The sequence below is a fragment of the Actinoplanes sp. NPDC049802 genome (genome assembly GCF_040656595.1).
GTDB lineage: Bacteria > Actinomycetota > Actinomycetes > Mycobacteriales > Micromonosporaceae > Actinoplanes.
The window spans coordinates 5,282-45,805 of sequence record NZ_JBFAMR010000067.1 but is presented as its reverse complement, the minus strand read 5'-3'; the positions used below and the strand labels follow the sequence as shown (position 1 = coordinate 45,805).

The 40,524-nt window shown below is 72.6% G+C and carries 21 protein-coding genes; 11 read left to right on the top strand and 10 right to left on the bottom strand.

All coding sequences use genetic code 11. The features are described 5' to 3' along the window. Positions 1–60 precede the first annotated feature (60 nt). The 3 genes from AB0I88_RS32430 to AB0I88_RS32420 all read right to left on the bottom strand — a co-directional run bounded on the left by AB0I88_RS32430 (position 61) and on the right by AB0I88_RS32420 (position 8,205). Complete coding sequence (locus AB0I88_RS32430; protein WP_361033399.1) at positions 61–4,278, bottom strand: bifunctional nitrate reductase/sulfite reductase flavoprotein subunit alpha; 4,218 nt, start codon at positions 4,276–4,278, stop codon at positions 61–63. Between the two features lie 207 nt (positions 4,279–4,485). Next, positions 4,486–6,960 carry a fibronectin type III domain-containing protein gene (locus AB0I88_RS32425; protein WP_361033396.1) on the bottom strand — a complete coding sequence of 825 codons (2,475 nt, stop codon included), beginning with the start codon at positions 6,958–6,960 and terminating at the stop codon, positions 4,486–4,488. A gap of 30 nt (positions 6,961–6,990) precedes the next feature. Continuing rightward, positions 6,991–8,205: a polysaccharide biosynthesis protein gene (locus tag AB0I88_RS32420; RefSeq protein WP_361033393.1), complete on the bottom strand. Its 1,215-nt coding sequence runs from the start codon at positions 8,203–8,205 to the stop codon at positions 6,991–6,993. A 58-nt stretch (positions 8,206–8,263) separates the two neighbouring features. On the opposite strand from AB0I88_RS32420, the gene AB0I88_RS32415 reads away from it, so the two are divergent. After that, entirely contained in the window at positions 8,264–9,823 is a 1,560-nt protein-coding gene (locus tag AB0I88_RS32415; RefSeq protein WP_361033391.1) for a hypothetical protein, read from the top strand. 45 nt (positions 9,824–9,868) lie between these two features. Then, positions 9,869–10,030, top strand: a complete 162-nt coding sequence (locus AB0I88_RS32410) for a hypothetical protein (RefSeq protein WP_361033388.1) — start codon at positions 9,869–9,871, stop codon at positions 10,028–10,030. On the opposite strand, the gene AB0I88_RS32405 is transcribed toward AB0I88_RS32410, so the two are convergent. Further along, entirely contained in the window at positions 10,015–11,211 is a 1,197-nt protein-coding gene (locus tag AB0I88_RS32405; protein WP_361033402.1) for a glycosyltransferase family 4 protein, read from the bottom strand. The genes AB0I88_RS32410 and AB0I88_RS32405 overlap by 16 nt on opposite strands. Positions 11,212–11,368: 157 nt before the next feature. Between AB0I88_RS32405 and AB0I88_RS32400 the strand changes: the two genes are divergently transcribed. Beyond that, positions 11,369–15,580, top strand: coding sequence for an alpha-(1->3)-arabinofuranosyltransferase family protein (locus tag AB0I88_RS32400; protein WP_361033385.1), 4,212 nt, complete (start codon positions 11,369–11,371; stop codon positions 15,578–15,580). Here the strand turns inward: AB0I88_RS32400 and AB0I88_RS32395 are convergent. Next, the gene (locus tag AB0I88_RS32395) at positions 15,502–16,701 is read right to left on the bottom strand and encodes an acyltransferase (RefSeq protein ID WP_361033382.1); all 1,200 of its coding nucleotides are present in this window, start codon (positions 16,699–16,701) and stop codon (positions 15,502–15,504) included. The genes AB0I88_RS32400 and AB0I88_RS32395 overlap by 79 nt on opposite strands. 111 nt (positions 16,702–16,812) lie before the next feature. Between AB0I88_RS32395 and AB0I88_RS32390 the strand changes: the two genes are divergently transcribed. The 4 genes from AB0I88_RS32390 (at position 16,813) to AB0I88_RS32375 (ending at position 23,889) form a co-directional block, all read left to right on the top strand. Continuing rightward, positions 16,813–17,934: a DUF3068 domain-containing protein gene (locus AB0I88_RS32390; RefSeq protein ID WP_361033380.1), complete on the top strand. Its 1,122-nt coding sequence runs from the start codon at positions 16,813–16,815 to the stop codon at positions 17,932–17,934. A gap of 259 nt (positions 17,935–18,193) precedes the next feature. After that, complete coding sequence (locus tag AB0I88_RS32385; protein ID WP_361033377.1) at positions 18,194–19,720, top strand: heme peroxidase family protein; 1,527 nt, start codon at positions 18,194–18,196, stop codon at positions 19,718–19,720. Between the two features lie 64 nt (positions 19,721–19,784). After that, the gene (locus AB0I88_RS32380; protein ID WP_361033374.1) at positions 19,785–20,894 is read left to right on the top strand and encodes an AI-2E family transporter; all 1,110 of its coding nucleotides are present in this window, start codon (positions 19,785–19,787) and stop codon (positions 20,892–20,894) included. A gap of 163 nt (positions 20,895–21,057) precedes the next feature. Then, positions 21,058–23,889, top strand: coding sequence for a LuxR C-terminal-related transcriptional regulator (locus AB0I88_RS32375; protein ID WP_361033371.1), 2,832 nt, complete (start codon positions 21,058–21,060; stop codon positions 23,887–23,889). Between the two features lie 23 nt (positions 23,890–23,912). Here the strand turns inward: AB0I88_RS32375 and AB0I88_RS32370 are convergent, their stop codons facing one another. Both AB0I88_RS32370 and AB0I88_RS32365 read right to left on the bottom strand, forming a co-directional pair. Continuing rightward, positions 23,913–24,758 (bottom strand): alpha/beta hydrolase, encoded by an 846-nt coding sequence (locus tag AB0I88_RS32370; protein ID WP_361033368.1) that lies wholly within the window; start codon positions 24,756–24,758, stop codon positions 23,913–23,915. 13 nt (positions 24,759–24,771) lie between these two features. Next, a complete protein-coding gene (locus AB0I88_RS32365; RefSeq protein ID WP_361033365.1) occupies positions 24,772–25,044 on the bottom strand; it encodes a hypothetical protein in 273 nt (90 codons plus the stop codon). 84 nt (positions 25,045–25,128) lie between these two features. Between AB0I88_RS32365 and AB0I88_RS32360 the strand changes: the two genes are divergently transcribed. Next, on the top strand, positions 25,129–25,878 hold the full coding sequence (locus AB0I88_RS32360) for an MBL fold metallo-hydrolase (protein ID WP_361033362.1): 750 nt from the start codon (positions 25,129–25,131) through the stop codon (positions 25,876–25,878). A gap of 67 nt (positions 25,879–25,945) precedes the next feature. Beyond that, positions 25,946–31,084 carry a diguanylate cyclase gene (locus tag AB0I88_RS32355; RefSeq protein ID WP_361033359.1) on the top strand — a complete coding sequence of 1,713 codons (5,139 nt, stop codon included), beginning with the start codon at positions 25,946–25,948 and terminating at the stop codon, positions 31,082–31,084. Between the two features lie 341 nt (positions 31,085–31,425). Here AB0I88_RS32355 and AB0I88_RS32350 read toward each other — a convergent pair whose 3' ends face one another. Further along, the gene (locus tag AB0I88_RS32350) at positions 31,426–32,394 is read right to left on the bottom strand and encodes a helix-turn-helix domain-containing protein (protein ID WP_361033356.1); all 969 of its coding nucleotides are present in this window, start codon (positions 32,392–32,394) and stop codon (positions 31,426–31,428) included. Between the two features lie 448 nt (positions 32,395–32,842). Between AB0I88_RS32350 and AB0I88_RS32345 the strand changes: the two genes are divergently transcribed. After that, positions 32,843–33,814 carry a TerC/Alx family metal homeostasis membrane protein gene (locus AB0I88_RS32345; RefSeq protein WP_361033353.1) on the top strand — a complete coding sequence of 324 codons (972 nt, stop codon included), beginning with the start codon at positions 32,843–32,845 and terminating at the stop codon, positions 33,812–33,814. Here the strand turns inward: AB0I88_RS32345 and AB0I88_RS32340 are convergent. Next, positions 33,807–37,001 carry a PAS domain S-box protein gene (locus tag AB0I88_RS32340; RefSeq protein WP_361033350.1) on the bottom strand — a complete coding sequence of 1,065 codons (3,195 nt, stop codon included), beginning with the start codon at positions 36,999–37,001 and terminating at the stop codon, positions 33,807–33,809. The two genes, AB0I88_RS32345 and AB0I88_RS32340, sit on opposite strands and share 8 nt — an antisense overlap. A gap of 66 nt (positions 37,002–37,067) precedes the next feature. Between AB0I88_RS32340 and AB0I88_RS32335 the strand changes: the two genes are divergently transcribed. Beyond that, the gene (locus tag AB0I88_RS32335) at positions 37,068–39,086 is read left to right on the top strand and encodes a response regulator (RefSeq protein ID WP_361033347.1); all 2,019 of its coding nucleotides are present in this window, start codon (positions 37,068–37,070) and stop codon (positions 39,084–39,086) included. A gap of 30 nt (positions 39,087–39,116) precedes the next feature. On the opposite strand, the gene AB0I88_RS32330 is transcribed toward AB0I88_RS32335, so the two are convergent. Beyond that, complete coding sequence (locus AB0I88_RS32330; RefSeq protein ID WP_361033344.1) at positions 39,117–40,205, bottom strand: class I SAM-dependent methyltransferase; 1,089 nt, start codon at positions 40,203–40,205, stop codon at positions 39,117–39,119. Positions 40,206–40,524 lie beyond the last annotated feature (319 nt).

The window sequence follows — 40,524 nt, the reverse complement described above, 5'->3', positions numbered from 1 at the left end:
CGGCCGCGTTGTAACGCTCGCCCGCGTCGGCGAGCGCCTGCCGGGCGGCCGGCCCCCGGGTCAGTAGACGTCGCGGACGTAGCGTTTGTCGGTGGCGAGCTGTTTCAGGTAGGCGGTGGCGGCTTCTTCGGTGAGGCGGCCGTGGTTGACGGCGATGTCGTGGAGTGCGCGGTCCACGTCGCGGGCCATCCGGCCGGCGTCGCCGCAGACGTAGAAGTGGGCGCCGGCCTGGAGCCACGCCCAGAGCTGGGCGCCCTTGTCGCGCATGCGGTCCTGGACGTACACCTTGGTTCGCTGGTCGCGGGAGAAGGCCGTGTCGAGACGGCTCAGGATGCCGTCGGCGCGGAGGGCCTCCAGCTCCTCGGCGTAGTAGAAGTCGGTGGCGCTGCGCTGTTCGCCGAAGAAGAGCCAGTTGCCGCCGGGGGCTCCGGTGATCTGCCGCTCCTGCAGGAAGCCCAGGAACGGCGCCACGCCGGTGCCGGGCCCGACCATGATCATCGGAGTGTTGGGGTCGGCGGGTGGCCGGAAGTGGGGCGCCCGCTGCACGAAGAGCGGGACCTCGGCGCCGGCGGGGGCGTCGGCCAGGTGGGTGGAGCAGACGCCCTTACGGGAACGGCCACGGTGGTTGTCGAAACGGACCACCGAGACGGTGAGGCTGACCAGGCCGGGGTCGGCGAGCGGGGTCGAGCTGATCGAGTAGTGCCGTGGCTGGAGCCTCTTGAGGACGCCGGCCCATTCCTGGGCGTCCGCCTCGACCGGGTGTTCGGCGAGGACGTCGACGGCCTGCCGGCCCCACGTCCACTTGGCGAGCTCACCCTTGTTGTCGGGGCGCAGCAGGGTCTTGAGGTGACCGGCGCCGCTGCGGTCGGCGACGAACCGCAGCAGGTCGGTGGTGACGCGGGTGATGTCGAGGTGCCGGGTGAGCGCCTCGCCGAGCGGCCGGGCGCCGATCCTGTCCAGTCCCACCGGGGTGCCGGCGGACAGTCCGGTGATCTTGAGCCATTCCTCGACGAGTTCGGGGCAGTTGACCGGCCACACGCCGAGCGCGTCCCCGGTCCGGTAGTCGAGCAGCCCGCCGGTGTCGAACGTGAACTGCCGCACCTCCTTGGCCGACCCGGGAAGGCTGAGCAGCCGGTTGCCGACGAGCGCGGCGGTGAGCGGCGCGGCCTTCGTCGCCACCGGCGCGGCGACCGGCCCGCTCCCGGGCACTGGAGGGGCGACGCGGCTGGACGCGGCGGCGGCCGTCACCGCGATCGCGGCCTGAGCGGTGGCGACGGCCGGTGGTGACGCCGGCGAGGGACCGGGCGTGGCGGATGAGCCGGTCAGGGCGCCGAGGACCGAGTCGAGCCAGCCGTCGGCGGTCTCCTCGAAGTCGGGTTCGCAGTCGGCCCGCGCGGTGAGCCGGACCGCGCCCAACTCGGCCAGCCGCTCGTCGAGCCGTTTCCCGTGCCCGCAGAAGTCGGCGTAGTCGGAGTCGCCGAAGGCGAGGACCGCATACCGTTGCCCGTCCAGCCGGGGCGCCCCGTCGCCGGTGAGCGAGTCCCAGAAGGTGGCCCCGTTGTCGGGCGCGTCGCCATCGCCGAAGGTGCTCGTCACGACGAGCAGGTCGGCGCCGGGGTCGAGCAGGTCGGCGGCGGGCCCGTCCATGCCGAGGACGGTCACCTGCCGGCCGGTTCCGGCGAGACGTTCGGCGACGGTTCGCGCGAAGTCCTCGGCGTTGCCGGTCTGCGAGGCCCAGAGCACCTGCAGGCGGCCCGCCGCCGGCTCCGCGGCGGGCGATCCTTCAAGACCCGGCGACGGTACGGGTGAGAGCACCCCGGCGAGCAGTCCGTTCACCCACATGGTGGTGGCGTGGTCGAACGGCGCCCCGGCGGGAAGCACGGCCGGTCCCGGGCGGCTGAACGCCCCGGCCAGGAATCCGGCCAGGTAGCGCCGCTGGTCCTCGGTCAGGTCCGGCGGCGCCGTGTCGATGCCGAGCGTCCGCCCCAGCGTTCCGGGCAGCACCCCACCGAGGCCGGCCGGGCTCACGGCGGCCCCGGTGAGCGCGGGCAACGGCTGCCCACCGGGCGCGGGGGACGGACCCGGCCCGGCCACCCCGGCCGGCACCTGGGACGAACCCGGCCCGGAGGATCCGGCCGGGGAGGACCCGGACGGGGCGGAGGCGACCCGGGTGAGCGACACCGCGCACACCTTCAGCTCCGGCTGGAAGGAGATCGGGTCGACGGCGTCGCTGGTGACCGCGTTGACGCTGACGTATTCGCCGAAGAGGTCGTTCCAGTGCATGGGGGCGAAGCAGTTGCCGGGCAGGACCCGGTCGGTGACGACGGCGGGCAGGACGGCCCGCCCGCGCCGGGAGGCGATCTCGACGAGGTCACCGGCGGCGATCTCGAACCATTCGGCGTCCACCGGGTTGATCTCGAGGAACGGTGCCGGGTTGAGCCGGTTCAGCTTGGCGATCCGGCCGGTCTTGGTCATGGTGTGCCACTGGTGCTGGAGGCGGCCGGTGTTGAGCACGAACGGGTAGTCGTCGTCGGGCATCTCGGCCGGGTCGACGTGCGGCCGGGCGTGGAAGACGGCCTTCCCGCTCGGAGTGGCGAACCGCAGGCCGCCGTCGGGGGTGCGGTACCGGATCGGGTTGCGGTCGGGCCCGCCGGGGGCCGCCGGCCACTGGACCGGTCCCTCGGCGAGGCGGGCGTAGGTCACGCCGCTCAGGTCGTACCCCGTCTGTGGGTTCTTGAAGGTTTTGATCTCCTCGAGGATCTCCTCGGCGCTCGCGTAGGTGAAGCCGCTCGCGTAACCCATCTCGCACGCGACGCGGGCGATGATCAGCCAGTCGGGCAGGGCCTCGCCGGGCGCCGGGACGACCGGGTGGACGAGGGTGAGGTTCCGCTCCGAGTTGATCATGATGCCGTCCGCCTCGGACCACATGGCGGCGGGCAGCGCGATGTCGGCGTACGCGTTGGTCTCGGTCTCGGCGAAGGCGTCCTGGGTGATCACCAGCTCGGCGGCCTCCAGGCCGGCGATGACCGTCCGCCGGTTGCCGACCGACGCGACCGGGTTGGTGCAGACGATCCAGCAGGCCTTGATCCTGCCCGCGGCCATCTGCTCGAACATGTCGACGGTGCCCTTGCCGACCTCGGTGCGCAGGGTGCCGGCCGGCACGCCCCACACCTTCTCGGTGAACTCGCGGTCGGCCGGGACCAGCACGGACCGCTGGCCGGGCAGCCCGGGGCCCATGTAGCCCATCTCGCGGCCGCCCATCGCGTTCGGCTGGCCGGTGAGCGAGAACGGGCCGCTTCCGGTACGGCAGATCGCGCCGGTCGCCAGATGCAGGTTGATCAGGGCGTTGGTGTTCCAGGTGCCGTGGGTGCTCTGGTTGAGGCCCATGGTCCAGAGGCTCACCCAGTTCGCCGCCGTGTCGATCCACCCGGCGGCGGTCCGGATGTCGGCCTCCGGGATGCCGGTCAGCTCGGCGACCCGGTCCGGGGGGTGATCGGCCAGGAACTCCGGCATCGCCTCCCAGCCCTCGGTGTACGCGCCGATGAACCCGGAGTCCGGGGTGATCAGATGCAGCAGGCCGTTGAGCAGTGCCAGGTCGGTGCCGGGCCGGATCTGGAGGAAGAGGTCGGCCTTCTCGGCGGTGGCGGTGCGCCGCGGGTCGACGACGATCAGCTTCGCGCCGGCCTTGACCCGCTCCATCATGCGCAGGAAGAGGATCGGGTGGCAGTCGGCCATGTTCGAGCCGATCACCAGGAAGACGTCGGCGTGGTCCAGGTCGTCGTAGGAGCCGGGCGGCCCGTCCGCGCCCAGCGACAGTTTGTAGCCGGTGCCCGCGCTGGCCATGCACAGCCGCGAGTTGGACTCGATGTTGTTGGTCCCGATGTAGCCCTTGACCAGCTTGTTCGCCAGGTACTGGGCTTCCAGGGTCATCTGGCCGGAGACGTACATGGCGACCGCGTCCGGCCCGTGCTCGTCGATGATCGCGCGCAGCCGGCGGGCGGTCTCGCTGATCGCCGCGTCCACGCCGGCCGGTGCGGGCGCGGCGCCCCGGTCGGCGCGGATCAGCGCGGTGTCCAGCCGCCCGCTCGCGGCGAGCAGCTCGGCGCTCGTCGAGCCCTTGGTGCACAGCCGGCCCGCGTTGGCCGGGTGGTCCCGGTCCCCGCTCGCCCTGATCACCCGCAACGGACCGTCATCCTGGCGCGCGACGTCGAGCACCAGTCCACAACCGACGCCGCAATACCCGCACACGGTTCGCACCTTGGTGACATCGGCAGCCACGGGCACCCCTTTCGGTTCGCCCTCGAACCAGGTCTGTTTCCTGAGGGGCAGCAACCCTCTCCGGAACCAGACCCTAGAAACCCCCGGTTTCCGCCTGGTCACCTGACGCGGCATCCCGGATTTCCCGCACGTCACAGTCGTCCGGGCGGCGGTTGTGAGTGGCCGCCGCCACAGCGGCAGGTCGGCCGGCGGCCCGCCGCGACCCGGTCACCGGACCGTGACGGCGGCCGTCCTCGACAGCGTGCCGTCCGGCAGTTGCAGCCGGAACTCGTAGCGATGGCCGCTGGTCAGCATGGCCGTCTCGTACCGGCTGCCGGTCACCGGGTACGGGTCGGTGCGCCAGGACTCGCCGGCGGACGCATCGCGCAGGCGCACACGGTAGACGAGACCGGGCCGGGTCTCGGCCCACTCGACGACGACCGTGCCGGGCCCGTCGCTTCGGGCGGTGACGGCCGTGGGCATCGCGGACGGCGTACGAGCCCGCACCGCCGAGGAGCGTGGCCCCATCCCACCGTCGCTGAACGCCGCGACGGCGAACTCGTACTCGTGACCGTCGGCCAGGTTGTGCACGACCGCCGTGGTGCCCTCGACCGGAATCTCCTCCTGGGTGAACGCCTTCTGGCCGATCGTCAGGTCACGGCGGAACACCCGGTACCACCGGGAGCCGGTGGACCGCCACCGCAGCTCGGCCACGCCCGGTCGCACCTTCACCGCGAGCCGGGTCGGCGCCTCGTCCGGGCTGGCGACATCGGCCCGGATCCGCACCGGCGGCGACTCGGCGCCCACACCACCGGCGTTGACGGCGGCGACGGTGAACTCGTACTCGTGGCCGTGCACCAGGCGCCCGGTGTCGAACGTGGTGTCCTCGGCCAGCCCGGGCGGGCTCCAGCCGCCACCCGTGGTCAGGTCCCGGCGGAACACCTGGTACGACAGTTCCGGTGCCACCGGGCTCCAGCTCAGACGGATCGAACCGTCCGCACGGGCCTCCGCGGTGGGACGGCCGGGCGCCGCGGGCGGTGCCACCGTCGGTGTGACCCGTACCCCGGCGGACGGCCGGCTGTCCCCGCCGCCACCGACCGCCACCACGGTGATCTCGTAGTCGTGCCCCGGCCGGAGCGGCCCGACCGTGGCGCTCGTCCCGGGATAGGACCCGGCCGGTTCCGGTTTCGCCTGCCCGGCCGTGAGGTCACGGTGAAACACCTTGAAAAGCTGGACGAACGGTATCGCCCCCCAGCGCACGGTGACTCGGCCGTCGGCGAGGGTCTGGGTCGTCACCCCGGCCGGGGCGGCCGGCGCGGGCACGGTCGCCCGCATCGTGGCGGGTGCGGAGAGCGCGCTCTCGCCGTGCCCGTCGACAGCGGTGACCGCGAACTCGTATTCGTGACCGTTGGTGAGGAAGTCGGTCCGGAACTCGGTCGCCGAGCCGGGCCCGGCGCCGGGCAGGCGTACGAAATGGGTCTGCCCGGCCGTGACATCGCGCCGGTGGACCCGGTAGCTGATGTCGTCACCGGGCACCGATCGCCAGGCCAGGCTCGCCGTGCCGGCTCCGTCGGCGACGGCGGTGACCCCCTCCGGAGCCGACGGGCCCCGCGCCGAGCTGCCGTCCGGCGGCCAGTTGACCTCGGCGAACCGTGGGCGGTAGATGCCCGCGTCGGCGTAGGTGACCGCCTCGTCCAGGTTGTTGACGTTGTAGGAGATCAGCAACCGGCCCTCACGGGACAGGTCGAGATGGAGATCGGCGTCGTAGACGATGTGACCGTCGCCGACTTCGGGCGCGGTGAACAGGTGACGCGGGCCGCTGAACGGCCCGGCCGGCGACTTCGCGGTGTAGGCCACGAAGTCTCCGCTGAAGATCAGGTTGTTCTCCTGCGTGACCAGCACATAATGCCTGCCGACCCGGCGCACGCCGTAGTTGGTGCCCACCCCGCTGAGCAGGCGGGCCGAGTCGGTCTCGGCGGTGGACCATCCGCTGCCGGTCCAGAACTCCCAGGCGCCGCTCAGATCGGCGCCGGCGACCCGGGCCAGGTGGGCGAACTTCATGGCGCCGGTCGCCTCGGTGCCGTAGACGTAGGTGAACCCACCGTCGGGCATCACCTCGGAGCCCCACGAGATCCGGTCGCCGAGCGGCAGCTCACGGACCGGGCCGGGGGTGAGGTCGGACTCACGGAAATCGGCGAGCACCGTCCCGGTGAGTTCGTGATCCAGCGGGCCGGCTCCGGACCGGTGGTAACGGTTGGCGAGCACCTGCACCGTGTCACCGTCGGCGATCGCGTCGCCGATCCAGTGGAAATCCCGGTCGGAGGCGGTCGGCACCAGCGCGGTCGGAGTGGCCGGGGTGCCCCCGAAGTGGAACCTCCCGAGCTCGTCCCCGTCCTGCACGATCGCCGAGTTGTTGATGAATCCGGAGCTGCGTGGCCGGGAGCCGTCCTCCGCGGGAGGGCCGAGGAAGGTGTCGGAGAACAACCACAGCGTCCGGTCGCCGGACAGCGGCACCGAGGCGGTCCGGTCGGCGCCGAGCCAGGTGCCGGAGGTGTCGCCGTACTCCTCGAACATCGCGGTGAGTTCGGCCGCGGCGAATGTGCCCCCGTCCTCGGAGAGGCCGAAGGGCCGCGCCGCGGCCCCCACCAGCGTTCCGGCCACCAGAACGGCGGCCACACCGCCGCCCAGCACACGACGTGTCACCTTACGCAATGCCCCGACCCCCGTCCGTCGTCACTCGACCGACAGACTCTCAGATTCAGATCGAACATCGGTAATGGATGTCCGGATTCGCAGCGCGACCAGCCCACCCGTCACGATGAGAGCGAGGACAGCGGCCGCCAGCGCGCTGGAGGCGACACCCAACAGGGTGTGCGGGACGAACAGCCACACCGCCACCACCAGGAGCGCCGTCACCACCCACAACGGCGCCGACGGCCATCGCGCCCCGGCCGCCACCTGAGCGTTGATGAGCATGAAGACCAGCCCGTAGCAGGCGCCGGTGGCCGCGAAGATCGGAGCGTAGCGTCCCAGGCCGTCGTAGTCCGGCCCACCGGCCAGGCGGAACGCCAGGCCGCCCGCCACCGCCGCGGCGGTCACCAGGGCCGCGCCACACAGGCCGATCAGCGCGAGACCGAGCCGCAGCGTACGCCGGTCACCCTGCGCCAGCCGGGGCAGAGCCAGCACGGTCACCACCTGCGGCGCCCAGAGCGCCCCTTTGGTCAGGACGGTGCCGACCGCGTAGGCCCCCGAGGCGTCCGGCGGGAGGAAGCGGCGGGCCAGGAGCAGATCGGCGTACGAGACGACCAGGGTCGCGAGGGTGGCGGCGCTCGCAGTGAAGACCGCGCGCACGGCGAGCGGCTCGCCGTGCGCGACCACGCCGGGGCGCCGGGCAAGCAGGTGCAACGCGGGCAGGGCGAGAATCGCGGTCGCCGCGCCGATCAGCAGTGCGGTGGTCAGGCCCGCGCCGGCGGCCAGGCCCACCACCACCCCGCCGTAACGCCCACCCGCCACCACGGCCAGGCCCGCGGCGAGCGGCAGGAAACGCTCGTCGCCCTGCATCTCGCCGAGCCATCGCCCGGCCGCCACCACCGCCACCGTCGACACGGCGGCCAACGCGGTCGCGGTCAACGGCAGGCGCAGCACGGTCACCGCGATCGGAAGCACGAGCAGCAGAGCGCCGGCGGACGCCAGCACGGTGAGCAAGGCGGGACGGCTCGCCGGGGCCGGGCCGTTGCGGGCCCGGTGCACGGCCACCGCGATCTGCAGGCCGGTGCTCGCCACCCCGATGATCGCGGTCATCGCGAGCAGCGTCGCGAGCACGCTGAGGTCCGGCGCGCTCAGCCGGCGGGCCCCGATCATGGGTACGACGTACGCCAGCCCGTTGGCGAACACACCGGCGCCGGTGACCGCCAGTCCCGCCGTGCCGATGCCGCTGAGTTTTGCCATCCGCCGTCCCTGGTTCATAGTTCGGAGAGCGTGGATCAGACTATGGGTGCGACCCGAGATGAGGAGGTCCGCCCTGCGACCGCTCGCCCTGCCGGTCACGGCGCTGATCGTCACCGGGCTCGTGCTGGCTCCCCTGGCCGCGCCCGGCTACGTGCTCTCCTACGACATGGTCTTCGTGCCGTGGCAGCCGCTGCGCCGGGAGCTCTTCCTGCCGTCGGCGACCCTGCCGCGGGCGGTGCCGCTGGACGCGCTGGTGTCCCTGTCCACTCAGGTCGTGCCCGGCTGGCTGCTGCAACGGATCGTGCTGGCCGCGATTCTGCTGCTCGCCGCGATCGGCGCGGGGCGGCTGGTGCCGTCGGAACGAACGGGTACCCGCCTGGTGGCGGCGACGGTCTACGCGTGGGCCCCGTACCTGGCCGAGCGACTGCTCCTCGGCCAGTGGGGGCTGCTGCTCGCGTACGCCGCCCTGCCATGGCTGGCCGCCGCCGCGCTGCGGCTGCGCGGCGGCGATCGCGGCGCGTTGCTGCCGCTGGCCGGCTGGGCCGCCCTCGCCGCGGTCACCCCCACCGGCGGGGTGATCGCGCTGGCCACGGTCGTCACGCTGACGTCGTCCCGGCTCGCCACCGGGGTGACGTTGCTGCTCAACGTGCCGTGGCTGCTCGCCGCCGCACTGACCGAAGCGGACGCGCGCAGCGATCCGGCCGGGGTGGCCGCGTTCGCCGCCCGCGGAGCCGACTGGACCGGCCCGGTCGGCGCGCTGCTCGGCACCGGCGGCATCTGGAACGCACAGACGGTACTGCCGAGCCGGGCGTCGGTGCTGACACCTGTGGGGACGCTGGCGCTGCTCGTCCTCGCCGGGTACGGTCTGCGGCTCCTGTGGGCGCGCCTGCCCGCCGGTGCGGCGGCACGCCTGACCGTGCTGGCCGCCGGCGGGTTCGCGGTGGCGCTGCTCGGGGTGCTGCCCGGCGTCCGTGCGCTGCTGGAGTGGGCGGTCGTCACCGTGCCCGGGGCCGGCCTGCTGCGGGACGGGCAGAAGTTCGTCATGCCGTACGCCCTCCTGCTCTGCCTGGCGGTGGCGCTCGGCGCGGAACGTGCCGCGACCCGGCTCAGCGATCGCGCGAGCGGCCGGGTGGTGCTGGGCGCCGTGATGTTGCTGCCGCTGGCGATCCAGCCGGACCTGGCTCTCGGCGCCGGGAACCGGCTGCGGCCGGTCGCCTATCCACCGGATTTCGAGACCGTCGCCCGGCTGGTGGGCGCACGCCCCGGCGCTGTGGTGTCGCTGCCGCCGTCCGCCTATCACACCTACTCCTGGAATCAGGGCCGGACCGTGCTCGATCCCCTGCCGCGCTATCTCGACGCCGACGTGCTGAGCGATGACCGGCTGCAGGTGGGGACGATCGTGGTGCGGGGCGAGGACCGCCGGGCCGCGGCCGTACGCCGGGCCCTCACGACAGGCTCACCGCTGGCCGGCCTGGGGGTGCGCTGGGTGGTGGTGCAACGGGTGACCGGGGACTTCACCACCCCGGCGGCCTGCCTGACCGGCTTGCGGCTGGTGCACGACGGGCCTGACCTGGATCTGTATGAGAACACCCTTCGCAGGGAAGTTACTACGTGGTAGCGTCCCGCGCACGCAGAGCACATGGTCCCAAGGAGGAGTCACCTTATGCGTAAGACCCTACCGCTCGTCCTAGCCGGGGTCGCCGCCCTCGCACTCGGCGTGCTCGGCACGGCGGCCCTTGCGTCGAGTGTCCTCAGCTCGCCGACGGAGGCCGCTGCCAGCGTCGACGAGGCGACCTTGCAGACGGGCGTCTACGGAACCAGGTGAGCGTGTGGTCCCGGCGCGTGCGCCGGGACCATCACCGGCTGTGCCACGAGCGCGGCGAACTTCTCCCCCGCCGACGGCCAGGTGAAGCGGTCGGAGTGCGCCCGGGCGGCGCTGCCCATCCGAGCACGGAGCGCGTCGTCGGCGAGCAGTAGCCGTGTCTTGGCGGTGAAGTCGGCGGGGTCGTCGGCCAGCAGCCCGGTCTGCCCGTCCACCAGCGACTCCTCCACGCCGCCCGCGCCTTTGAAGGCGATGTTGGGCGTGCCGACCGCGCCGGCCTCGACGATGGTGAGCCCCCAGCCCTCCTTGAGCGAGGGGGTCAGCGCCACCCAGGCCCGGCTCATCAGGCGCCGCTTCTCCTCGTCGGTGACGAACCCGGCGAATCGCACCCGGTCCGCGATACCGAGCCGGACGGCGTACTCCCGCAGCTCATCCTCCCACCAGCCCTGCCCGGCCACGGTCAGGGTCAGCCCGGGGAACTCGCCGGAGAGGCCGGCCACCGCGTCCAGCGCCATCTCCACCCGCTTGTGCGGCACCAGCCGGCCGACCACCACAAGGGACGGCTCCGGGGTCCGGTCCACCGGCGCCGCGGGGGTCATCTCCGGCGTGCCGTTGTGGATGATGGTGACCCGTTCCGCGTCGACCCCGAGCACGGCCAGTTCGTCCCGCGTGGCCGCGGACACCGTCACGTACCGGCACCGGCGGTACACCCGGGGAGCCAGCCAGGACTCGATCCACCAACCGATCCGGGCCAGCCGGGGAGTCAGCACCACCGGCCACTGCTCCCGGTGCACGTGGTGCACAAGGGCGATCACCGGGCAGAACGCCCACAGTGGAGAAAGGAAGGGCAAACCATTACCGACGTCCACGATCACGTCGGGACGGCCGCCGTGCCGCCGGCTCAGCGGCCCGAGGCCGAGAATCCCGATCAGGTAAAGGAAGGCGGCCCGAAGATAGACCGTGTGACGGCCGCCCCGGCGCAGCACGCGGATCCCGGCATCGGTCACCTCTCCGGCGGGGCCCTCGCTGTGAGCTGCGCACAAGAGGGTGACCCGGTGGCCATGACGGATCAGTTCGCCGGCGATCTTCTCCACGTAGACTTCTGATCCGCCACCGTGGGGGTTGCGGGTGTCCCGCCAGTTGAGGAACAAGACGTGCCGATTAGCGGCGGCCGGTATGTCCACAATCACCTCTACTAGCGAGTAGCATTCGCGGGTCGCGTCACACTATGGGGTTGTCCAGTAACTCCGCAATGGCGGAACAGGGAGAAACATGCGTCACCCACAGGCAGAAGCCGCGCCGGCTCAGACGGGCGGTGCCGCATCGACCACCGTCTGGCGGATGCGCCTGGTCACGGTCTGCCTGGGATTGACCGCCCTCGCTTTCCTCCAGGAACCGGGACAGATCGTCATCGACACCAAGGTCGATCTCGCCGTCGACCCGGCCGGGTGGCTGAACCGGGCGCTGAGCATCTGGGACCCCAACGGAACCTTCGGGCAACTCCAGAACCAGGCGTACGGCTACCTCTGGCCGATGGGCGCCTTCTTCCTGGCCGGCAAGACGATCGCCCTGCCCGCCTGGGTGATCCAGCGGCTCTGGTGGGCGGTCGTCATGACGGTCGCCTGCACCGGCGTGGTGAAACTGGCGGAACGGCTCGGCATCGGCTCACCATGGACCCGCCTGGTCGCCGGCGTCGCCTTCGCGCTCTCCCCGCGCATGATCACCGAACTCGGGCCGATCTCGGTCGAGGCGTGGCCCAGCGCCGTCGCGCCCTGGGTGCTGATCCCGCTGATCGGCATCACGACGGGCAAGTCGATAGCCCGCGCGGTCACCCAGTCGGCGCTCGCGGTCGCCTGCGCCGGTGGCGTCAACGCGACCGCCGTGCTGGCCACCGTGCCGCTGGCCGGTCTCTGGCTGCTCGGGCTCCAGCCGTTCCGCCTGCGGGTCAAGGCCCTGTCGGCGTGGGTCGTCGCCGTCGCCTGCGCCACCGCGTGGTGGCTGATTCCGTTGCTGGTGCTCGGCCGCTACAGTCCCCCGTTCCTGGATTACATCGAGACCTCGGCCGTGACCACAGCGCCGACCGACATGGTGTCGGTCCTTCGCGGGGCGTCACACTGGCACGCGTACCTGAACAGCGCCTTCGGGGCGCCGTGGGCGGCGGGCTGGCGAATCGCCACCGAACAGGCGCTGATCCTGTCCACCTTGGCCGTCGCCGGGCTGGGCATCGCCGGCCTGGCCCGTCGCGGCCTGCCGCACCGCTGGTTCCTGATCACCGGTCTGCTCTGCGGGCTGGCGCTGGTCGGCCTCGGCCACATCGGCGCCGTCTCCGGGTTCCTTCCCGAGGCACAGCGGGCGTTCCTGGACGACGCCGGCGCGCCGCTGCGCAACGTGCACAAGTTCGACGTCGTCGTCCGGCTGCCTCTGATCTTGGGCATGTGCCATCTGCTGGCGCTGTTCAGCCGGTCCGCCGCCACCGCCTCCCGCCCGCAGCGCCGGCTCGCCCAGCTGCGCGCCACCGGGGTCACCGCGGTCGCGGTGATCGCGATCGCCGGCGTCGCCGCCCCGGCTCTCGGCGGAGGACTCGCCGCCCAGGGCAGCTTCCACAGCGTGCCCGGTTACTGGCGGGACGCGGCCGCCTGGCTCAACCGGAACCTCGACCAGGAGCACGTGCTCGTGGTGCCCGGGTCACGTTTCCCCCGCTATCTGTGGGGCAGCCCGAGCGACGAGATCACCCAGCCGCTGCTGAACAAACGGTGGGGCGTGCGCAGTTCGATCCCGCTGACCCCGCCGGCCACGATCCGGGTGCTCGACGCCATCGAGCAGACTCTGAGCAGCGGGTCCGGCTCGGCCGGACTGGCCGAGTACCTGCGACGGTCGGGCGTGCGGTACCTGCTGCTCCGGTCCGATCTGGACTACGGCCGGTCCGGCGCCACCCAGCCGATCATCGTCCGGCAGGCGCTGGCACGGTCGCCGGGCCTGCGCCCGGTCGCGGCCTTCGGACCGTCCGTGGGAGGCGGTCACCTGCCGGGGATCCATGTGGACAACGGTTTCAACGTACAGGTCCGGACCCTGGAGGTCTGGGCCATCGAGGAGACGGCCGAGCCGGTGGTGGCGTACGACGCGGCCGACCTGACCACGGTCGTCGGCGGCCCGGAATCGGTACTGGCCGCGTCGGCGGCCGGGGTGCTGCCGAAGGGACCGACCGTGCTGGCCGGGGACCGCACCGAGCAGACCCCGAGCGGCCCGGTGGTGGTGACCGACGGGCTACGCCGCCGCGAGGTCGCTTTCGGCCTCTCACACGACAGCGCCTCGGCCACCATGCGGGCCACCGAACAGGCCCGGCTCGGCGCCCCGGCGCGTGACTACCTGCCGGACTGGGCCGACGGCAACGAGACGGTCGCCGAGTACCGCGGCATCGAAACGGTCACCGCCTCCAGTTCCTTCTCCGACGCCCAGCCGCTGAGCGGATCACGTCCCGGCTACCAGCCGTACGCGGCGATGGACGGCGATCCGGACACCTCGTGGCGGTCGGCGCCCGGGACCATCGCCAGTGAGCAGTGGCTCGAGGTGCGGTTCGGCACCGCCCGGGTCGTCAGCTCGGTGCGCCTCAGGTTCGACCTGGGCACCGACTCGGTGCCCACCCGGATAACCGTGACCGCCGGCGACAACCCGCCGGTCCGGCGGACGGTCGACACGACAGCCGCGACCACGGTCCCGTTGGCCGGCACCCGGCCCACCACGTGGGTCCGGATCTCCTTCGACGAGGTGATCGACCGGCGGCTGGGTTTCGGCGGGGTCGGTGTCAGCGAGATGATGTTTCCCGGAGTGTTCGCCGAACGGACGCTGCGGGCGCCGGCGTCGCCTGTCTCCGGGACGGCGCCGAGCATGGTGTTCACCGCGGCCCCGGCCGTTCCGGCCTGCTACTTCACCGAGAGCGGCCAGGCCGTCTGCAACGGCGACCTGGCCCGCGGCTCCGAGGACGGCACCGAGATCAACCGGGTCACCACGCAACCTGTCGGGGCGTCCTACGACCTGGCCGTACGGGCCCGGCCCCGGCCCGGTTCGGCGCTCAACGCGCTGATCGACGCCGGCGGGAAGGCCTCGGTCACCCGCGGGATCCTGCCGAACGTCACCGCGTCCAGCGTCGGCGTGCTGGAACCGGCCGCCCGGCCCGGCGCGGTGGTCGACGGCGACCCGGGCACCGCCTGGCTCGCCTCCGACGAGGACAAGGAGCCCTGGCTGCGCCTGGTCTGGCCGGGCCGCCGCGAGATCTCCGGGGTACGGCTCACCCTCACCGAGGGGACGGCGGCGGCCCGGCCGTGGAAGATCACCGTCATCGGTGACGGCGACATCCGGACCGGCTTCCTGGACGATGGCGGCACCCTCGCGTTCAACCCGCCGATGACCACCGGCGAGATCACCGTGCTGATCTCCGATTCGGTGCCCGCGGTGACCTACGATCCATACCGGAACGTGCAGCGCGCCCTTCCGGTCGCGGTCAGCGAGCTCACCGCGCTGCCCGACAATCGGCCGGAGCGGAACTCGCCGACCGCCCGGGTCGACCTGGGGTGCGGCAGCGGACCGAAGGTCAACGTCGGCGGCACGGTCCGGCGGACCGCCCTGGTCGCCAGTCGCCGTGACCTGCTCCAGTTGCGCGAAGTGGACGCCGTCGTGTGCGGTGACGGCGCCACCGCCCCGCTGACGGTCCCCGCGGGCGAGACACGTGTCGTCGCCGGCCCGACGGCCGTGGCGGCGCCGGTTCAGGTCGCTCTCATCCCGCGGAACGGCACGAAGGCCGAAGCCGGCTCGCCGAAGGGGGTCAACCCGGTCCGCTACTCCGCCACCACCACATCGGTCAAGATCCCGGTGCGCGTCGACGACTGGTCGGCCACCGTGCGCCGGCTCCATCTCGGCGACTACCCACGACAGCGGGTGGTCGCCATCCGGGAGAACGCCAATCCCGGCTGGACCGCCACCATCGACGGGAAGGATCTCCCCCGCATCGTGGTGGACGGCTGGCAGCAGGCATGGCTGGTCCCGGCAGGCGCGTCCGGCACGGTGGTGCTCCGCTTCGCGCCGGACCGGCTCTACAGCGCGGCGATGAGTGGCGGCGCCCTGCTGCTCACCGGTGTCGCGGTGGTGGCGGCGCTGGCCGGGCCGAACCGCCTGCGCGGCTCCGGCCCACCGTCCGGGCCGCCCCCGGCCGGTGTTCGCGGCCGGCGTCGTCTGTTCGTGCCGGCGGTCTTCGGTGGGGTGGCGCTGCTGCTGGTCGGCGGGGTCGCGGCGGCCGGCCTGGCGTTGCTCACGGCGGCCGCCGTGCTGATGCTGCGGGTGCTACGGCCGTACTTCGGGATCTACGACCGCCGGCGCCTGAGCCGGTTCAGCCTGCTCGCCGACTGGCTGCTGCCGGTGGCCCTGTTCGCGTTCGCGGGCTGGCTGGCGTTGCGCACCGGCGGCCACACCGCGGCACTGCCTCAGCTGGCCGCGCTGGCCTGCGCCGTACTCCTCTGGCTCTCGGTTCTGTTCCGGCGCGGCGCTCGCGGCCAACGGTGACTGAGACGCTGGAAGGGGCTCTCGATCAGGTAGTAGCACAGGGCGGCCAGCACCAGCCCGCCGCCCAGGGTGATCACGAAGGTCTCGCCGAACGATCCGGTGAACTCCGGCCGTCCGGTCACCCAGTAGATCGATTCGAGCACGAAGGGGTGCCAGAGGAACAGACCGTAGGACACCGCTCCGAGCCACCGGACCGTGCCGCCGCTGAGCGCGTGCTTGGTCCGGGTCTCCGGGCCGAAGGCGAGCGGCACCGTGATGAGGACCGCGAGTGACATGTAGAGCACGAGCTTCGCGGCGAACTCGGCGGCGCTCGGCTCGCTCAGGCCGTGCGGACCGGCGACCGGGGTGGTGGCGATGGCGAACACCGCCAGCGCCGCCGTCCAGCAGGCCAGCGGCGCCGCGGCCATGCCGTCGAGGAAGGCCCAGCGCCGCAGCCGGCCTTCCCGCAGGCCGACATGCACGGCGGCGAGCACCATTCCGGCCCCGAACCACGACGCATAGGCGGGAAACCACATCGTGTACGGCGTCGGCGTGAACACGCCGGCACCGATCAGGCCCACCCAGACCGCCGAGATCGATACCGAACCGCCGATGATCACCCAGTGCCGGTCGGACCGCGCCCTGCCGGCGGTCAGGATCAGCCCGAGGAACGGCAGCAGCAGGTAGAAGACGACCTCGGTGGCGAGACTCCAGGTCTGGCTGACGCCGTGCTTCAGGTTGCCCGCCTCGTAGATCTGCGTGAGAGTGGCGTGCCTGAACCAGTCGGCCGGGGTGGCGTTCGCGTTACGGGGCAGGACCGACAGGCAGACCGCCACGGTCACCCAGTAAGCGGGCAGGATCCGCATGGCCCGGCGCCACAGGTACCTTCCGGTGCCCGGCCGAGCTTTTCCGGTCGCTTTGGCGTGAACCCACGGCCGGAACAACAGGAAGCCGGAGAGCACGAAGAACACCGCCACGCCCGCGTCCAGGCGCGAAAGCCAGCCGCCCCAGTCACCCCCGGACGTATTGACGCCGGTGGCGAACCCGACGTGGTGTCCGACGACGGCTACTGAGCCGATCACGCGGACAGCGTCGAGCGCCGGGACGCGGTGCAGGTGGGGCATCGAAATCGGTGAAGACATGTACCGTCCAAGGGTTCCGTAACCATGTAACCGCCGAGTAACCTCCGGTCATTATCGGCGACAGCATCATCCCTGCGGGATAGCGGTCGGCCGTCTGAATGGGAGGATCAATTGAAAGCTCGTCTGGGTGCCGTGCTGTTCGGCATCGGCTTTTTCGCCGTGGTGCTGGCGGCTGGGATCGCGTTCTACGTGGCACCGTCGGCGGCCCGACTGCCCTACGACCTGAAATTGTGCACGCCGGAGGTGACCGAGGACTGCCTGAAGCCGAGTATCGCGGAAGCGAAGAACGCGCGTTTCCTCTACACCGAGGGAGGCTCGAATCCGGTCGTCAAGATCGAGACGGGCACTCTGCAGTCCACTACGGAGATCAAGCCGTTGGTCGACACCACCAGCGAGGAGCTCAAGAGCGGGAAGATCGACGAGAACACGGTCATCTGGTCGGCGTACGGCACCGTGATCTGGGCCGAGGAGGACAAGGTGGTCAGTGCCTACGAGGCACGCCTGGCCATCGACCGGAAGACCGCGGCCGCGGTGGAGTGGTACGGCCAGGAGCTCGACGACGTGGCGAAGGGCGAGGGCTTCCCGCCGCAGGCCGCCGAGGACGTCTCCTTCACCGGGCAGCTCTACAAGTTCCCCTTCGGAACGGAGCAGAAGACGTACCAGTACTTCGATCGTGACCTCAAGAAGGCGCTCCCGATCGAGTTCAAGGGCGTGGAGGACATCCAGGGTCTCGAGACCTACAAGTTCGAACAGGTCATCGCCGAGACGCCGCTCAACTTCTCGGACGAGCGCATCAAGTCGCTGCTCGGTGCCTTCGCGACGCCGGACGCCACCAGCGCCCAGGTCACCTACGCGAACACCCGCACCATCTGGGTGGAGCCGGTCAGCGGCACGTTCGTCAAGGTCCAGGAGCAGCAGCGCAAGAAGCTGGTGCCGAACGTCGGGCAGCCCACCGACCTGCTCGAGGGCGTCTTCGCCTACACCGATGAGACCGTCGACAACAGCGTCGAGTCGGCGAGCGCCAACAAGTCGCAGGTCCTGCTGATCAGCCGCTACCTGCCGATCGGCGCGGCGGTGCTCGGTTCGATCCTGCTGATCGTCGGTCTCTGGATGGTTTCCACCTCCCGCAAGCCTGCACCGGCCAAGCACGCCGTCGCGGGCAAGCACGAGGAAGTCGTCGAGCAGACCGCATCGGTCGGGCCGGTCAAGGACGACGGCAGCACCACGAGCTGACCGGTCGAGCCGCATCGGGGCCCGCATCTCCCACCATGGAGATGCGGGCCTCTCGGCGTGAGGGGATCGAAGACACGACGATCTCCCGTCCAACGCCGTCAGCCACCGAGGGTTGCGGCCCCGCCCCCTTCCGGAGCGAATGCCCCCGAGTCGGATTAAGCCATCCAGACCGTATTAGTCCGACGGTGTCCTTTCATGTCGCCATAGAGTTCGCTGCGCGGCTACCTTCTCGGCACCCTCTCCGCCAGAAGGAGCACACATGGCTGACAGCAACATCGACCGGCGCACCCTGCTCGCCGGCACCGCCGCCGTCGCGGCGACCGTGAGCACGACCGGCATCGCCACGACCGGCGCACCGGCGCACGCGGCCCCCGACGCGCCCGCCGCGCCCGCCGCGCGGGTCGACTGGAAGCACGGCATCGCCGGCACCCGGGGCAGCGAGATCGCGGTCAAGGCAGGCCGCGACAAAGAGGGCCGCTTCGGCATCATGTTCAAGAACACCGAGGCGTACGCGCCACCGGAGGAACTGCTGCAGGACCTCGCCCGGCAGATGGGCGAACCCACCACACCGAACCCGACCGATCTCGACAACCCGCGCATCCCCGCCGGGTTCACGTTCCTCGGCCAGTTCATCGACCACGACATGACGCTGGACCGGACCCCGCTGGCGGACGCGCAGGCCGACCCGCTGGCCCTCACCAACTTCGACACCCCGAGCTTCGACCTCGGCTCCCTCTACGGCCGCGGCCCCGATCAGGACCCCGATCTGTACGAGGCCGACCGCACCCGAATGAAGATCGTCCGCAACGCCAACGGCGTCGACGACCTGCCCCGCCGCGACGACGGCAGCGCCATCCTGGGCGACGCCCGCAACGACGAGAACCTGATCGTCGCGCAGCTGCACCTGGCGTTCGCCAAGTTCCACAACCGGGTGCTGGCCGATGGGCTGGCGTCCAACCTGGCCGAGGCACAGCGGATCACCCGCTGGCACTTCCAGTGGATCATCATTCACGACTTCCTCGACAAGATCGCCGGCCCCGAGGTGGTCGGTCGGTACCTCAACAACAAGGGCCAGGTCAAGCGGGAGTTCTACAAGCCGAAGAACCCCAACCGGCCGATGATGCCGATCGAGTACTCGGTCGCGGCGTACCGCTTCGGGCACAGCATGATCCGGGCCGGGTACCTGCTCAACGCGCGTACCACCCCGCCGTCCGCGGCCGCCATCTTCGGCCCGGTGGGCGGCGACCTGCGCGGCAACCGACCGCTGCCGGCCCGCCTCGAGATCGACTGGTGGCACTTCTTCGACGTGCCCGGCAAGCCCGCGACCCCGCGCAACGCCGCCCGCCGGATCGACGGCAAGCTCTCCCTGCCGCTGTTCAACATGCCGCCGACCGTGGTCAGCGAAGGCACCGCGTCGCTCGCCGAACGCAACCTGATCCGTGGCGTGCGGCTCGGCCTGCCGGCCGGCCAGGACGTCGCCGCCCGGATGGGCGTCACCCCGCTGACCAACACGCAGCTCGGCCTGCCCGACCCGGACAACGCCGGCTGGCAGGGCAAGACCCCGCTCTGGTTCTACATCCTGAAGGAGGCCGAGCTCACCCACGCCGGCGAACGCCTCGGCCCGGTCGGCGGCCGGATCGTCACCGAGGTCATCCTCGGCATCCTGGAAGCCGACAAGGAGGGCTACCTCAAGCGGAACCCGGGCTTCCGGCCGACCACGCCGATCGCTCCGGCCACCGGCCAGTTCAAGACCGGCGACCTCCTCAAGTTCGCCCTGCAACTCTGACGCGGCGGTTCGGGACCGCGTGCCTCGGCGCGCGGTCCCGAACCGGATTCCCTAGGGTGATCACATGGGGACCGGTCTGAACTCGAGAAAGACGCGAAGCGCGCTGCGCACCTCGGCGAGCATCTCGCTGCAGATGCTGCTGGTCCTGTTGGGCGCATGGGTGACACTGTGGCTGCTCGGCAAGGCGTGGTCGGTGATCTGGCCGGTCGTCATCGCCCTGCTGCTGACCACCCTGACCTGGCCGCCGGTCCGGTTCCTGCGCCGGCACAAGTGGCCGCCCGCCCTCGCCGCCTCCCTCGTGACGCTGCTGTTCCTGGTCATCGCGATCGGCACGCTCGTCGGCATCGCGGCGCCGGTCGGCGCCAAGTCCGGCGAACTCGCCGACCAGGTCGTCGCCGGCATCGCCGAGCTGCGCGACTGGGCCGCCGGACCACCGCTGAACATCAGCGACGACCAGGCCAACGAATATCTGGGCACCGGGGTCGACAAACTCCAGGCCAGTGTCGGAAGCATCGCCACGGCCACCCTCAACGGGGTCGGCTCCGTCTTCAACGGCCTGGTCAACACGATCCTCGCGCTGTTCCTGATGTTCTTCTTCCTCAAGGACGGGCCGCGTTTCCTGCCGTGGCTCAGCCGGCAGCTCCCCGGCCGGCTCTCCATCGACGCGCCCGCCGTCGCCGGCCGCAGCTGGGAGGCGCTCGGCTCGTTCGTCCGTTCGCAGGCCCTGGTCGGCATGATCGACGCCGTACTGATCGGCATCGGCCTGTTCGTTCTCGGGGTGGACCTGTGGCTGCCCCTCACCGTGCTCACGTTCGTCACCGCGTTCGTGCCGATCGTCGGCGCGCTCTTCGCCGGCTTCGTCGCCGTGGTCATCACCTTCGTCACCAACGGCTGGACCGACGCGCTCATCGTGCTGGCCATCATCATCGCCGTGCAGCAACTGGAGGGAAACGTCTTCCAGCCCATGGTGCAGAGCCGCGGCCTGGGCCTGCACGCCGGCGTGGTGCTGCTCGCGGTCACTTTGGGCAGCAGCCTCTACGGAATCATCGGCGCGCTGCTCGCCGTGCCGGTCGCCGCCATGATCGCGGTGTTCTGGAACTACCTGCGCGAACAGCTCAGCGAGCCACCGCTGGCCGTTCCCGAACCACAGCCTCAATCGGTGACCGCCGATTGACCTTCGGCCGGTCGCCGGAGCGAGACGTCTCCCGCCGAGACAAACGCACCCCGGCGTGTGGCCGGCCCTCGGCGGGCGGTGGCGGTGGTGTGCACGGTGAGCCGACAGGGCTGCACGCAGGGCCTGCGGAACAGTGCCGGACAGCCCATAGGTTCGGGGCCTCATGGCTCTGCGGGGACGGGCCGGGGAGAGCGGGACGCTGCGGAAGTTCACCGGGGCGCTGCTCGAGGGCCTCGGCGACGCGCTGGTGCTGGTGGGCGATCCAGGGACGGGAAAGACCGCCCTGCTGGAGGAGGCCGTCACCGGCACCGCCGGGCTGCGAATCGTCCGGGTGGCCGGGATGGAGGCGGAGAGCGGCTTCCCCTATGCGGCCCTGCACCGGCTGTTGATCCCGGTGCTGTCCGCCGCCTCGCCGTCGCCGGACGATGTGCGAGCACTGCACGTGGCGTTCGGTCTGGCCGACGGCCCGGTGCCGGGCGCGGAGCCGATCGTGCGAGCCGTCGCCGCGCTGCTCGGCGGGCTCGCCTCGGACCGGCCCGTCCTCTGCTGTGTCGACGACGCCCACTGGGCCGACCGCGAATCCCTCACGGTGCTTGCCGAGGTCGCCCGCCGCCTGTCCGCGGTCGCGGCGGCACGGAACCGCGCCCTACCGGGCCCGGCCGCCGGCGTCCCGCCTTCGTGGCTGATGGAACACCGGATGAACGGCGTGGCCGGACCGGCGTTCGGAGCGGTTTTCGTGGTACGGGAGACGGTGCCGGAGCTCGATGGGTTTCCGCTGCTGGAGGTGGCCGGGCTGGCCGCCCCGGACGGTGCCGCCGTCCTGCGGTCGGTGGTGGACGGGCCGCTCGACGGGCTGGTCGCGGAACGGCTGGCCGCGGCCACCGGGGGCAATCCGCGGGCCCTCATCGACCTGGGGCGGGAACTGTCCGCCGATCAGCTGGCGGGAGCCGGGTCGCTGCCGGACCCGCTGCCGACCGGAAGCACCCTGGAGGAGTTTCATCTGCGGCGGGTCCGGGAGTTGCCTGACGGCACCCGCACCTGGCTTCTGATCGCCGCCGCCGAGCCCAGCGGGGACCTCACGCGGATCGCCGCGGCCGCGGACCGGCTCGGTGTCCCGGCGGGGGCCGCGGCGGTCGCGGTGGGCGCGGAGGTCGTGACGCTCGGGGCACGGGCGGTGTTCCGTGCCCCGCTCGCCCGGGCGGCGATCTACAGCGGGGCGACCGGGGACCGGCGGCGAGCCGTGCACGCAGCTCTCGCCGCGGTGACCGTCCGGCCCGAAGACGCCGACCGTCGCGCCTGGCATCTGGCCGAATCCTGCGCGGGGCCGGACGAGACGGTCGCGCGGGCGCTCGCCGAGGCCGCGGACCTGGCCGGGGAGCGGGGTGGGTTCGCGGCGCGGACGGCCTTTCTGACCCGCGCGGCGGAACTCTCGCCCGGCGCCGGGCGCGCGGCGCGAACCCTCGACGCGGCCGAGGCGGCCCTGATGGCCGGCACGCCGGTGCGGGCACGACGGCTCGCCGTCGCCACCGCAACCCGGGCCGCGGCGGTACGCGGACGGGCGATGCTCGTCCGGGCCAGGGCCGAGGTGATGTCGGGGCGCGCGGACGCGTACGCGAAAGGGCCGTTGATCTGTCTGGAAGCCGCACGCGCGATCGGCGGGAGTGAACCGCGACCGGCTCGCGGCGCCCTGCTGGAAGCGGTGGAACACCTGATCGGCGCCGGCGACATGGTTCAGGGCACCGGCCCGGAGGAGATCGCGGCGGCTGTCCGGGCCGGTGCCCGCACGGTGTGCCCGGCGGACGGCGCGGTCGTGGAGCCGCTGCTGCACGCGTTCGGGACGGTGGTGGAGCAGGGGTGTGCACGGGCTGTCCCGGAGGTTCGGCGGGCCGTGGCGATGCTGTCGACGGCGGACGTCGCGGACGAGGTGGTGTTGCGGGGGCATCCGACGGCGGCGGCTCTCTCGGTCCTGCTGTGGGACGCGGAGGCGAGCCGGGCACTCTGGCGGCGTGCCGAACGGATCGCGCGGCGGTCGGGTGCCCGGTGGCATCTGGCGAGCGGCCTGTACGGCTCGGCGACGCTGGAGGCACGGCTCGGGAACGTGGCCGCGGCCGGGGAACTGCTGGCCGAGGCGAACCGGGTGGGCGCCGGGATCGGGGCTCCGGCGTTTCCGGAGCCGCCCGAGCTGCTGGGCCGGCGGGGTGACGAGGACGGGCTGGAGGCGGCGGCCCGGGCGGCCGGGCGGCTCGGGTCGGGGTCGATGCGCGGGCTGGCGCGGATCGGGATGGTGACCGCGGCTCTCAGCCGGGGCGACTATCCGCGGGCGGCGGCTCTGGCCGCGCGGGTGGTAGCCGCCGACCGGCTCGGGACGGATTCGCGGGTGCTTCCGGATCTGGTGGAGGCCGCGGTCCGCAGCGGTGACCGTGCGGGCGCGGGGGCGGCGCTGGCGACGTTGCGCACCCGGGCCGCCGCGGCCGGCACCGGCTGGTCGCTGGGTGTGCTGTCGCGGACGCGGGCGCTGGTGGCCGAGTCCGGGGATGCCGAGCCGCTCCACCGGCGGGCGGTGGCGCTGCTGTCCGGCGCCGGGGCACGGGTGGATCTGGCCCGGGCGCATCTGCTTTACGGGGAGTGGCTGCGGCGGCGCAAACGCCGCCGCGACGCCCGCGGCGAGTTGCGGACGGCGGCGGCGATGTTTCAGGAGATGGGCGCCGTCGGGTACGCCGAACGCGCGACCCGGGAACTGGAGGCGTCCGGCCGCCCGGCCGTGGGGGCGGCTCGGTGGGACGGGCCGCCGGGCACGGACGGCCGGGAACACGCCGACGGCATGCTCACCCCGCAGGAGCTGACGATCGCCCGCCTGGCCGCGGCCGGCGCCACCAACGGGGAGATCGCGGCCCGGCTGTTCCTGAGCGCGAACACCGTGGATCACCACCTGCGCAAGGTGTTCCGGAAACTGGACGTCTCCTCACGCCGCCAACTGTGGCCCATGGTGCGTTAGTCAGACCCCGCCCGGTCCGGGTGCTAGCGGCCCAGGTGCCGGTCCAGGAACGCGAGACCCTCGTCGACGAGCGGGACCAGGTCGGCGCCGACGAAGCAGTGGTCGGCGCCGGCGACGATGCGCAGTTCGGCGGGGGCGCCGACGGCGGTGAGGCGTTCGTGCAGCTCCCGGCTCTGCCCGACGGGGACGACCCGGTCCTGGTCGCCGTGTGCGAGCAGCAGCGGCGGCGCGTCGGGCGAGACGTAGCTGACGGGGCTGGCGGCCGCCGACTCCTTGGGCATCTCCTGGACCGGGCCGCCGACGAGGCGGCTCTCCGGCGAGTCGGGGCCGTCGTGGTCCTGCAGCCCCCGCGGATGGTTCTGGGCGGCCATGGTGAGCAGGTCACTGGGGGCGTACCAGAGCACGCCGGCCCGGACCGCGTCGGAGACGCCGCCCGGCGAGCCGTCGCCGACGGTGGGGTCGTCGCCGGTGAGCGCGACGAGAGCGGCCAGGTGGCCGCCGGCGGATTCGCCCCAGACGGCGAAGCGGCTCTGGTCGAGTCCGAGGTCGGTGGCGTTGCCGCGGAGCCAGCGGACGGCGGCTTTGACGTCGTACAGCTGGGCCGGGAAGGTGGCTTCGGCGCTGAGCCGGTAGGTGACACGGGCCAGGGCGTATCCGGCCGCGACGATCCGGTCGCCGATCCGGGCGGGGGCGAGCTGCGGCCCGTCGTGCTTGTTGGTGCCGAACCGCCACGCCCCGCCGTGCACCCAGATCACCAGCGGCAGCGGGCCGCCGGTGCCGGGCGGACGGAACAGGTCGAGGGTGAGCGGCCGGTAGCCGGGGTGTTCGGCGACGATCGCGTCGATCACCGGAGTCGGTTGCCGTAACACGAGATCCCCCTGCTCAGAATCGGGTGTCCCGGGACAGCACCGGGCGGTCGCCGGCCGGGCCGCCGGGGAGCCGGCCGGTGCCGGCCGGCCATCGTTCGACCGCCGGCCGGTACCAGATCGAGGTGCCCGCCTGCGGCGCGGGAAAACCTGCCCGGCCGCGCCGGCGGGCCCGCACCCGGTCCAGGATCTCGTCGACGGCCGGGTTCGCGCCGGTGCCGGCGGCCGCGGTGACGGCCGGTTCACCGATGAGCCGGACCACCCGGCCGGCCGGATCACTCAGCATCATCGGCTCAGCATGCCCGGCGGAACCGGCGCCGTGTGTCCCGCTGTCCGGTGTGCGACGGGTCCCGGGATGCGCTAAGGATGTGTCATGGGTGACTTCAGGCTCAACCGCAGACTGCTCCTGACCACGGGCTCCGGCGTCCTCGGAGTGACCGTCCTCAATACCGTGACCGGCTGTTCCTCGTCCGGGCCGGCGGGCACGCCGTCGGCTGCCGCGCCGGCGCCGAGCGCGACCCGCGGCGGGCAGGTGGTGACCGGCGACTGGCAGCGGGTGAATCTCTCCTTCGTCTCGGTCTACCTGCTGGTGCGGGGTGGCGAGGTGGCGGTCGTGGACACCGGCACCCCGGGTTCGGACGCGTCGGTGGAGGCCGGCCTGAAGGCGGCCGGACTGGGCTGGGATGCGGTGAAACACGTGATCCTGACCCACCAGCACCAGGATCACGCGGGCGGGCTGGCGGCGATCGCCCCGCTGGTCGGCGCGACCCTGTACGCCGGGGAGGCCGACGTGCCCGCGATCGACGCCGCGGACAAGACACTGACTCCGCTCAAGGACGGCGACGAGGTCTTCGGCCTGCGGATCATCGGCACGCCGGGGCACACCCTCGGTCACGTATCGGTCTTCGAGCCGGGCACCGGTGTGCTGGTGACCGGTGACGCGCTGCGCAACCAGAACGGGCTGGAGGGTGCGGCGCCGCAGTACACGGCGGACGGCGTGCAGGCGGCCGCGTCGGTGAAGAAGATGGCTACCCTCGATGTGAAGGCGATCCTTCCCGGTCACGGCGAGCCATTGACGAGTGGCGCCAAGGAGGCCCTCCAGAAACTGGCCGCCTCGCTCTGACACTCTTCAGGTTCGCCTGTCGCTCGCCGATCAACAGAGTGACGCCGGACGCGAAGTGAAGGTTGCAGTGACGGAGACACGGCTGACCGGCCTCGAGGTGGTCGAGGAGCTCGGCCGTGGCGCGTTCACGATGGTCCACCGCGCCCGGCGGGGCGACCGCTGGTACGCGGTGAAGCGCCCGCTGGCCGACGTGAGCGAGTACCCCGCGATCCGGACCGAGTTCAGTCGCGAGGCGTCGTGGCTCGCCTGTATCGACGACCCGGCGGTGGTCCGGGTGCACGCGGTCGGTGACCTGGACGGCGTACCGGCCCTGGTGCTGGAGCATCTGCCCGGCGGCTCGCTGGCCGACCAGCTGGCCCTCGGGCTGCCGGCCGAGGAGTGGGTGGTGGGGCTGGCCGCGCGGCTGGCCCGTGGCCTGGCCGCCGCGCACCGGCTGGGCCTGGTGCACCGGGACATCAAGCCCGGCAACATCATGGTCGGTCCGGATCGGCCGGCGAAACTGATCGACTTCGGTCTGGCGCGGCTGGGCGAGGAGGTCAGCGCCCTGGACGAGGCGGTCGGCACCTTCCTGTACTCGGCTCCGGAGCAGTCCGGCATGCTCAAGCGCCCGGTGGACCGCCGCTCGGATCTGTACTCGCTGGGCGTGGTGTTGTTCGAGTGCCTCACCGGACGGCTGCCGTTCGAGGCCGACGACGTCGGTGAGCTGCTCCGCCTGCACCTGACCGCCCCGGTTCCGGATCTGGCGGAGCTGCGCCCGGGCATCCATCCGGCGCTGGCCGAGGTGGTGTGCCGGCTGCTCGCCAAGGATCCCGACGACCGCTATCAGGACGCCCGGTCGCTGCTGGCCGACCTGCGGGACTGTCCGGGCGGTGAGGCCGCCGGGCAGCCCGCGGTGGCCGGCTGGCCGTTGCGGGGCCGGGCCGCCGAGTCGGAGCGGCTGACCCGCCGGTGGGACCGGGCGCGGGCCGGGCACGGCGGGGTGGCGGTGATCCGCGGCGGTCCGGGTTCGGGCCGGACCCGGCTGGCCGAGCAGGTGGCGGCCGAGGTGGAGACGGCCGGCCTTCCGGTGTTCTGGGCGACCTGCCGGGCCGGTGAGGCGACGCCGTTGTCCGCGGTACGGGAGGCCCTCGACGGCTGGCCGGGCGGGGTGCGGCTGCCCGCGGCCCGGCGCGCGCCGTACGGGGAGATGGCCGCGGCGTCGGCCGCGGCGGCCGGGCCGGGCCTGCTGGCGCGGCTCTCCGGCGAGCTGGGCCCGCCGGGTGGGGACGTCACGCCGCCCGGCGGTGACGAGCACGTGCTGGGTGCGGGGGTCACCTTCCTGAGCGAGCTGGCCACCCGGGCCGGTGGGTTGCTGCTGGTCGTCGACGACGCGCAGCATCTGGACTCCGGCTCCCGGCAGCTGTTGGAGAAGCTGGCCACCGATCTGCCCACGCTGCCGGTGCTGGTGCTGCTCACCGCCCCGGACGGGGCGGACGACCCGGCCGCCGGGCTGGACGGCGCCGCCCTGGAGGTGAGCTGCACACCGCTGACCGGGCCGGCGGTGGCCGACCTGATCGCGTCGCGGCTGCCCGGGGCGGAGGCGCCGGTGGAGTTGGTCCGGCACGTGGCGGCGCGTACCGACGGCACGCCGCTGGCGGTGGTGAGCTATCTGCTGCGGCTGCTCGACGCGGGTCTGCTGCGCCCGGTGTGGGGTGTCTGGAGCCTGGACACGGCCGGGGCGGACGCCTTGCCGCCGGCCGCGGAGGTCCGCGATCTGCTCGCCACCCGCCTGACCGCGCTGCCGGCGGAGGTGCTGGAGTGCCTGACGGTGGCCGCGGTGGCCGGTGTGCGGTTCCGGGCGGAGACGCTGCTCGCGGTCGGCGGAACGGACCGGGTGCCGGCGGCGCTGACGGCCGCGGCCGACCGGCACGTGCTGGAGGCGCGGCGCGGCGGGTGGTATGCGTTCGTCCACCCCCAGCTACGGGACGTGCTGCTGGAACAGGTCGCCGAGGACCGGCTGCGGCGGTTGCACGCCGAACTGGGCCGGGCCCTCGAAGGGCTGCCCGAGGAACTGCGGGACGAGGGGCACGCGTACGCGGTGGCCCGTCACTACCGCCGGGCCGGTGACGCCGTCCCGGCCGCGGACCGGCGGCGCAGCGTCGCCGCGGCAGGCCGGCGGGCGCTGGCCGACCAGGCGCCGGACGAGGCGATCGGCTACCTGACCGAGGCGGTGGCCGGGGATCCGGGGCCGGGCACCGAGTTGCTGCACTCGCTGGCGCTGGCGTACCTGCGGGCGGGCCGGCTGGAGCAGGCCGGGGAGGTGCTGGACCGGGCGCTGGCCGGTGAGCCGGACCGGCTGCGGCGGGCCCGGCTGCTGACCACCCGGATCGAGCTGCACCACACGGTCTGGGACGACGGCCGGGCGCTGGACGTGACGCGGGCGGCGCTGGCCGAGTTGCGCCGGCCGCTGCCCGGGCGGGGACTGCTGGTGCTGTTGGCGTCGCTGTTCGTCGCGTTCGCTGGTGGGCTCGTCCGGCGTACCGGAGTGGGGTTCGGCGCCGCACGTGGCCGCCGCCGGGAGCACCTGGCCGCGCTCGCCGCCGTCCTGGATGCCGGCGGCTATGCCGCCGCGGTCGGTCTGCGCCTGGCCGAGGCCGGGACGCTGGCGTTGCGCGCGGTGCACGCGGTGAACCGTCTGGGCCCCTGCCCCGAGTACGTTCGCGTCTACAGCCTGCTCGGCTACGTGACCGCGATGATCCGGTTGCGGGGCACGAGCGAGCGCTGTCTGCGCCGGGCCGCCCAGGTGGCCGCCGGGCTCAACGATCCGGGGCTGGGCGCCTACGTGGAGTGGATGCGGGGCTGTGCCCTGCTGTTCAGCGGCGCCGACGACGGCAGCGTGTGGGAGAAGACGACCACCCGGAACGCCCGGTGGTACGTTCCGGCCCAGCTGATCCCCGGTTACGCCACCCTGGGCCTGCGGTTCCTGCTGCGCGGCTACGTCGAGGAGGCGGCCCGCGAGTACGAGCGGGGTATGCGCAACCTGCACGACCAGGAGCATGTGCTGGGCACCTCGCTCGGGATGCTCAGCGTCATGGTGCCGGCCGGGCAGAGCCGCTTCGGTGAGGCGGGCGCGGCGCTGAAGCGGCTGCGGGAGGCGTTCCCGCCGGGCGCCGGCACCCGGGTGCAGCGGGCCAACATGCTGACCGCGGCGGCCTGCGTGCTGATCGAGCAGGGTGACGTGGGCCCGCGGCTGGAGGAGGTGTTCGCCGAGTTCCACGCGCTGGGGCTGCGCCGCGGCGATCTGATGCCGCAACACAAGTGGATCTACGTGTACGAGGCGCATGCCCGGCTCATGCAGTTCCGCTACGCGACGGACACCGAGCGCCCGGCCCGGCTGGCGGTGGCCCGCAAGGCGGTCCGTGACCTGGGCCGGGTCGGCGGCACCCCGCTGCTGCGCTGTGTGCACCTGACCACGCAGGCGTCGTGGCATCTGGCGGCCGGTGACCCCTGGCGCTGTGTGCGGATCGCCGACGAGGCGGAGCGGCGGCTGCGGAAGGTGGACGCGCCGTTCATCCAGTACGAGGTGTTCCGGATCCGGGCCCGGGCGATGCGTGCCCTGGGCCTGGCCAACGAGGCGGACCGGCAGGCCCGGTTCGCGCTGGGCATGGCGATCTTCCACGGCTGGGAGCAGCGGCGGCGGCAGACGCGTACCGAGTTCGGTGTGGACGAGGGCGCCGGCACCCACCGGCGGACGGTGGCCGAGCGCCGTCCGGCCAGCGGCCGCAACCGGCACCTGGAGGCGTTGCAGCAGGTCAGCACGGCCGCCGCGACGATTCTGGACCCGCGGCAGCTGGCCAGCGTGGCCCTCGACGAGATGCTGCGCATCCTGGGCGCCGAGCGGGCGGTCTTCTTCCTGCTGGACGAGGCCGGCGAGCCGGTCCGGTACGCGGGACGCGACGCCTCCGGGGATCTCCCGGAGACCGGCGAGCACGCGTCCACGCTGGTTCGGCGGGTCGCCGCGAGCGGGGAGCCGCTCGTGGTGGCCGGCACCGAGCAGGCCGCCGCGCTCGGCTCGCGCAGCGCGGTGGTGCACGGCCTGCGCAGCATCCTGATCGCCCCGGTCCAGTTCAAGGGCCGGCTGGTGGCAGTCGTCTACCTGGACAGCCGCCTCGCCCGGGGCGTCTTCACCGACGACGACGTGGCCGTACTGACCGCGGTGAGCAGCCACGTCGCCGTGTCGCTGGAGACCGCGCGGGCGGCGCAGCTGCATTCGCAGGTGCAGGCCGCCCGGCAGCAGCAGGCGCTCGCCGAGATGCTGCGGGCGGGCCTCGCCGAGCTGAGCGCCATCCTGGAGCCGGACCGGCTGCTGCGGCATCTGTGCGGCATGCTGCGCGCGCAGCTCGGCGCGACGGCCGGTTGTCTGGTCAGCGGCGCCGGCGAGGTGATCGAGGTGGTCGGCGCGGCGCCCGCCGACGCGGTCGGCAGCTCGGTGCAGCTCACCCCGGGCGACTCGCCCGAGCTTCTCGATCCGTCCGAGACCGCGGGGGTACGCGAGCGGCTGCTCGCCGGTTCGCCGGCCGCACTGACCGTGCCGCTGGTGGGACGGGACGGCCCGGTCGGGCTGGTGCTGCTGGGCGGGCCCGGGCTCGACGACACCAGCCGTCAGGTGGCGGCCGCGCTGGCCACCCAGGGCATGACCGCGTATGAGAACGCGCGCCTGTTCAGCCGGGTGCAGGAGCTGGCCACCACCGACGAGCTGACCGGGCAGCACAACCGGCGGCACTTCTACGCGATCGCCGGCGCCCTGGTGCGGGCCGCCGCCCGCAACAGCCGTCAGCTGGCGGCGGTGATGCTGGACATCGACAAGTTCAAGGCGATCAACGACACGTACGGGCACGGCGTCGGCGACGAGGTGATCCGTGCCGTGGCCACCCGGATCCGGGGCCGGCTGCGCCACTCCGACGTGCTGGGCCGGTACGGCGGGGAGGAGTTCGCGGCGGTCCTGCCCGACCATGACGGGCATGCCGTCGAGCTGGCCGAACGGATCCGCCAGGCAGTCGCCGGGGATCCGATCGACACGCACGCCGGGCCGCTGCCGGTGACGATCAGTGTGGGCCTCGCCCGGCTGGGTCCGGGCGACACCGCGCTGGACGATCTGCTGGCCCGCGCCGACCACGCCCTCTACCGGGCGAAGGAGGCGGGCCGAAACCGCGTCATGTCCGACTGAGCTGTGCTGGCTGGCTGTGCTGGCTGGCTTCGCTTCGCTCCGCGGCAAAAAGCCTTGTTCACCGGTGTCGAGGCAGGCGATTTCCCGCCGCCAGCAAACCCCGCTGGCGTCGGGAAATCGCTTGCCTCGACACCGGCGGCTTTTTGCGAGGGACGTTGAGTGCCCGCCGTAGGGGTGGGGTTGATGTCACGTGGGTGGGAGACGTTTCTGCGGGCCGGTGGAGGTTGCCGGGGTCGGTAGAAGTTGCCGGGGGTCGATGAAGGTTGCCGGGGTCGGTAGACGTTGCCGGGGTCGGTGGAAGTTGCCGGGGTCGGTGGGCGTATTGGGGAGGGGTGGATGGGTTAGAGAGGGTGACGGGCGTCGGTGGGGGCGCGGCGCAGTTGGGTGGGGGTCAGGCCGTAGCGGGATTTGAAACGGCGGATGAAGTGGGTGGCGTCGCGGAAGCCCCAGGAGTGGGCGATCGCGGCGACCGGTCGGTGCCGGTGTCCGGGGTGCAGGAGGTCGTGGCGGGCGCCGCGGAGACGTTCGTCGATGATCCACTGTTCCAGGCTGAGGCCGTCACGGGCGCAGAGTTTGTAGAGCTGGCGCAGGGAGATGTTGTGGGCCGCGGCGATCCGGGACGGGGTGAGGCCGGGGTCGGTCAGGTGGTGGCGGACGTAGGCGCGGATCCGGGTGAGCAGGGTTTCAGCGAGGGCGCGGCGGGTGTGGCGTTCGGTACGCGCGGACGACGCCAGCAGTGCCCGGACCAGGTCGACGGTGGCGGCCGCGACGGCGGGGGCGGACGGGTCGGCGGTGATCCGGGCCCGGTCCCGGGACAGGCCGGCGACGTGGGCGGTCACCAGGCGGTAGAGCGGGCTGGTGTGCAGGCCGGTGAGCGCCTCGCGGATCGTGTCGTGCGGCAGGTCGAGCTGGTCGAGGGGGATCTGGACGCAGCCGGCCGCGCCGTCACCGGACCAGGAGTAGTCGTAGGCGCCGGACAGGTCGACGCCGAGCAGTTCGCCGGGTGGGGTGACGCGCTGGTGGCCGTGCTGGTCGAGGCGGCCGTGTCCCTGCTGCTGGACGGCCAGGGAGATCACCGGCATGGTGTCCTGGCGGGCCAGCCTGGCGGTGCGCAGCAGCCGCAGGCCGGACGAGCGGCAGGTGAAGATGTTGGTGTCGCCGAGGTCCCACACCTCCATCCGGGCGTGCACCGGCTCGCCGGGGCGCTCGTGGATGACGTGGCAGGGGGCGGAGGCGTACATCATCGCCGTGTGGACGGCCTCCACCCGCTCGGAGGCGGGCAGGGCCGCCGTGTCGAGAACGAACGCCATACCGGTCCACGTTAGGCGGCCGCCCCGCCGAAGAACACGGCCGGGGAGCAGCCGCCCGCCCTGGGCGGCTGCTCGAAACGGTCAGCCGTGCCGGTGCCGGTGGTGCCGGCGTGGCGGCAGCAGTGCGGCGCTACTGATCACCAGGCAGACGATCAGGAGGGCGCCGACCATGATGTCGACCCACATCGCGGACCTCCTCGGGCCCTGTCAGCTGCGTTGAGCAGCCATTTCTCACGGTCCCCCGGCGGGTGGCGGCCGTCAACCGGTTCGCCGGAATCGGCGGTTGGCATGGTACGGCTCCGGGGATCCGCCTATGCTGCCCCCGAGGGGAGTACCTCCACGGGAGCGTGGCGGTCACCACGGGCATGCGGATGTGCCCTCGTGCGTTCGCCCGGCGTCGAGCGGGTGAGGGAGACCTCGGACGATCAATCGTGTCCGAGGGGGCCCCGTGCTCGATCTTCCGTCCATCGCGTCCACGCAACTGTGGGCGATCAGTGTCGCCGTGCTGTTGCTGTTGCTCGCCGCCGATTTCGCGATCACCCACCGCCCGCACGACGTGGCGATGCGCGAGGCGGTCGGCTGGTCGCTGTTCTATCTCGCGCTTCCGGCCGCGTTCGGGGCCTTTCTCTGGCAGATGTACGGGCACGCGCCGGCCATGGAGTTCTTCACCGGTTACGTGGTGGAGAAGTCGTTGTCGGTGGACAACCTGTTCGTCTTCATGCTGCTGCTGGCCGCGTTCGCCGTGCCGCCGCAACTGGCGCAGCGGGTGCTGCTGTACGGGATCGCCGGCGCCCTGGTGCTGCGGGCGGTGTTCATCGCGGCCGGGGCGGTCGTGCTGCAGAGCGGCGTGTGGGCGTTCCTGCTGTTCGGGGCGGTGCTGCTGGCGACCGCGGTGAAGGTGTTCCGGGAGGCGATGCGCCACGAGGACTACCAGGTCGACATCGACGGCATGCGCAGTGTGCGGCTGATGCGCCGGCTCATGCCGGTGACCGGCGAGTACCACGGCGGGCGGCTGTCCGTGGTGCTGCGGGGCCGGCGCACGCTCACTCCGCTGGCGCTCGTGGTGGTGGCGGTGTTCATGACCGATCTGGTGTTCGCGGTCGACTCGGTGCCGGCCGTGTACGGCGTGACCGAGGACCCGTACCTGGTGTTCGCGACGAACGCGTTCGCCCTGCTCGGCTTGCGGGCGCTGTACTTCGTGCTGCACAACGTCCTGGACCGGTTGCGTCACCTGAACTACGGGCTCGCGGTGATCCTGGCGTTCATCGGGGTGAAGCTGGTGCTGCACTGGGCGCACGGTGTGTGGCCGGGTGTGCCGGACATCCCGACCGACGCGTCGCTGGCCGTGATCGGGCTGACCCTGGTGACGGTGACCGTGACCAGCCTCTACGCGGACCGCCGGGAGCGCGTCGTCACCTGAACGCGACCGGGCCGGGGCGACGGCGGATCTGATCGGCCGCGTCCCGGGCGGCCATGATCAGCGGGCGGGCGTCGGTGAAGGCCGTGACGGCGGCGTCCAGGTCGCCGGCCCGGGCGGCGGACTCGATCCGCCCGCAGGCGGCGCTCGCGGCGCCCGCGCCGAGGTTGGCCAGCACTCCCATGAGCTGGTGTGCCTCGGCGCGGGTGCCGGCCGGGTCGTCGAAGGCGAGGGCCTGCTGGATCCGGTCCAGATGCTCCGGGATCTTCGCCGACAGCGTGGCGAGGAGCCCGGCGAGCGCGCCCGCGGTGGCCGCCGGGTCGGGGCCGCGCAGCTGGTCCAGCCGCCGCTCGATCTCCGCGATCACCGTGGCCGGGTCCGGGGGCGCGTGCCGGGACCAGCGTTCCAGCACCCGGGACACGTCCACCGGGACGAGCGGTTTGGCCAGGTGCTCGTCCATGCCGGCGGCCAGGCAGCGGGCCCGGTCCTCGGCCAGGGCGCTGGCGGTGAGCGCGATGATCGGCACGTGCCGGCCGGGTGGCTCGTGGCGGCGGATCTCCTCGGTCGCCTGGTAGCCGTCCATCTCCGGCATCAGACAGTCCATGAGGATCGCCCGGTAGTCCCGGCTCAGCGCCAGGTCCACCGCTTGCCGGCCGTTGACCGCCACGTCGGCCGTGTAGCCGAGGTTCGCCAGGATGCCGAGCGCGACCGTACGGTTGATCTCGTTGTCCTCGACCACCAGCAGGTGGCCGCGGCCGGGCGGGTTCTCCTGCACCATCGTGTCCACCGTCCTGTCGCTGTCGGCCTCGGCCAGCACCCCGGCCAGCGCGTCGAAGAGCTGGGACTGCCGCAGCGGTTTGGCGAAGGCCGCCGACACCCGCGGGTCCGGCTCGCCGGGCAGGCGGGCCGGGTCGGCGGCGAGCAGGATGGTCTTCGGCACCGGGCAGCCGGGCGGCGCCAGCGTTTCCACCGGGGCCGTCTCGACGTCGGCGATGACCAGGTCGAAGGGGCGTCCCGCGGTGGCCGCCTGGGCCAGCGCCCGGGTCGCGCCGGCTTCGTCGGGCACCCCGGTGGCGTCCATCGACCAGGCGGCGAGCTGGTCGAGGAGCACGGTGCGGTCGTCGTCGCCGGCCTCCACGATGAGCACCCGCAGGCCGTCCAGGCAGTGCCGGTCGAAGAGGTCGAGGCCTTCCCGGGCGGTCCGCAGGGTGACCGTGAACCAGAAGGTGCTGCCTTCGCCCGGCACGCTCTCCACGCCGATCCGGCCGCCCATCAGTTCGACCAGGTCGCGGCTGATGGCCAGGCCCAGCCCGGTGCCGCCGAAGCGCCTGGTGGTGCTCGCGTCGGCCTGGGTGAACGCCTCGAACAGCCGCTCCATCTCCGGCCTGTCGATGCCGATGCCGGTGTCGTGCACCTCGAACCGGATCGGCACGGCGCCCGGCGCGGCGCTGACCGTACGGTCCGGGACCGCGGAGATCGCCACCCGGCCGCGCGGGGTGAACTTGACCGCGTTCCCGGCCAGGTTGAGCAGCACCTGGCGCAGCCTGGCGGGGTCGCCGCTGACGGTGGCGGGCAGGTCCGGGTGGCAGGTGCCGCTGACGGTGACCGCTTTCTGGGTGTCCGGCGGGGCGACCAGCGCCACCACGTCCGCGACCAGCCGGGCCACCTGGAAGTTGGCGTCCTCCAGCAGCGCCTTCCCGGCTTCCAGTTTGGAGAAGTCGAGGATGTCGTTGATCACCGACAGCAGGGCCGCGCCGGCCGCGCCGATGCCCTCGGCGTACCGGCGCTGCCGCTCGTCCAGGGTGGAGCCGAGCAGCAGGCCGGTCAGGCCGATCACGCCGTTCATCGGCGTACGGATCTCGTGGCTCATCGAGGCGAGGAACCGTGACTTGAGGCGGGCCGCCTCGATCGCCTGGTCGCGGGCCTCGGCCAGGGCCTGTTCGGTCTCCAGCCGGGCCGTGATGTCGCGGACGAAGCCGTGGAAGTGCGGGCTGTCGCCGTGCCGGATGCACCACATGGTCAGCTCGACCGGGATCTCGTGGCCGTCCCGGTGTGCCGCGGTCATCTCGGTGGGCCGGTCCAGCAGCCAGTCGAGGCGGCCGTCCAGCAGCCGTCGCAGCGCCGCGTGGTACCGCGCGGGCAGGATCGTGCCGGTCACGTCCTGGCCCAGTATCTCCGTGCGCGGCCAGCCGAAGACGTGTTCGGCCTGCCGGTTCCATTCAGTGATCACCCCGGCCGCGTCCATCGTGAAGAACGGGTCGCTGGCCGCCTGCATGATCATTTCGAGTTGTTCGCGCTCCACCCGGCGGCGCTGTTCGGCCTGCACCCGCGAGGTGATGTCGTGCGCCACGGTCGACGCGCCGATCACCGTGTCGTCGGCGTCCCGCATCGGGGCCATGCTCAGCGACACCTCGATGAGGGTGCCGTCCTTGCGCCTGCGGCGGGTCTCGAACCGGTTCACGGCCTGGCCGCCGAGCACCCGGGCGAGCAGCTCCCGTTCCTCGCCCAGCCGGTCCGGTGGGAGCAGGCGGGTCACGTCGCTGCCGATCATCTCCTCGGCGGTGTATCCGTACAGTCGCTCGGCGCCCGGGTTCCAGGTCTTGATCACCCCGTTCGGGGTCTTGCTGACGATGGCGTCCTGGGAGGCCTCGACGATCGCGGCGAGCCGGGCGTTCTCGTGCGCCTGCGAGCGCAGGTCCGTCTCGGCCGCCCGCAGATGGGTCACCTCGGCGGCCACCCCGAAGATCGCGTACGGGCGGTCGCGGTGGTCGCGCAGCGCGTACAGGGTGGTGATGAACCGGCGTCGCCGGCCGGCGTCGGACAGCGTGTCCTCGAAGGCGACCGGGCCGTCCGCGGCGAGCGCCGCCCGGTCCCGGCGGCGGATCTCGGCGAGCCGCCCGGCGGGATGCACCTCGTGGTCGTGGCGGCCGGCCGCGCCGCCGGGTGGAATACCCTGCAACCGCTCGTAGGCGGCGCTGGTCAGCCGGTAACGTCCGGTGAGATCCTTCACGAACGCCGGGGTTCCGGTCTGCTCGAGGACCTCGGCGAGGTGGAAGTACCGGTCCCGCCGGTTCCGCAGGCGGCAGGTGGCCAGCGCCACCGCCCCGGCGGTGACGGCGCCGGCGGTCAGCAGGGACACGGCTCTCACCAGCACGGCGGCACCCCCGAAGATCCGAATCTGTTTCAGCATCAACGTACATGCCTTAACCTTCATAACGGACATATCCTGATCAAACGCGATCTCTAGGGAGCCGCCGTGGCGACAGTGATGGTCGTCGACGACGTAGCCGCCAACCGGGACATCGTGCGCATGCTGCTCGGCTTCCGCGGGCATGAGGTCATCGAGGCACAGAACGGCGCCGACGCCCTCCGGCTGGCCCACACCCACCACCCCGACGTCGTGGTCTCCGACGTGCTGATGCCCGGCATCGACGGCCTCGAACTGGTCCACCGCCTGCGCGCCGACCCGGACCCGGAGGCCGCCTCCGCGCCGGTGATCTTCTACACCGCCAACTACCTGGAACCGGAGACCCGGCCGCTGGCCGAGGCGTGCGGTGTCAGCCAGGTGGTGCTCCGCTCACAGGACCCGGACACCCTGCTCGACGCGATCGACTCGGCGCTGGCCGCCGGGCCGGTCACCGTCGACCTCGGCACGGACGAGGACTTCGCCCAGGCCCACCTGCACGCGGTCAACGCCAAACTGATCGAGAAGGTACGCGCGCTGCACGACACCGAGCGCCGTTTCGAGGCGATGGCGGTCGCCTCCCCGGTCGGCATCGGCATCATCGACCGGCACGGGCACGCCGACTACGTGAACCCGCGTTTCGCCGAGATCATCCAGACGCCGATGGACCGACTCCTCGGCCAGGGCTGGCTCGACTGCCTGGACGAGCCCGCCCAGGACGCCGCCCTGGAGCTGCTGCACGGCGCCGGTGACGACACCGAGCTGCGGTTCACCCACCGGATCACCCGGCCCGACGGCGAGGTCCACCACCTGCGGGTGCACCTGCGGCAGATCCACGACGTGGACGAGGGCCTAAGCGGCGGCGTGCTGATGGTCGACGACGTCACCGACGTGGCCCTGGCCGAACAGCGGCTGCGGGAGGAGACCCAGCGGCGGCAGGACGAGGCCCGCACCCGCGACGCCGAACGCCTGCACGCCCTGCGCCGGATGGCCGGCGGCACGGCACACGACTTCAACAACATCCTCGGCGCCATCCTCGGCTACGTGAACCTCGCCATCGAGTCAATCAACGACGGCCAGGCGGACGGCGCCATCCCGCCGGACACCGCGCAGAGCCTGCTCGACGACCTGGCCCAGGTGGTCAAGGGCGGCCAGCGCGCCCAGGGCCTCACCCAGCAGCTGCTCGCCTTCGGCCGCCGTGAGGTCAACCAGCCCACCAGCCTCGACATGAACACGCTGCTGCGCGACAACGCCGCGTCGCTGCGGGCCGCCGCCGGCCCGGACGCCGAGCTGCGCCTCGACCTCGGCGCCGAACTGCCCGCCGTCAAGGCCGACCCGGCACAGCTCACCCAGGTGCTGCACAACCTGGTCCGCAACAGCGGCGAGGCGATGCCGGACGGCGGTGCCGTCACCATCACCACATCGGTGGAGGACGGCCGGGTGGCGGTCCAGGTCCGCGACTCCGGCGCCGGCATGGACCCCGACGTCCTGGACCGCTGCTGCGAACCGTTCTTCAGCACCAAGTCCACCACCGGCACGGTCGGGCTGGGCCTGTCCACCGCGCACGGCATCGTCAGCCAGGCCGGCGGCCAGCTCTCCATGGAGTCGCGGCCCGGGCAGGGCACCACCGCGACGTTCACCCTCCCGGCGACGGCCGGCCCCACCCCGGCGGTCCCGCCGCCGAAGACGCCGGCCTGCGACCGGTCCGGCGGCGAGACGCTGCTGCTGGTCGACGACGAGGAGGCGGTGCTCCAGGTGGCCGCCCGGATCCTCGGCGGCGCCGGATACCGGGTGCTCACCGCGCCGGACGCGGGTGAGGCGCTGCGCCTGCTGGAACGCCACGGCGGCGAGGTGGCGGCCCTGGTCACCGACGTGGTGATGCCCGGCATGAACGGCCGCCAGCTCGCCCGCATCGCCGTCGGGCGACGGCCCGGCCTCTGCGTCGTGTTCGTCTCCGGCTACGCCGACTCTCTCTTCGACGAGCAGGGCAACAACCTGGAGCCGGGGTCCACGATCCTGGCCAAGCCCTTCGACCGGGAGAAACTCGTGAACACCGTCCGCGCCGCGCTGGGCGCCACCGCCGGCGCCTGACCGGCCGGTGGCACCCGGCGCCCAGCCCCGTCAGGCCGTCCTGGTCGCCGCCACCACCAGGTTGAACCCGGTGTCGGCGGCCAGGACCGGGTCGCTGAACCCGGCCCCGGCGAGCAACTCCAGACGCTTCGCCGGGCCACCCAGCGTGCCCAGCCCGTACGCCCCCGGCTGGCTCAGCGAGCCGGGCGTGCACAGGGCCGTCGACGACGCGTAGCCGATCCGGGTGATCGGCATCCCGATCGTGGCCGTCCAGTCGTCGGCCGACCACGGCTCCACGGCGACCACGATGCCGCCCGGCGCCAGCGCGTCGTGGGCCGCCTTCAGCGCCGCCACCGGGTCGCCCAGGTCGTGCAGCGCGTCGAAGAAGACCACCACGTCGAACGGTCCGTGCCCGCCGATCGCCGCCGCGTCGGCGACGTGGAAGGAGACGTTCGCCGGGCTGCCCGCCTCGATGGCCCGGGCCCGCGCGGTGGTGATCGACGGCCCGTGCAGGTCGAACCCGGTCACCCGGGAATTCGGCCACAGGCGCCCGATCAGCAGGTCGGCGTAGCCGTGCCCGCATCCGACGTCGGCCACCCGGGCGCCCGCCTCCAGCTTGGCGACCAGCCCGGGCACCGCCGGGAACCACGTCTGGGCGAGGTGATTGACGTACGCGGTCCGGAAGTACCGCTCGATCCCGTGGAAGGTGCATCCCGGCACCTCGTCGACGGAGAGCCCACCGTCACCGCGGAACGCCGCCTCCACGTGCTCCAGCGACAGGAAATGCCCGGTGAGGATCTCGCCGGCCGCCACCACGTGCGCCGGCGAGTCGACCACCGACAGCGCCAGCGCGTGCTCGATCGGCAACTCGAACCGGTCCCCGTCGACCACGGTCAGGTATCCGGAGACGGCCATCTGGCGCAACCACTCGGTGACCAGGCGCGGGTTGAGCCCGGTCCGCGCGGCCAGCTCGGCCGCGGTCACCGCCCCGGCGCCGGTCATCTCCCGGAACAGCCCGAGACGGTCCCCCAGCACGGTCATCGCGGTGCTGGCCGCCCCGGCGAAGTCGGTGATCATCTGCCCGACGAAGGCCTCCGCACGAGCCTCATCGATGGTCGGAGTCTGCTGTGTCTCAGTCATGCCCCTACCGTGCGGGCCACCCCTTGCCACACCCTTGCGGCGACCTTGCCGCCCACTGTCACCGCCCGCCTCACCCTCCGTGCGGGCGGCTCCCGCTCCAGGCGGGCGGCTCGCGCTCCAAGCGGGCGGCTCGCGCTCCAAGCGGGCGGCTCGCGCTCCAAGCGGGCGGCTCGCGCTCCAAGCGGGCGGCTCCCGCTCCAAGCGGGCGGGTCACCCTCCATGCCGGCGGCTCGCGCTCCAAGCGGGCGGCTCCCGCTCCAAGCGGGCGGGTCACCCTCCATGCCGGCGGCTCGCGCTCCAAGCGGGCGGCTCCCGCTCC

Bases quoted from the DNA above. Each gene is read 5' to 3' on its own strand.
- AB0I88_RS32420 (WP_361033393.1), bottom strand. From the start codon at position 8,205: ATGGCAAAACTCAGCGGCATCGGCACGGCGGGACTGGCGGTCACCGGC.
- AB0I88_RS32415 (WP_361033391.1), top strand. From the start codon at position 8,264: ATGAGGAGGTCCGCCCTGCGACCGCTCGCCCTGCCGGTCACGGCGCTG.
- AB0I88_RS32410 (WP_361033388.1), top strand. From the start codon at position 9,869: ATGCGTAAGACCCTACCGCTCGTCCTAGCCGGGGTCGCCGCCCTCGCA.
- AB0I88_RS32400 (WP_361033385.1), top strand. From the start codon at position 11,369: ATGCGCCTGGTCACGGTCTGCCTGGGATTGACCGCCCTCGCTTTCCTC.
- AB0I88_RS32395 (WP_361033382.1), bottom strand. From the start codon at position 16,701: ATGTCTTCACCGATTTCGATGCCCCACCTGCACCGCGTCCCGGCGCTC.
- AB0I88_RS32385 (WP_361033377.1), top strand. From the start codon at position 18,194: ATGGCTGACAGCAACATCGACCGGCGCACCCTGCTCGCCGGCACCGCC.
- AB0I88_RS32380 (WP_361033374.1), top strand. From the start codon at position 19,785: ATGGGGACCGGTCTGAACTCGAGAAAGACGCGAAGCGCGCTGCGCACC.
- AB0I88_RS32375 (WP_361033371.1), top strand. From the start codon at position 21,058: ATGGCTCTGCGGGGACGGGCCGGGGAGAGCGGGACGCTGCGGAAGTTC.
- AB0I88_RS32365 (WP_361033365.1), bottom strand. From the start codon at position 25,044: ATGATGCTGAGTGATCCGGCCGGCCGGGTGGTCCGGCTCATCGGTGAA.
- AB0I88_RS32360 (WP_361033362.1), top strand. From the start codon at position 25,129: ATGGGTGACTTCAGGCTCAACCGCAGACTGCTCCTGACCACGGGCTCC.
- AB0I88_RS32350 (WP_361033356.1), bottom strand. From the start codon at position 32,394: ATGGCGTTCGTTCTCGACACGGCGGCCCTGCCCGCCTCCGAGCGGGTG.
- AB0I88_RS32340 (WP_361033350.1), bottom strand. From the start codon at position 37,001: ATGCTGAAACAGATTCGGATCTTCGGGGGTGCCGCCGTGCTGGTGAGA.
- AB0I88_RS32330 (WP_361033344.1), bottom strand. From the start codon at position 40,205: ATGACTGAGACACAGCAGACTCCGACCATCGATGAGGCTCGTGCGGAG.